Annotated in this window: 55 protein-coding genes and 1 tRNA gene (1 of these 56 running past the window's edge); 23 read left to right on the top strand and 33 right to left on the bottom strand. The window is 63.4% G+C overall.

Translation table 11 applies throughout. The features are described from left to right. Together MF134_RS21020 and MF134_RS21015 are read right to left on the bottom strand one after the other, a co-directional pair. A protein-coding gene (locus MF134_RS21020; protein WP_255341465.1) for a C40 family peptidase crosses the window boundary here: on the bottom strand, positions 1–707 show its 5' portion. 163 nt of this gene lie to the left of the window's left edge; the window shows 707 of its 870 coding nt (coding positions 1–707); its start codon is at positions 705–707; its stop codon lies off the left edge, out of view. A gap of 24 nt (positions 708–731) precedes the next feature. Beyond that, complete coding sequence (locus tag MF134_RS21015) at positions 732–2,153, bottom strand: leucyl aminopeptidase family protein (RefSeq protein ID WP_255341375.1); 1,422 nt, start codon at positions 2,151–2,153, stop codon at positions 732–734. A 188-nt stretch (positions 2,154–2,341) separates the two neighbouring features. On the opposite strand from MF134_RS21015, the gene MF134_RS21010 reads away from it, so the two are divergent. After that, on the top strand, positions 2,342–3,160 hold the full coding sequence (locus MF134_RS21010; protein WP_457590042.1) for a tetratricopeptide repeat protein: 819 nt from the start codon (positions 2,342–2,344) through the stop codon (positions 3,158–3,160). A gap of 40 nt (positions 3,161–3,200) precedes the next feature. On the opposite strand, the gene MF134_RS21005 is transcribed toward MF134_RS21010, so the two are convergent. From MF134_RS21005 to MF134_RS20965, 9 genes are all read right to left on the bottom strand, one after another. Then, on the bottom strand, positions 3,201–3,563 hold the full coding sequence (locus MF134_RS21005) for a DUF2934 domain-containing protein (protein WP_255341374.1): 363 nt from the start codon (positions 3,561–3,563) through the stop codon (positions 3,201–3,203). 503 nt (positions 3,564–4,066) lie between these two features. Next, a complete protein-coding gene (gene gph / locus MF134_RS21000) occupies positions 4,067–4,762 on the bottom strand; it encodes a phosphoglycolate phosphatase (protein ID WP_255341373.1) in 696 nt (231 codons plus the stop codon). Beyond that, positions 4,762–5,319, bottom strand: coding sequence for a thioredoxin family protein (locus MF134_RS20995; RefSeq protein ID WP_255341372.1), 558 nt, complete (start codon positions 5,317–5,319; stop codon positions 4,762–4,764). Before MF134_RS20995 ends, gph begins: the two co-directional genes overlap by 1 nt. Before the next feature lie 186 nt (positions 5,320–5,505). Then, positions 5,506–5,712, bottom strand: coding sequence for a hypothetical protein (locus tag MF134_RS20990; protein WP_255341371.1), 207 nt, complete (start codon positions 5,710–5,712; stop codon positions 5,506–5,508). Positions 5,713–5,897: 185 nt separating this feature from the next. Further along, entirely contained in the window at positions 5,898–6,707 is an 810-nt protein-coding gene (locus tag MF134_RS20985) for a formylmethanofuran dehydrogenase subunit C (RefSeq protein ID WP_255341370.1), read from the bottom strand. Then, entirely contained in the window at positions 6,704–7,624 is a 921-nt protein-coding gene (fhcD, locus tag MF134_RS20980; RefSeq protein ID WP_255341369.1) for a formylmethanofuran--tetrahydromethanopterin N-formyltransferase, read from the bottom strand. Before fhcD ends, MF134_RS20985 begins: the two co-directional genes overlap by 4 nt. After that, entirely contained in the window at positions 7,612–9,252 is a 1,641-nt protein-coding gene (locus tag MF134_RS20975; RefSeq protein WP_255341368.1) for a formylmethanofuran dehydrogenase subunit A, read from the bottom strand. Before MF134_RS20975 ends, fhcD begins: the two co-directional genes overlap by 13 nt. A 28-nt stretch (positions 9,253–9,280) precedes the next feature. Next, positions 9,281–10,402: a molybdopterin-binding domain-containing protein gene (locus MF134_RS20970; RefSeq protein ID WP_255341367.1), complete on the bottom strand. Its 1,122-nt coding sequence runs from the start codon at positions 10,400–10,402 to the stop codon at positions 9,281–9,283. Between the two features lie 73 nt (positions 10,403–10,475). Continuing rightward, positions 10,476–10,847 carry a 4a-hydroxytetrahydrobiopterin dehydratase gene (locus MF134_RS20965; protein ID WP_255341366.1) on the bottom strand — a complete coding sequence of 124 codons (372 nt, stop codon included), beginning with the start codon at positions 10,845–10,847 and terminating at the stop codon, positions 10,476–10,478. 75 nt (positions 10,848–10,922) lie between these two features. Between MF134_RS20965 and MF134_RS20960 the strand changes: the two genes are divergently transcribed. From MF134_RS20960 to MF134_RS20925, 8 genes are all read left to right on the top strand, one after another. Beyond that, positions 10,923–11,906 carry a beta-ribofuranosylaminobenzene 5'-phosphate synthase family protein gene (locus MF134_RS20960; protein WP_304363844.1) on the top strand — a complete coding sequence of 328 codons (984 nt, stop codon included), beginning with the start codon at positions 10,923–10,925 and terminating at the stop codon, positions 11,904–11,906. 79 nt (positions 11,907–11,985) lie between these two features. Further along, complete coding sequence (locus MF134_RS20955) at positions 11,986–12,882, top strand: NAD(P)-dependent methylenetetrahydromethanopterin dehydrogenase (protein WP_255341365.1); 897 nt, start codon at positions 11,986–11,988, stop codon at positions 12,880–12,882. Further along, positions 12,879–14,003 carry an ATP-grasp domain-containing protein gene (locus tag MF134_RS20950; RefSeq protein ID WP_255341364.1) on the top strand — a complete coding sequence of 375 codons (1,125 nt, stop codon included), beginning with the start codon at positions 12,879–12,881 and terminating at the stop codon, positions 14,001–14,003. Before MF134_RS20955 ends, MF134_RS20950 begins: the two co-directional genes overlap by 4 nt. Then, a complete protein-coding gene (gene mch / locus MF134_RS20945) occupies positions 14,000–14,971 on the top strand; it encodes a methenyltetrahydromethanopterin cyclohydrolase (RefSeq protein ID WP_255341363.1) in 972 nt (323 codons plus the stop codon). The genes MF134_RS20950 and mch overlap by 4 nt, the downstream gene beginning before the upstream one ends. Beyond that, positions 14,955–15,926, top strand: a complete 972-nt coding sequence (locus tag MF134_RS20940) for an ATP-grasp domain-containing protein (protein ID WP_255341362.1) — start codon at positions 14,955–14,957, stop codon at positions 15,924–15,926. Before mch ends, MF134_RS20940 begins: the two co-directional genes overlap by 17 nt. Beyond that, positions 15,923–16,813 carry a triphosphoribosyl-dephospho-CoA synthase gene (locus MF134_RS20935; RefSeq protein ID WP_255341361.1) on the top strand — a complete coding sequence of 297 codons (891 nt, stop codon included), beginning with the start codon at positions 15,923–15,925 and terminating at the stop codon, positions 16,811–16,813. The genes MF134_RS20940 and MF134_RS20935 overlap by 4 nt, the downstream gene beginning before the upstream one ends. Positions 16,814–17,035: 222 nt before the next feature. After that, complete coding sequence (fae, locus tag MF134_RS20930) at positions 17,036–17,545, top strand: formaldehyde-activating enzyme (protein ID WP_255341360.1); 510 nt, start codon at positions 17,036–17,038, stop codon at positions 17,543–17,545. Positions 17,546–17,806: 261 nt separating this feature from the next. Further along, on the top strand, positions 17,807–18,580 hold the full coding sequence (locus tag MF134_RS20925; protein ID WP_255341359.1) for an NAD kinase: 774 nt from the start codon (positions 17,807–17,809) through the stop codon (positions 18,578–18,580). A 118-nt stretch (positions 18,581–18,698) separates the two neighbouring features. Here the strand turns inward: MF134_RS20925 and MF134_RS20920 are convergent, their stop codons facing one another. Then, the gene (locus tag MF134_RS20920; RefSeq protein WP_255341358.1) at positions 18,699–19,829 is read right to left on the bottom strand and encodes a DUF2336 domain-containing protein; all 1,131 of its coding nucleotides are present in this window, start codon (positions 19,827–19,829) and stop codon (positions 18,699–18,701) included. Between the two features lie 307 nt (positions 19,830–20,136). Between MF134_RS20920 and MF134_RS20915 the strand changes: the two genes are divergently transcribed. Continuing rightward, positions 20,137–22,518 carry a bifunctional diguanylate cyclase/phosphodiesterase gene (locus MF134_RS20915; protein ID WP_255341357.1) on the top strand — a complete coding sequence of 794 codons (2,382 nt, stop codon included), beginning with the start codon at positions 20,137–20,139 and terminating at the stop codon, positions 22,516–22,518. A 44-nt stretch (positions 22,519–22,562) separates the two neighbouring features. Here the strand turns inward: MF134_RS20915 and MF134_RS20910 are convergent, their stop codons facing one another. Both MF134_RS20910 and MF134_RS20905 read right to left on the bottom strand, forming a co-directional pair. Next, complete coding sequence (locus tag MF134_RS20910) at positions 22,563–23,186, bottom strand: flavin reductase family protein (protein WP_255341356.1); 624 nt, start codon at positions 23,184–23,186, stop codon at positions 22,563–22,565. Next, positions 23,186–23,770, bottom strand: coding sequence for a nitroreductase family protein (locus MF134_RS20905; RefSeq protein WP_255341355.1), 585 nt, complete (start codon positions 23,768–23,770; stop codon positions 23,186–23,188). Before MF134_RS20905 ends, MF134_RS20910 begins: the two co-directional genes overlap by 1 nt. Positions 23,771–23,960: 190 nt before the next feature. Here MF134_RS20905 and MF134_RS20900 point away from each other — a divergent pair, with 190 nt between their 5' ends. Beyond that, entirely contained in the window at positions 23,961–25,154 is a 1,194-nt protein-coding gene (locus MF134_RS20900; protein WP_255341354.1) for a hypothetical protein, read from the top strand. 185 nt (positions 25,155–25,339) lie between these two features. Here the strand turns inward: MF134_RS20900 and thrS are convergent, their stop codons facing one another. The 5 genes from thrS to MF134_RS20875 all read right to left on the bottom strand — a co-directional run bounded on the left by thrS (position 25,340) and on the right by MF134_RS20875 (position 28,879). Beyond that, the gene (gene thrS / locus MF134_RS20895; RefSeq protein WP_255341353.1) at positions 25,340–27,325 is read right to left on the bottom strand and encodes a threonine--tRNA ligase; all 1,986 of its coding nucleotides are present in this window, start codon (positions 27,323–27,325) and stop codon (positions 25,340–25,342) included. Positions 27,326–27,495: 170 nt separating this feature from the next. Continuing rightward, the gene (gene yidD, locus MF134_RS20890; protein WP_255341352.1) at positions 27,496–27,762 is read right to left on the bottom strand and encodes a membrane protein insertion efficiency factor YidD; all 267 of its coding nucleotides are present in this window, start codon (positions 27,760–27,762) and stop codon (positions 27,496–27,498) included. Next, a complete protein-coding gene (locus MF134_RS20885; protein ID WP_255341351.1) occupies positions 27,740–28,117 on the bottom strand; it encodes a HepT-like ribonuclease domain-containing protein in 378 nt (125 codons plus the stop codon). Before MF134_RS20885 ends, yidD begins: the two co-directional genes overlap by 23 nt. Then, positions 28,114–28,404, bottom strand: coding sequence for a nucleotidyltransferase family protein (locus MF134_RS20880; protein ID WP_255341350.1), 291 nt, complete (start codon positions 28,402–28,404; stop codon positions 28,114–28,116). Before MF134_RS20880 ends, MF134_RS20885 begins: the two co-directional genes overlap by 4 nt. Before the next feature lie 28 nt (positions 28,405–28,432). Then, entirely contained in the window at positions 28,433–28,879 is a 447-nt protein-coding gene (locus tag MF134_RS20875; RefSeq protein ID WP_255341462.1) for an iron-sulfur cluster assembly scaffold protein, read from the bottom strand. Positions 28,880–29,155: 276 nt separating this feature from the next. Between MF134_RS20875 and folE the strand changes: the two genes are divergently transcribed. From folE to MF134_RS20840, 7 genes are all read left to right on the top strand, one after another. Beyond that, on the top strand, positions 29,156–29,779 hold the full coding sequence (gene folE / locus MF134_RS20870) for a GTP cyclohydrolase I FolE (protein WP_255341349.1): 624 nt from the start codon (positions 29,156–29,158) through the stop codon (positions 29,777–29,779). 13 nt (positions 29,780–29,792) lie between these two features. Next, positions 29,793–30,221: a phosphoribosyl-AMP cyclohydrolase gene (hisI, locus tag MF134_RS20865; protein ID WP_255341348.1), complete on the top strand. Its 429-nt coding sequence runs from the start codon at positions 29,793–29,795 to the stop codon at positions 30,219–30,221. A 67-nt stretch (positions 30,222–30,288) separates the two neighbouring features. Beyond that, entirely contained in the window at positions 30,289–31,275 is a 987-nt protein-coding gene (locus tag MF134_RS20860) for a patatin-like phospholipase family protein (RefSeq protein WP_255341347.1), read from the top strand. 84 nt (positions 31,276–31,359) lie between these two features. Beyond that, complete coding sequence (locus tag MF134_RS20855; protein ID WP_255341346.1) at positions 31,360–32,160, top strand: exonuclease domain-containing protein; 801 nt, start codon at positions 31,360–31,362, stop codon at positions 32,158–32,160. Between the two features lie 57 nt (positions 32,161–32,217). Continuing rightward, positions 32,218–32,571, top strand: a complete 354-nt coding sequence (locus MF134_RS20850; RefSeq protein WP_255341345.1) for a DUF2147 domain-containing protein — start codon at positions 32,218–32,220, stop codon at positions 32,569–32,571. A gap of 67 nt (positions 32,572–32,638) precedes the next feature. Beyond that, entirely contained in the window at positions 32,639–34,513 is a 1,875-nt protein-coding gene (locus tag MF134_RS20845; RefSeq protein ID WP_255341461.1) for a cisplatin damage response ATP-dependent DNA ligase, read from the top strand. 88 nt (positions 34,514–34,601) lie between these two features. Continuing rightward, positions 34,602–34,871: a DUF6460 domain-containing protein gene (locus MF134_RS20840; RefSeq protein WP_255341344.1), complete on the top strand. Its 270-nt coding sequence runs from the start codon at positions 34,602–34,604 to the stop codon at positions 34,869–34,871. A gap of 46 nt (positions 34,872–34,917) precedes the next feature. Here MF134_RS20840 and rpiB read toward each other — a convergent pair whose 3' ends face one another. The 7 genes from rpiB to MF134_RS20805 all read right to left on the bottom strand — a co-directional run bounded on the left by rpiB (position 34,918) and on the right by MF134_RS20805 (position 42,567). Further along, positions 34,918–35,364: a ribose 5-phosphate isomerase B gene (gene rpiB, locus MF134_RS20835; RefSeq protein ID WP_255341343.1), complete on the bottom strand. Its 447-nt coding sequence runs from the start codon at positions 35,362–35,364 to the stop codon at positions 34,918–34,920. A gap of 24 nt (positions 35,365–35,388) precedes the next feature. After that, a complete protein-coding gene (locus MF134_RS20830) occupies positions 35,389–36,663 on the bottom strand; it encodes a TRAP transporter large permease (RefSeq protein ID WP_255341342.1) in 1,275 nt (424 codons plus the stop codon). A 364-nt stretch (positions 36,664–37,027) separates the two neighbouring features. Further along, entirely contained in the window at positions 37,028–37,495 is a 468-nt protein-coding gene (locus tag MF134_RS20825; protein ID WP_255341341.1) for a TRAP transporter small permease, read from the bottom strand. Between the two features lie 59 nt (positions 37,496–37,554). Continuing rightward, on the bottom strand, positions 37,555–38,556 hold the full coding sequence (locus tag MF134_RS20820) for a TRAP transporter substrate-binding protein (RefSeq protein ID WP_255341340.1): 1,002 nt from the start codon (positions 38,554–38,556) through the stop codon (positions 37,555–37,557). A gap of 23 nt (positions 38,557–38,579) precedes the next feature. Then, positions 38,580–39,335, bottom strand: coding sequence for a FadR/GntR family transcriptional regulator (locus tag MF134_RS20815; protein WP_255341339.1), 756 nt, complete (start codon positions 39,333–39,335; stop codon positions 38,580–38,582). A 290-nt stretch (positions 39,336–39,625) separates the two neighbouring features. Then, the gene (locus MF134_RS20810; protein ID WP_255341338.1) at positions 39,626–41,941 is read right to left on the bottom strand and encodes an FdhF/YdeP family oxidoreductase; all 2,316 of its coding nucleotides are present in this window, start codon (positions 41,939–41,941) and stop codon (positions 39,626–39,628) included. Positions 41,942–42,117: 176 nt separating this feature from the next. Beyond that, positions 42,118–42,567 carry a L,D-transpeptidase family protein gene (locus MF134_RS20805; RefSeq protein ID WP_255341337.1) on the bottom strand — a complete coding sequence of 150 codons (450 nt, stop codon included), beginning with the start codon at positions 42,565–42,567 and terminating at the stop codon, positions 42,118–42,120. A 211-nt stretch (positions 42,568–42,778) separates the two neighbouring features. On the opposite strand from MF134_RS20805, the gene MF134_RS20800 reads away from it, so the two are divergent. Next, entirely contained in the window at positions 42,779–43,462 is a 684-nt protein-coding gene (locus MF134_RS20800; protein WP_255341336.1) for a response regulator transcription factor, read from the top strand. A 229-nt stretch (positions 43,463–43,691) separates the two neighbouring features. Beyond that, entirely contained in the window at positions 43,692–44,144 is a 453-nt protein-coding gene (locus MF134_RS20795; protein ID WP_255341335.1) for a cyclic nucleotide-binding domain-containing protein, read from the top strand. 87 nt (positions 44,145–44,231) lie between these two features. Here the strand turns inward: MF134_RS20795 and MF134_RS20790 are convergent, their stop codons facing one another. Continuing rightward, entirely contained in the window at positions 44,232–45,389 is a 1,158-nt protein-coding gene (locus MF134_RS20790; RefSeq protein WP_255341334.1) for a DUF2235 domain-containing protein, read from the bottom strand. A gap of 96 nt (positions 45,390–45,485) precedes the next feature. Continuing rightward, the gene (locus MF134_RS20785; RefSeq protein WP_255341460.1) at positions 45,486–46,292 is read right to left on the bottom strand and encodes an exodeoxyribonuclease III; all 807 of its coding nucleotides are present in this window, start codon (positions 46,290–46,292) and stop codon (positions 45,486–45,488) included. A 163-nt stretch (positions 46,293–46,455) separates the two neighbouring features. Between MF134_RS20785 and MF134_RS20780 the strand changes: the two genes are divergently transcribed. Continuing rightward, the gene (locus MF134_RS20780) at positions 46,456–47,340 is read left to right on the top strand and encodes an alpha/beta fold hydrolase (protein ID WP_255341333.1); all 885 of its coding nucleotides are present in this window, start codon (positions 46,456–46,458) and stop codon (positions 47,338–47,340) included. Positions 47,341–47,403: 63 nt separating this feature from the next. On the opposite strand, the gene MF134_RS20775 is transcribed toward MF134_RS20780, so the two are convergent. Further along, positions 47,404–48,060, bottom strand: coding sequence for an outer-membrane lipoprotein carrier protein LolA (locus MF134_RS20775; RefSeq protein WP_369695445.1), 657 nt, complete (start codon positions 48,058–48,060; stop codon positions 47,404–47,406). Between the two features lie 524 nt (positions 48,061–48,584). Here MF134_RS20775 and MF134_RS20770 point away from each other — a divergent pair. After that, positions 48,585–48,660: transfer RNA gene (locus MF134_RS20770), tRNA-Ile, on the top strand. 66 nt (positions 48,661–48,726) lie between these two features. After that, a complete protein-coding gene (locus MF134_RS20765) occupies positions 48,727–50,382 on the top strand; it encodes a site-specific integrase (RefSeq protein ID WP_255341332.1) in 1,656 nt (551 codons plus the stop codon). Positions 50,383–50,639: 257 nt separating this feature from the next. Here MF134_RS20765 and MF134_RS20760 read toward each other — a convergent pair whose 3' ends face one another. The 4 genes from MF134_RS20760 to MF134_RS20745 form a co-directional block, all read right to left on the bottom strand. Continuing rightward, positions 50,640–52,967, bottom strand: coding sequence for a hypothetical protein (locus tag MF134_RS20760; RefSeq protein ID WP_255341331.1), 2,328 nt, complete (start codon positions 52,965–52,967; stop codon positions 50,640–50,642). Then, positions 52,957–54,027 carry a hypothetical protein gene (locus MF134_RS20755; RefSeq protein ID WP_255341330.1) on the bottom strand — a complete coding sequence of 357 codons (1,071 nt, stop codon included), beginning with the start codon at positions 54,025–54,027 and terminating at the stop codon, positions 52,957–52,959. Before MF134_RS20755 ends, MF134_RS20760 begins: the two co-directional genes overlap by 11 nt. A 654-nt stretch (positions 54,028–54,681) precedes the next feature. Further along, on the bottom strand, positions 54,682–55,386 hold the full coding sequence (locus tag MF134_RS20750) for a recombinase family protein (RefSeq protein ID WP_255341329.1): 705 nt from the start codon (positions 55,384–55,386) through the stop codon (positions 54,682–54,684). 636 nt (positions 55,387–56,022) lie between these two features. Then, positions 56,023–56,315 (bottom strand): hypothetical protein (locus MF134_RS20745; protein ID WP_255341328.1); only part of this gene is annotated, 293 nt, incomplete at its 5' end.

The following is a 56,315-nucleotide window of genomic DNA, read 5'->3' as shown; positions in this document are numbered from 1 at the left end:
ACCAGATCGCCGCGGCGCAGGGCCTCGATGCCGGCGAGCCGCGTGCCGAGCGCGCGCTCCTGCATGTCGGTATCGCGCGGCGCCTGCTGTCCTGCCATCCAGAGACCGAGTTGGACGAGGCCCGAACAGTCGATGCCGAGCGCGCTCTTGCCGCCCCAGAGATAGGGAACGCCGAGAAACGGTTCGGCCGCCGCGACGAAGTCCGGCATCGTTGCTTCGAGGGGCGCGAGGTGCTGGCGCACGACGAAGCCACCCGAGTCGAGTTCGGCGTATTCGGCGTTGTGATCACTCGCCTCGCCGACGATCGCCACCAGCGCTCCCATCGTGAGCGAGCCCACCGGCGGACGCTTGATGTCCGGCTGCGGAAACACCAGCGTGCGCGGCGCGATCACGCGTGCGGTCGGCGGCGGCGCGGTGTCCGGGCCGAGACACGCCACCGGCAGATAGCCCACATAGCCATCCGCTTCGGACTGCACCCAAGCCCAGCCATCGCCACTGTCATCGAACACGCGCACCCGCTCGCCCTTGAGCAGTTCAGTGTCGAGGGATTCCTCCGGCAACGGCCGCCGCCGCACGGGTGCCAGAGGCGACGTGACCCGCGCGAACTCGCCTTCGACGAAGCGCTCGGCCTCCACCCGGCCTTTCAGCCGGATATCAGCGAGGTCGTCCCGATAGGCATTGAGACGCGGATCGAGGGCGTCATCCATGGTCGGCATGTCTCCCTTCTTCCTTCATGCCCCAGCCGCCGGATAGCGGCGCTTCAGCACGGCATAAATCGCTCGGATCGCTTGCGCTTCCCCGCCGACGGGGCCGATCGTGGAGGCCTTCGGACGCCAGCCATAAATGTCGAAGTGCGCCCAGATCCGGGCCTGTTCCACGAAACCCTGGAGGAACAGCGCGGCGGTGATCGAGCCGGCGAAACCGTCGCTGGTGACGTTGTTGGTATCGGCGATCTTGGATGAAAGCCCGTCGGCATAGGGCTGCCACAGCGGCAGCTGCCAGACCGGGTCCGCCACGTCGATCGAGGCTTCGGCAAGCGCCTCGGCGAAGGCGTCGTCGGCCGTGTAGAAGGGCGGAACGTCGGGTCCGAGCGCCACCCGCGCTGCCCCGGTCAGGGTCGCCATGTCGATCAGGAGTTCCGGCTCCTCCTCGTCGGCGAGCGTCAGGGCGTCGGCGAGCACCAGACGCCCCTCGGCGTCGGTATTGCCGATCTCGACCGTCTTGCCCTTGCGGCTGGGCAGCACGTCCCCCGGCCGAAAGGCCGAGCCGGATACGGCGTTCTCGACCGCCGGCACGAGAACGCGCAGCCGGACATCCAGCTTGCTCGCCATGATAATGCGGGCCAGGCCGAGGACATTGGCCGAACCGCCCATATCCTTCTTCATCAGGAGCATCGCCGAGGAAGGCTTGAGGTCCAGGCCACCAGTGTCGAAGATGACCCCCTTGCCGACCAGCGTGACCTTGGGTGCGTCGGCGCGTCCCCAGGAAAAGTCGATCAGCCGCGGCGCGCTGGCGCTGGCACGCCCGACGGCATGGATCATGGGGAAGTTCGACGCGATCAAATCGTCACCGCGGGTGACCTTGAACTCGGCACCGAATTCGCCGGCGAGTTTGCGGGCCTCTGCTTCCAGTTCGGCAGGGCCGAGATCGTTGGCAGGTGTGTTGATCAGATCGCGGGCGAGGAAACAGCCAGCGGCGATCCGCTCGGCTTCGGCGATATCCGCGCCTTCGCCGGCGCAATAGCTGGTCTCGCCCCCGGTTTCGGCTGACTTCGCGCCCTTGTAGCGCGTGAAGCGATAGCCGCCGAGGAGAGTCGCCAGGGCCCCGAGCGTCGGGTCGCCCGCCTCGTCCACTCCATCCTGCGATGCGAGAGCCCAATCGCCTGCCGGCAGATTGTTGGCAAGGGCGCCGAACAGAAGCGGCAGACGCTTGGCTGCGACCTTGCCTTCCGGCTTCTTGCCGAGCCCGAGCAAGGCCGAAGCCGGTGCACCGACCTCGCCCGGGACAATCAGCACCGAGCTCGCATCGCCCGAAAACCGCATCGTCTTCGCCCAGTGCTGCTCGGCCTCGGACAAGTGATCGAGTGCACCGGAAAAGACGGGTCGGACCGGACGGGCCGATGCGCTGGACTCGGACGAAAGCGTGATGGGCATTGCTGCGTGTTCCTTCAACCGGATCGGGCGACGATAGGAGAATGGCGCCATGCCTGGCGCGCCACGACCGCGTAGAGCCCGATCAAAGAGGGCGTATTAACCGGTCGTTAGGGTTAACAAAATACTTTCCTCCGAGAAATCGGCCCGACGCGGCCGCGCCTTGAGACTTGAATTGGAGGAATGGACCCATGGCCGCTTGCGACGCACGTTCCATGCCGCGCCTGAAGCGGACTCTTCTTGCCGCCGCGGCGATCGGATTCATGGGGCTGCAGGGCTGTGCATCGGTCTCCAACGAGACGACCGGCTCGATCAATCGGGCGGACTCGGGTCGGTCCGTCGCCTCGATGTCGACCAATGAATTGCAAGGCGTCGTGCGGTCCTATGGCGCGGCCTATGAGCGGACCCCGAAGGACAAGGGCGTCGGCCTCTCCTACGCAGCGGTCCTGCAGATGGCGGGGCGCAACGATCAGTCGCTCGCGGTGATGCAGCAGGTGGCGATCGCCCATCCGAAGGACCGTGACGTCCTCTCGGCCTATGGCAAGGCGCTGGCGGCAGCCGGCAATCTGCCCAAGGCGCTCGAGACGATCCGCCGCGCCCAGACGCCGGATCAGCCCGACTGGCGGCTCTTCTCGGCCGAAGGTGCGATCCTCGATCAGATGGGCCATTCGGACAAGGCTCGCGTGCTTTACAGAAAAGCGCTGGACATCAAGCCGAACGAGCCGACGGTGCTGTCGAATCTCGGCATGTCATACATTTTGACCAATGATCTCGCCTCGGCGGAATCGTCTTTGCGTGCTGCTGTCACGCAGCCTGGAAGCGACAGCCGCGTCCGACAGAATCTCGCCTTGGTCGTCGGCCTGCAGGGACGCTTCGACGAAGCCAAGCAGATCGCCTCAGCGGAGCTCTCACCCGACGCCGCCGAAGCCAATGTCGCCTATCTCAAGCAAATGCTTTCACAGCAAGATACGTGGTCGGCGCTGAAGAAGAAGGACAGCCAGCGCGGCTGACGCGCATCGCACACGGCACCGCGCCGAAGCCAGCGAGCGCTCAGGCGCGGTTCCGCCAGGCGCTGGAAAGCGGGGCCGAGCCACCGCTCGGTGCGGGAACGGGCCGTGCCCGCCGCCAAGGCTCACTCCGAGAAGACGATTCCCGGCTTTCGAATTCGGCTGCAAAGGGTTCAGGGGTCCACAGGGCCGCCCGGAGCCTCTCGACTTCCGATCGCTCCGCGGAACCGGGATCCCGCATCAGAACAGGGGCCTCAGCGCGATCTTCGGCCTGCGGATGCAATTCCGCATAGATGCGGTTTGCTTCCGCCCAATGCTCGTGCTCGCGACCACTCGGTCGCCCTTCCCGCTCCCAGATCTGATAAGCCAGTGCACGGATCTCCGCCGCCTCGTCGATCCTCGGCATGCCCAAAACCTCCCTTCGAAACCACAGCCTTCTGCTTCGGGCGAAGCCGGCTGCAAAGCGGAAATGGCTTTGTGTTTAAAAGGTTGCATCGAAATGCAACAAAAATCGGAGCAGCCAGTCAGGCCGAAATATTTCTCAAGTTCAGTTATTTTCTTCGGACCGCCGGCGTGCCTCGTTTGCCGCAGCAAGACTTTCCGAAGCGTCACGCGCTATCTGGAGACTAGGCGGAAAACAACAACGCTCCCGCGATGACTAGCAGCCAGAACGCAATCGCGCCTGCCAGAACGGTATCTTCGGCTCTTCCATAATCCATCAACATAGGACCTCCCTGCCTCGCCGTTTCCGGCGAAGCGGTTTGGCCGCATCCAGCGATGGACATATGTCTTTGAAATCAAACGGCAATACTGATGGCGAAAATGTGTCGCGGCCTTGGACTGCCAATAGCGACCGGCTATTTTCGCTCAGGTGGAGCGCAGCCGGCCTTCAAAACAGCCTGGCGCTGGTCAGACGCCCGCACCTGCCGGGACCAGACGATCGAAGGTCGAGCGGACCTCGTCCAGGCGTTCGATGACGGCGTCCGCCCCAAGTTCTTCCGGCGAGAGCGCCGTATAGCCGCCTGTCACGACGACCACGGAGATCTCGGCAGCCTTCGCTGCGGCGACGTCGTTTTCGCTGTCGCCGATGAAGACGACGTCCCCGATCGAAAGGCCGAGCGTCTCGCAGGCGTGGAGCAGCAGACCGGGCTCGGGCTTCTTCGGTGGACCGGCATCGCCGCCGACCACGACATCCATGTGGTCGACCAGACCGAAGTGCCTGAGGATCGCGGCGGTCGCCTGGCCGGGCTTGTTGGTGACGACCCCCACTCGACGACCTTCAGCCTTCAGCGAACCGACGATCTCCGCGGCACCCGGAAACAGCCGGGTCAGTTCGGTGCTGCGCGGCTCGTAGAGGGCGAGAAAGCGATCGACGAGACGATCGAGTTCCGCCGGCTCGAGCGACTTGTCCAAGGCCGCATAGGCCCGCTCGATCAGTTTCGGCACGCCGGCACCAATCATCCGGGTAACGGCTTCGAGGCTGAAGGTCGGTTCGCCCTCGCCTTCAAGGGTCTGGTTGAGCGCGGCATGGATGTCGGGCGCCGAATGAACCAGCGTTCCGTCGAGATCGAACAGGACCGCCTTCGGCCAAGCGGGTGAAACCATCAGGCGGCATCCTTCCACTTGATCGAACAGCCGATGGACGGGGTCTGCTCGCTTGGCCCCTCCCCCGTTTCCGCCACCTGACGCATGGCGTTGAACAGTTCACGCTCGGTGCCCTCTGGGGCCTGCTCCTTGCGCGAGGCATCGATGCGACCACGATATTGCAGCTTCAGATCCCCGTTGAAGCCGAAGAAGTCCGGAGTGCATACAGCTTCGTATGCCCGCGCGACGCTTTGGTCTTCGTCGTAGAGATAGGGAAAGCCGAAGCCATGCACTTCCGCAAAGCGCTTCATGTTGTCGAAGGAGTCCTGCGGATAGGTCTCGACGTCGTTGGACGAGATCGCCACCGTGTTGATGCCGAGCGCTTCCAGCTCGCGGGCATCGCGCACGAGCCGGTCGATCACCGCTTTTACATAGGGGCAGTGATTGCAGATGAAGGCGACAAGCAGGCCGTTCTCGCCCTTGTGGTCGAACAGACGGTGCTTCTTGCCGTCGACGCCGATCAGTTCGGCGTCCTTCGCCGGCCAGCCGAAGTCGCAGATCGGTGGTTGTGCCGCCATCCTGGTCTCCTCCATTCATGTCCGGTGCCAGGCGACAAGATGGGGCTCTGACCGGCAATGAAAAGCGTGCACCGCGTAAGACCAGCCTGTCCAGGTATCAGGAACGCAAGGCCGGACCCGCCTTATCGACCTTGCGGCTCAGCGAGGGAGAGGAATGGATGGGCTCGCATGTGTCGCTGCAGGCGATCAGATGGGCTGCTTGCGCTCACTCGGCCATTCGCAGCGCCACCGTTTCACGGACCATTGCGGGTGATCGCCCGCCCACGCGGCCACATAGGGAGACGACAGCATCATGCACTGGGCGCTCGTCGCCCGGGCCTGATAGCTCAGGCGCTCCTCTTTGCAATTCGCCGGATTGGCAACCATGCAGACGGTCAGAACGAGATCAATCATCGAACCTGTGATCCTCCATGCATCGACGGCACCCAGCCGTCACTCCTGTCTCAGAGGTTCGCAGATGATAGAGCGAGGGATGCATGATCGCATCGCTCGAGGCGCGCGACATAAGCGCCCATCGTAGATTGTAAGGATGACTTGCGAAAAGCCGGCCTCGCTGCGAGCGAAACCGGCTTTTCCCATTACAGCGGCAGGAAAATCTCGCCGAGACCCAGCACCGCCGTATCACCGCCGAGGCGACGCATCGCCATGTCCTCGAAGGGCACCGAGCCCACCTCACCGGCGCTGAAGCTTCGCGCCATCACCTTGAGGATGAGGAGATCGGCCGGGCCATTGTCGAGGAAAGTCGGCGCGAACCGCTCCGCTCCGCCGGCCAGGATGAGTGTTCCCCGCTTCATCAGGCGTCCGGGCGTTCCCGCAGCCCTGCCGCCGACGATCAACGTTCCGGCGATCATCCGGCTACCGGCATCCGGCCCCGCATCGCCTGCGACAGAGATCGTGCCCCGGCGCATGCGGTCAGCCGCTCGGGCACCGGCCTTGCCGCCAACCTTGATGGTGCCGCCTTCCATGCCGGATCTCTCGCCAGCCAAGGGCGCTCCGAGGCGTTCGCCGGCATCGCCGCGAATGTCGATCACGCCGCCGCCCATCACCGAACCGGCATATCCGCCGACCGAGCCGGTGACCGTGATTCGTCCGCCCGTCATGGCGCGACCGAGCCGCACACCCGCGTCGCCATCGACGATGATCTCGCCCGTTTCCATCGCCTCGCCAACGCGGTCGAAGCGCTCCGACCCGCCTTCAAAGCGGATCGAGGCCGGATCGTCGCCGGACAGATCGAACATGTCGCCGACGCGGACCGTTTCGCGCGTCGTCCCGATCGCCAATGCGGCGATCTCGCTCGCCGAGAGGCCGGCCAGACGACCGGCGGTCAGGCCGGAAAGATCCAGGCGCTGCTCCGGCTCGGCTTTCTTGCGAAAGGTCAGCCCGGTCATGGCGCGAGTTCCTTCAGATGAAAATGATGCGGTCCGAGATTGCCGCCGTAATTGCCGGCGCCGATTCTCAGCGCGCCCTCTTCCGGCCCGAGATCGACCACCGCCTTCATGCCGGCCCGCATGGCGTTCGACACCGCGTCCGCGGTCAGCCCGTCGATCACGATCTCAAGCACCGAACCAATTTCGGGACCAAGCGCGGAATCCGTGACGCCCTTCAGCGTCGGACAATAGGCGTCGTTGGTGGAGGCCATCATGCCCTTGTATTTGCCGCCAACCTTGGAGCCGGAGCGCACGATGCCTCCGGGAAACGGCATGATCACGTCGCGGACATTGCGCATGGCGGCGACCGCCGCCTCCGAAGCCCTCAACGCCTGATCCACCGTGCGGGCCATCAGCAACAGATTACCGCCGCCGACCCCGTCGCCCGTCACGCCGGTCTTCGCCTCGCAGAGGAATTCGCCTTCCATCACCGGCATGCGCCAGAAATGCTTGTCCTCGAACTTTTTCGAAATCTGCCAGCCATCGGCGAAATAGCGAATGGCCGATCCGAGATCGATCGACTGTTCCGTATCGAGATCGGCATAGCAGGCCGCCGTCGGGCAGGTCAGGATGCACTGGCCGAGGCGCGTCGTCACCTGCTTCTCGAGTCCGCCGGGATCGAAGCCGAAGAACAGGACCCGGACGCCCGGCCGGCCGTCGCGGGTCTCGTCGGGCGACAGCAACCGCTCGATCCCGCCCTCGCAGCCGCAGGCGATGACCGAGGTCGCGAAACCGGTCATCGTCGTCGCCGCCTGAAGCGCCCATTTCTCGTTGACGGCGGTGATCTGGATCGCCGTGCCGCTCATCGGAAAGGCTTCGGCGAAACTGTCGTCGATCGAAATCCCGTTCACGACCATCGGTTCGCTCAACTCCGGCATGGCACCACCTTGAAGGGATCGGTCCGGCCGATGGCGTGCTCTGGCACCTCTAACCAGCGCGCGGGGATCCCGTATTTTTCGTCGAAATAGCGATCAAGCCGGCTCTTCATCGCCTTGTCGGCTTCCGGCCGCAGGGTCAGGGCCCGCCCGTAGCGCCGCTTGACCACGCTGCCGTCCTTCACGACCAGTTCGCCGTCCTTCAGCACATAGGCCGCCTTGCCGAACATCGCGGTCTTGTCCTCGCCCGGCCGGTAGATGGCGATATCGGCGACCGCGCCCTCGCCGAGATGGCCGCGATCCGTCGTGCCCAAAAGCCGGGCGGGCGCCGCCCGGGTCATGGTCGCGATCTCGTTCAACGTATATTCGCGCTCGATCTCGCCGAGCGTCGTCATCTTGGCGACCGCCTTCGGTAGCGCGTCGAGCCAACGCTGACGCACGCCGCGATCCATCAGAAGCGCAAAGATGTCGGGATAGGTCGTGAATGGCGCGCCGTTGGGATGGTCGGTGGTGAAGAACACCTGGGCCGGATTCTCGATCAGCAGGAAGAGCTCCAGCCCGATCGCCCATTGCAGCGCGTTGAAGAAGCTCTTTTCCTTGTAGTTCATCGGCACCACGCCGCCGCCATTGGCCTCGTGATCGAAGATGACGCTCTTCTTCGGGCTCGCCTGCCCGCGCCCGGCGAACTGGCGCAGCTCGTCGGAGGAGATCGTCACCGTCTGGCCGAACATCACCTGGCCGATATCGACGGTGACTTCCGGCGCGGCATTCACGAGTTCGGCCAGCTGCTGCCCGCGGGAGGAAAAGCGGCGCTTGCCTTCGGTGCCATAACCATAGAACTGGATGTGGGCGAGGTGCAGCGGATCGCCCTCGGCCGCGCGGATCGTCGCCTCGATCGAATCGGAGGAATCGCCGGGCACGCCCAGATTGTTGCAATGAACGTGCAGCGGATGCGGGATGCCGAGATCGCCCACCGCTTTCTGCAGCGTCTTGACGATCTGGCGCGAAGAGACGCCGTAGTCCGGCACGACATCGTCGAAATCGAACTTGCGGACATTTTCCTTGAAGGCCGCCGAACCACCCGCGTTGATGCATTTCACGCCAAGCGCGCGGGACGACGAAACCGTCCAGGCGACATAGTCGGCGATGGCACTCTCGCTTTCGCCCTCGCGGATCATCGTCATCAGGAGATCGTCATTGCCGAGGACGACGAGCGTCGCCTTGTCGATGATCGGCGTATCGGCGAGTTCCAGATGGGCATGAAGGGCCGCGGTCGGCGCCATGGCTGGCTCGACCACCGTCGTGAAGCCCATCTCGGCGTAACGCAGGCCGGTTTCCTCGGTCGTCCATCCGACCTTGGAGAGCGACGTCAAGCCGGGTCGCGCCTGAAACGCCTGATGATATTCCGGCAGAAGCAGGCGGGCCGTGTTCACATGGCCGCCGGCGATATGGGAGTGGATGTCGATCGCACCCGCCATCACCACGAGGCCGCTGCAGTCGATCTCTTCGTCTGCCGCGGTGCCCGATGGGGGCGGCGCGACGACCACGCCGTCCTTGACGAACAGATCGCCGACCGCGTCGCGATCATTGGCCGGATCGACGACATGGCCGTTCTTGAGCCGTGTCAGCATTATGAGTGTTTCCTCCAGGCCGCCATCGTCATGCCGCCTTCGCGACCGCGCCGAGCTCGGCCGTCAGGTCTTCGAGCAGGGTTGCGACGGTCGGCAAATCACTTGCCGCCCCTTCGCCGCCGGATGATGCGGAGACGGGGACGAAGCTTCCGAACCGCGGTTCGTAGAGAACGCCGTCATGGTCGCGGCCGGGTTTTGCAACCGCGAAGGCCACGGCAGGCGCGTCTCCGCTCGAGGGAGGCTCACACGACAAGACGATGCTTGTGGCCGAACTTGCGGGCGCATTGCCCTCACCTTCGAGCGCGTCGATCCAGATCGTCAGGTCCGTCTCGCCCCCGACAAGCTGTCTGCTGGCCGCGTAAAGGGCCGGATCATGCTGAACGACCTCGGTCCCCAAATTCACGCGCAACGGATAGCCGCTCGACCACGTGGCGTAGAGCGCGGCACCGAAGGCATCCGGCACGGCCAGAATCGGCACTGTGCTGAACCGGGTCTCGGCGTTGAGATCGGACACAAGACCGAGAAGTTGCTCGGTGCCGAGTTCACCCAGTTCCTCCGGCGCGAAAATCACGCAGCCGAAACCGGCGTGCTTCAGGAATTCGGCAATTCTCCCGAGCTCTTCCTCAGCGACCGGACCTTTGCCAAGCCGGTGACCAGCCAGTTGAGCCCGCAGCAGGCCGAGGAGATCGATGAGATCGTCGGCCTCGCAGGCGATTCGGGTTACGTCCGCCCCTTCCAAGGATGCGGCTCCGTTTGAGCCGATCGCCATGATGCCCCGTTTCGACGCGCGGGTTCTCACCCCTAGATCGGGCTCGCCCTCGACCACCCAACGCACCAGATCGCCGCCAGTCTCAAGCGCACGATCCCCGACGATCAGGATCTTGTCGGCGCGCCTGCGCATCTCGGCCGGCGCGCCAAGAAATGCACCGCTGTCGCGCAGCGCCGTAACCAGCGGGTAGACCGCGTCCGAGTCGCAGTGATCGACCACACCGCCACAGCGACGCGCCAGATCGAATGCGGTGCGAAGACCCGCCACATCCGTCCGCAGCCCGGCAATCAAGGGTTGCCTGGACTTGCCGATCAATCCCGCCGCTGCCTGGAGAGCGTCTTCCCGGGTCGCCGGTTTACCGTCGATCCACGCTATGTCCACGAGATCTCGCTTTCTGTGCCCGGCGGCAACGTACCGCCCCGGCCCACAAGGTCAAATGCCAATTTCGGCCGCATCACGATTTGTCGTATTTGATGTAGGCGAAGCGCGGATCGTCCGGTGTTCCCTGAAGCGGGCCGTCCTCCTTGCCGGGCTGCCACATGACGACCTGCTCGATCATCTTCGCCAGCGCGAAATCCGATTCGGTGATCCCCTTGGCCGCGTGGTTCATCAGCCGAACCTCGACCCAGGCGTAAGATGCCGTGATGTCGGGGTGGTGGAAGGCGGCCTCCGCCAGATGGCCGACGGCGTTGATCACCATCAGCGTACCCTTCCAGCTCGCGGTCTTGTAGGTCCGCCGGATCCAGCCGTCTTCCAATCGCCAGGTCGGCAACTCTGCCTTGAGGCGCTCTTCGACTTCCGCGTCGGAAAATGTCTTGGCAGCCATGGTGATTTCTCCCTTGCCCCACTGTGTCGAGCCACAATAATAGGGCACGGGGCATCGCAAGAGCAGGGTATTTTTTTGATCGACGACGTCGTCACCGTCTGCGCGCCCGCCCGCCTTCATCTGGGATTCCTCGATCCCGGCGGCTCTCTCGGTCGCCGTTTCGGGGGCATCGGGCTCGCGCTCGAGGAGCCGACGACGCGGGTCGCGATTCGCAGGGCTTTCGCCGATACCGTCGACGGTCCCCATGCCGAACGCGCAGCCGATTATCTCGATCGCATGCGCAAGGGCCTCGATTTGACGGGTCAGTACGATCTGCAAATCGTGTCCGCCATGCCGGCCCATTCCGGTCTCGGCTCGGGCACGCAGCTCGCGCTCGCCGTGGCCTGCGGTCTGCGCAGGCTGGAAGGTCGCAACCTCGATCCGGCACGTGATGCGGCTCTGCTCGGCCGGGGCAACCGCTCGGGCCTCGGCGCCTCCTTCGTCACCGGCGGCGGCGTCGCCGTCGATGGCGGCAAAGGCCAGTCGGACCTGCCGCCGCCGCTCGTCGCTCGCATGCCGTTTCCTGAGTCCTGGCGGGCCATCCTCGTCATGGATCCGCGCGACGAAGGATTTCACGGCCAGGCCGAGCTCGACGCCTTTGCCGACCTGCCGCTCTTCGCCGAAGCGGATGCCGCCCGGATCTGCCAACTCGTTCTGCTGCTGGCGCTTCCGGGACTGGCCGAAAGCGATCTGCCAGCCTTCGGCGCCGCGATTTCGGAGATCCAGGAGATCGTCGGTCAGCATTTCGCGCCGGCGCAGGGCGGGGTCTTCACCAGTGCGAAGGTCGGCCGCGTCTGCGGCTGGCTGGCAGACCATGGCGCCCACGGGATCGGCCAGAGTTCCTGGGGCCCGACCGGCTTCGCCTTCGCCGAGTCCCCCGAGTTCGCCGAACGGCTGGTGGCGGAACTCCGCGACCTCGACATTGCTGCAGGTCTGGAGATCCGCATCGTCGCCGGCCGAAACCACGGGATCGAGATCGCCCGGAGCCCGGCCCTGGCGAGACGATCCGGCTCCGGCTGACCTGTACTTTTCGCCGTTGCGCCCGAGACTTCAGCGCAGCGCAACCCATACGAACGACCGCTTTACGGAGGATCCGACAATGGCCGCCAAGAACATTCTCCACATGCTGACACCCCACAAGCATGTCAGCCCTTTCGACGTGAACCAGGCTCTCGATGCCGGTTACGACTCCGTCACGCCTTACGAGGAGGTCACGCTGGAGGAGGTGGCCGATCTCGTTCAGGACGTGATCTTCTCGCGACCACCGGACCATGGCACGGCGTCCGCCCTCTTCTTCGGCGGTGACGACGCCGTCCTGGCGCTCGACATGATCGAGGCGGCCAAGAACGCTCTGGTCCCGCCATTCGGCTGCAACATCATGGCCGACCCGGCCGGCTCATTCACCACTGCCGCCGCGATGGTCGCCTGCGTCGAGCGGACGCTGAAGCAGGAAAAGGGCAAGTCGCTCTCCGACGTCACCATCGCCGTCTTCGGTGCGACCGGCGTCGTCGGCTATTGCTCGGCCGTGATCGCGGCGCTCGAAGGCGCAAAGGTGAAGATCGTCGGCTATAGCGGCGTCGAACGCGTTCAGAAGCGGGCTGACGAGATGACGGAGCGTTTCGGCGTCGAGGTCGAGGCGGTCGACGGCTCCAGCGACGAGAAGAACACCGCCATCGTCAAGGACGTCGAGGTGATCTTCTCGGCGGCGAAGGCCGGCGTGCAGGTGCTTTCGGCCGATCAGCTCAAGGCCGCCTCCAAGCTTCTCGTTGCGGCCGACGTCAACGCGGTTCCGCCGGTCGGCCTCGAAGGCATCGACGTGATGGCCGATGGCGAGCCGATCGAAGGTACCGACGCGCTCGGCATCGGCGCCCTTGCCGTCGGACCGATGAAGTCGCAGACCGAACAGGGCCTGTTGAAGCGCATGATCGAGGCGAGCGAGCCGCAAACCCTCGATTTCCGCGACGCGTTCCAGCTGGCCCGCAGCCTCGTTTCATGAGCGACGGGCAACGCCCCACGATTCTGACTGCCGCCTTCTCGGCGCGCCAGATCGCGACAAGCGCCAGGCTTGCCGGGATCGACGCGCTGGCGGTGGATTTCTTCTCCGATCTCGATCTCGCCGAGCATGCGAAACGCTGCGAAGTCCTGCATGGCGAATATCCCGACGGCTTTTCCGGGGACGAGCTTCTCACTGCATTGGAACGCCTGTCGGAAGGCGAGACGCCGATAGGCTTCGTCTATGGCGCCGGCTTTGAGGATCGGCCCGAACTTCTGGAAGAGATCGGGCGACGATGGCCGATCCTCGGCACCAGCGCGCAGGCGTCGCGGCAGTTGAAGGATCCGAAGGCCTTCGCCGCGATCTGCGCGGTGGCGGGCGTCGCCCATCCGGAGATCCGCTCCGCAACGCCGGAAGACCCGGCCAATTGGCTGTCGAAAAAGATCGGCGGGTCGGGCGGCAGCCATGTTCGTTTCGGCGACGCTCCGGCAGCGCCCGACCGCTATTATCAGCGTTTCGTGGCGGGCGAGCGCATCTCGTTGGCCTTCGTCGCGAATGGCGCGGATCATGCGCCACTCGGCTATACCCGGCAGTGGACCGATCCGTGCGATGACGAACCCTTCCGCTATGCCGGCGCCGTCGGCCCGCTGCCCACACCGCCGGCATGGGACGAGGAGATGCGCAGGGCCGTTGCTGCGATCCTCTCGCACCTGCCGCTCGTCGGCCTGTGCAGCGCGGACTTCGTCTCGACCGAGGCCGGGCCCGTGCTTCTGGAAATCAATGCCCGGGCTGGGGCAACGCTCGACATCTTCGAGGACGAGCGCGCCCCGCTCGTCCGCATGCATCTCGACGCTTGCGAGGGCCGTCTGCCAAGCGGGTCGCCCCCGAAGCGAGAAACGATCCGCGCGGCCGGGCTGGCCTGGACCGCGCGCGACATCACGGTCCCCGCCGGGTTCGACTGGCCGGACTGGACGCGCGATCGCTCCAGGCCTCCGGCCAGCTTCAGAACCGGCGATCCGCTCTGCACGATCGTCGCCGAGGCGGGCGACGTCGAGGCGGCGGTCGGGCTGTTCACGGAACGGGCACATCAAATCAACGAGGTCTTTGGGAGAATCGCCGCATGAGCCAGACGGCAAGACTATCGGTGAATCAGGAAGTGGAGCGGCTGGTCGGCGAGTTGTGCGACCGCGCCGGTGAATTGAAGGTGGCTGTTTCCAAAGGCGCAGCCGGCGAAAGGCTGATCGACGCAGGCGCCGAGGCGCCCGGCAGTCTGGAGGCCGGTCGGCTGATCACCGAGATCTGCCTCGGCGGCCTCGGGACCGTCTCGATCGGCCCGTCCGAGCGCCTGCCCCGCTGGCCGTTCTCGCTGGCGGTACGTTCCTCGAACCCGGTGATCGCCTGCATGGGCAGCCAGTATGCCGGCTGGCAGCTGACCGCCGCGGAGGGCGAGCCGGACTATTTCTCGATGGGCTCCGGCCCCGCCCGCGCCCTCGCCGGCAAGGAAGCGCTGTTCCAGGACATCGCCTATGCCGACCAGAGCGAGACGGCGACCCTGGTCCTGGAAGCGGCCAGTCCCCCGCCGGAAGCCCTCGTCCGTCGAATCGCCGCCGATTGCGACGTGGCGCCGGAACGGCTGACGATCATCTTCACGCCGACCCAGTCGCTGGCCGGCAGCGTCCAGATCGTCGGACGCGTGGTCGAGGTGGCGCTGCACAAGGCCCATGAACTCCACTTCGATATGGCAAACATCGTCGAAGGCATGGGGACCGCGCCGCTCTGCCCGCCGCACCCGGATTTCCTGACCGCCATGGGCCGCACCAACGACGCGGTTATCTATGGCGGCCGGGTGCTGCTGCACGTCAAAGGGCCTGCGGACAAGGCCCGCGAACTTGCGGAGAAGCTACCGAGCAGCCAGTCGAAGGATTACGGCACGCCGTTCAAGGAGATCTTCAGCCGCTACGACGGCGATTTCTACAAGATCGACCCGATGCTGTTCTCTCCCGCCGAGGTGCATGTCGTCTCCCTCGACAGCGGCGAGACCTTCTCCGCCGGCGGAGTCGACCCGGAACTCGTCGATGCCTCATTCAACTAGGAGGCCGGCAACTGAAGCCCTGGCGCCCGGGGCCCCGCGCATCCTCCTCGTCACGGCGAGCCTCGATCGGCATGCCCGTGAGCTTCGCGCGGCCTTTGAGGCCCGCGGAGCATGGGTGGAGACGACAGGGCTCGCCGATGTCGGCTTCGACACCGAAGCGCGGCACGGGGTCCGGTTTCCGGGCCTTGGGGAGACGCTGCCCGACGCGGTCTGCGTGCGCACGATGGATGGGGGCAGTTTCGAGGCGGTGACGCGACGGCTTTCGCTTCTCCATGCGCTGGGGCGGCTTGGCGTGCATGTGACGAACGACGCCCGCGCGATCGAGAACTGCGTCGACAAGGCAATGACGAGCTTCCTGCTCGCCCGGGCCGGCCTCCCCTCACCCCGGAGCTGGACGGTGGAATCGCGCAAGCAGGCCGAGGCGATCGTGCAGGCGGAGAACCATGCTCTCGTCCTGAAGCCGCTCTTCGGAGCCCAGGGCAAGGGCCTGAAGCTGATCGGCAGCGTCGATGATCTGCCTCCCCACGACGAGATAGCCGGCGGTGTCTATTATCTCCAGCGCTTCGTCGGGCATTCGCTCGCCGGCCGCTGGTCGGACTATCGGCTGCTCGTTTCCGGCGGGCGGGTCGTGGCAGCCATGCGCCGCGAAGCGGCCTGCTGGATCACCAATATCAAGCAGGGCGCCGCCGCTCATGCGGTCAAGCCCGACGCGGAACTCGAAAATCTCGCCGTGGCAGCCTGCGACGCTGTCGGCGGCGATTTCTGTGGTGTCGACCTTCTCAGGGATGCCGACGGGCGGGCTCATGTGATCGAGGTGAATTCCATGCCGGCCTGGACCGGCCTGAAGAAGGCAAGCGGCCTCGACATTGCGGCAATTCGGGCGGGACACGTGCTCGATGCCGTCGCGAAGCGCCGTGCCGCCAACCAAGTGCCGAGCGAAACTGCCCTGACATGACCGTCGGAAGCGAGCGAGCCGGCATGATCGAGCGCGCCTTCCTCGCCGCGTGCCGAGCCGAGATCGAGACGCTGAAGCCCGGAAACGTCCACCGCTTCGCGGCCGGTCACCGGATGACGATCGACACGTTCTTGCAGGCTGCAGAGGCCGCAGCGCCGGCCATGGCGGAGCGGGGCGCACCGGTCGGACGCCGCATTTTGCGGGCGACAGAGGCAAGTTTTGCGGCCGTCGGGGTCAACGCCAATCTCGGGATCCTGCTCCTGTGCGCGCCGCTGGCGAAGGCAGCGGAAGCAATCGCGCCGTCGAGAGCGGGCGGCGAGGTCTCAGCGGACCTGCAAGTCAGCCTGAAACGCGTCCTCGCCGAACTTCAAGCGGACGATGCCCGGCAGGCCTTTGCCGCCATCGCGCTGGCGAGCCCCGGCGGGCTGGGGGAAAGAGCCGATCACGACGTCAAGCAACCGCCCCGGATCGGCCTCGTCGAGGCGATGGCCCTCGCAGCCGACGCCGACCTCGTCGCGCGCCAGTATCGCGACGGATTTCGGGAGATCTTCGAAATCGGTCTGCCGGCTTATGATTCGAGCCCGTTTCCTCCAGATGGCGACCTCGGTGATGGACCGACGCTCGCCGTCTTTCTCGCTTTCGCACGGCAATTTCCCGACAGCCATATCCTGCGCAAATTCGGTACGAGCCGGGCGGAAGAAACCCGCAGGCGCTTTGCCGAATTTTCCAACACACTGAAAACAAACACTGAATCGCCAGACCGCCTCAGACACGCCATGACATTCGACGCCGCCTTGAAGCAGGAGGGGCTCAACCCAGGAACCTCAGCCGATCTCACCGTTGCAACCGTCTTCGCCAAGAACCTTGCGGAAGGGCTCGCGGGGTGATTGACTGTTCGCCGCAGGGTGCCATGTGGCCCCACAGCTATCTGGCAAACCGGTCCCCGAGCGGACGCCGCGAACAAGGATAGTCTGATGACCTGGAGGGAGGACGTCCAATGCAGCACTCAGTCTGCGTGCGGCTGAATTCCCTTCATCGGATCGGAACTTTTCGAAATGGCCGGCCTTCCGCCGGTCGCGTTAGCAAACGTTAGTTTGGAGGAATTGCTCATGGCGACAATCAACAAAGTGATGGTCGGCGAATCGCTCGTCGGCGAGGGGAACGAAGTCGCGCACATCGACCTGATCATCGGACCGCGCGGTTCGGCGGCCGAGGCAGCGTTCTGTAACTCGCTGACCAACAACAAGGACGGCTTCACGACGCTTCTCGCGGTCGTCGCGCCGAACCTTCCGGCCAAGCCGAACACGGTGATGTTCAACAAGGTCACCATCAAGGGCGCCAAGCAGGCCGTCCAGATGTTCGGCCCGGCCCAGACCGCCGTTGCGCGCGCCGTCGCCGACTCGGTGGAAAAGGGTATCATCCCGGCCGCCGAAGCCGACGACCTCTTCATCTGCGTGGGTGTCTTCATCCACTGGGAAGCCGAGGACGACGCGAAGATCCGCGACTACAACTACCAGGCCACGATGGAGTCCATCGAGCGCGCCATCAAGGGCACGCCGACGGCCGCCGAAGTCGTCTCGAAGAAGGGCTCGGCTGCGCACCCCTTCGCCGGCGCTTAGACAAGAGACCATCCCGGGGAAGAGGACAAGCCGGCGATGCCTGCCGGCCTTCTCCGGCGATTGGCCGCCAAATTCGGTTTCCAATAGGAAGCCGCCGCTCCCTCGGGACGCGAACATCATGGAAAGGGGCCCTCGGCCCCTTTCGTCTCTTTCGACCGCCCCTGCCCTTTTCTAGCCGAGGCTGCGAGGCCGCCCCAAGTCGGGTGACGCCGCTCTTGCCTGCGAAGGCTGCCCTCCGCCAGCGATGGGGCCCGCCGAAAGATGCCCAGAACTCTCCATTCCATAGCTTTCGTTGCGAGCGAGACGCCGGCCGCCCAGGAGGCGGCGCTCCATCTTTCGGCACTCTACGGAAACGAGGCTCCGGACCAGGCCGACGTGATCGTGGCGCTTGGTGGCGACGGCTTCATGCTGCAGACGCTGCATCGCTTCATAGACACGGCCCAGCCGATCTACGGCATGAACAAGGGCACGATCGGCTTTCTGATGAACCACTATCGCGAGGAAGGGCTGCGCGAGCGCATCCAGGCCGCTGTGGAGAACGTCATCCATCCGCTCGAGATGATCGCGGTGGACGCCAGCGGGACGGAGCATCGGGCGCTCGCCATCAACGAGGTGGCAATCTTCCGCCAGTCCTATCAGGCCGCCCGGCTGCAGATCTCGATCGACGGAACGGTGCGCCTCGACGAACTGGTCTGCGATGGTGTCATGGTGGCCACTCCCACGGGATCGACCGCCTACAATCTCTCGGCCCAGGGGCCCATCCTGCCGATCGACGCGCCGCTTCTGGCGCTGACGCCGGTCAGTCCGTTCCGTCCGCGCCGCTGGCGCGGGGCGCTGCTGCGCAATCATCAGGAAGTCGAGATCGTCGCCCTCGAAGCCGAAAAGCGGCCTGTCAACGCGGTCGCCGACGCGACCGAGGTGAAATCGGTGACCCGGCTCAAGATCCGCGAGTCGGGAACGGACACCTGCTACATCCTCTTCGATCAGGAGCACTCCTGGGACGAGCGGATCCTGGCCGAGCAATTCCGCTATTGAAGCGCCACCTCCTCGGCAATATGGCCTCACCCGGTCATTGCCGCGTGACCGGCAACGAAGTCAGGCCGGGGCATGCGCTCGTCATCGCCGCGTGAAGAAGCTTCACTCTCTCGACGTCTCAGGCGGCGATGCGGCGGGCATCCTCACGAACCGCATCACGCTCGGTTTCGGCCGCAAGGCGCCGCAACTGTGCCAGCACCTCGGACGAAACTGTCCCCACCGGATAGGCCGAGCCCAGACGCTCGAGCATCACCGCGGGAACGGCGGCCGGGCGCACGTGGCTCTTGCCCCGGGCGATCGCCCTCCAGACTTCGAGCGCCTCGCTGAAGAGCGGGAGGATGTTCGCAGGAATCCCGCAGCTCGAAGCCAGAGCCCTCAGAGATGAGGTTCTGCCGTCTGCCACGATCGAAACCACCCGCTTTCCCGAAAGATCGGATAGCTCCGACAACAGGGCGGTGAAGAGATCGATATTGCCGGAAACGAGCGTGCGGATGATCAGCGAGAGCGTGATCGTCCCGCTGGCCCGCAAATGTCCTGCAAAGCGCGCCGTCTGCTGCTCGCTCGATTCCTCGCAGAAGAGGCTCGTAGCGCGCTCGCAGGCGAGTGTCGCCAGCGACCGAGCCTGGTCGGCGCCGAGCAGATTGGTCAGGAAATCCGACTGCGCCAGGACATCCGCCGCTTCGATCATCAGGCCGTGCCGGGTCTCGGCCGGCAGATCGCTGCGGCCAAGCAGGGCTTCGCGGATGTCGCCTCGCGCCGAAAAGCGCTGCGCCAGCCGACTGAAGGAGAGGCTGGCGATCGCCGCACCATCGTTGCGGCAAAGGGCAAGAGCTGCCTCCGCCTCGCCGATCTCGGCGATGACGGCGGAGACCGGAAGCGGCACAAGCGGCCGCTCCGCGATCGCGATCCGGGCCGCAGGGGAACCCGCCGCAGCGAGATCGACCAGATCACGATCGGACAGAAGCTGGGATCGGCCGGCGATGATGCGGGCGACGGAATCGACGTCGGACGCCAGCGATAGAAGAAGCGAACGCGGGACGTCGAAACCATCGGAAAGAACCGTGGCCATGGCGAGACGCACCGAGGGAGCGGGATCGTCGAGGAGCCACGTCAGTGTCGCGACGATCGCCTCGCGGTCCTGGCCGCTCGCCTGACCTTCCACGAGGGTTTCCGCCAGCATCGTCGCCGCTTCCGCCCGCTCCCTGGTGGTCGCGGTGGCGGCCCAGTTGGCAAATCGCTGTACGATCATCAACCGCAGCACCTTCCCCTTCAAACGATCCTTGGGGCGATGATCACGGCAAAAGGTTTAGCTTTCGTTCACCATATCCGTTGACGAACGAAAAAGTTTCATAGCGGGATCATTAACGAGGCAGGCGCGGCTTCGTCCCGAGCCCCGGTGCCCTGCGACCTAACCATACGAAAACTCTCCGCTTTCCGTGCCGTCTGCAACCGCGGCTCTTCTGGGTTCTCCTCAAGACGGAAGACGGCATGTCCGATCGTCGCAGAAACAGTGACTTAATCTCTCTAGGATAATCAGACGCCAGGAGAGCTGGACCATGCAAGAAATCCTCACCTGCCTGCGCGAGGGACACGACGCGGAGCTTCTGGCTCTCGCCGGTTTTGTCTGTATCGTCGGCGTCTATGGTTCGTTCTCGGTGTCGCACCACGCCTGGCGGGCGGAAGGCAGGCTCAGAACGCGGCTCGTCCTGATGAGCCTGGTGGCAGCCGGCTCGACCGCCTGGGCGACCCACATGATCGCCATGTTGGCCTACAAGCCGGGGATGCCCGCGGGGTTCGAACCCGTCCTCACCGCTATATCGCTTCTGATCGGGACGCTGGGCATCGGACTCGGCATGGCGATTTCGGCCGGTCGCCGTTCCCGTCTGCGCCGCCTGGGTGGCGGTCTCGTTCTCGGGATCGGAACCATACTCCTGCATTATCTGGGGCAGTATGCATTCTTGGTCCGAGGACGGATCGAATGGGATCCGACCCTGGTGACGGTTTCCATCGTCGCATCCCTCCCGATCTTCGCCCTGTCGATGATGATGGCCGGGGAGCGCAATCGCTCGTTTCGCCCATTCGGGGCACCTTTGCTGGTTCTCGCGATCGCCATCCTGCATGTCTCCGGCATGGCGGCGTTGCGGCTCACCTATGATCCGTACGTCCTCTTCCCTCCGCTCACCATCGAGCCCCAGCTCCTGGCGCCGATCGTCGCAGCCGTCTGCCTGGGGCTCTTTGCGGTCTCGCTGTTCGGGTTGCGCCTCACGCTGAAAGCGCGGGCCAAGCTTGTCGAGGACCAGCAGCGGCTCGGTGAACTGGCCAATCTGGCGTTCGAGGGTTTGGCCGTCTGCGGAAAGGGTGTGGTGCTGTCCGCAAACGAGGAATTGTCGCGACTGACAGGCAAGCCGAGAGACATGCTGGTCGGGCAGACCATCTCGTCACTCCTGTCGGGCCTCTCGCTGGCGGATATCACCGAAGGCGAGGAAATGGACGCGGAGCTGAGCGGAGACGCGCCCGATCTCGTTCCGGTCCGGGTGCTGCGTCGTGAATTCAAGCTCGGCGGGACCAGCCAGACCGTCATCGCATTCCGCGATCAGCGCGAACGCCTGCGAACCGAAGAGAAGATCAGGACGCTTGCCTACAGCGACACGCTGACGGGGCTGGCAAACCGGGAACGCTTCAATCTCGCTCTCGACAAGGCCGTGGTCCTTTTCGAGAGCTCGCAGACACCCTTCACAGCCCTCCTGATCGACCTCGACGGCTTCAAGCTCGTGAACGACACCCAGGGCCATTCGGGCGGGGACGAGGTGCTCAAGATCGTGGCGGATCGTCTCCGCGCCGCTCTGGCGGAGGAGCCGGACCACGATCTGGCGCGCCTTAGCGGCGACGAATTCGCGGTGCTGATCGGCGGGACGAACGACCCCGTTCATGCCTCGGCGATCGGCGAGCGCATCATCCGCAGCATCAAGGAACCGCTCGCACTGCGCGGACAGACCGTTCATATCTCCGCGAGCGTGGGCATCGCGGCCGTCGACGAAAGATATGCCTCTGCCGAACAGGTGTTTCGCAATGCCGATCTCGCACTCTACGACGCGAAGATGAAGGGCCGTAGCCGCGTAAGCGTATTCAGCCAGGTGCTCCGCAATGCGGCGAACGACAAGGCCAATACCGCGATCGAGCTGCAGGAAGCCTTTGAGGACGGCGATCTGGAACTCTACTACCAGCCCCAGATCAGGCTTTCCGACGGTGCGCTCGTCGGCGCGGAAGCCCTGATCCGCTGGAACTACCCGTATCGTGGCGTCCTCAGTCCTGGCCTCTTCCTTCCCGTCCTGGAGGCCGGGCCCCTGGCAGAGCCCGTGGGCACCTGGATTCTGGCCACGGCTTGCCAGCAAGCGGCGCGCTGGCGGGCGGCGGGGGCCGAGGACTTCCAGATCGGCGTCAATCTGTTCGCGGCCCAACTGCGTTCGCGGGAATTCGCCAGCCTGGTCCAAGCGACTCTGGACAGCTGCTCTCTGCCGCCAGAGGCTCTGGAACTGGAAGTCACCGAGAACATCATCCTGCGCAATGAAGCCGCGACCATCGCCAGGCTCGCAGAACTCCGCGACCTCGGCATCGGCATCGCCTTCGACGATTTCGGCACCGGCTACGCGTCGTTGACGATGCTGAAGGAGATCCCGATCACGCGCTTGAAGATCGATCGCTCCTTCGTCCGAAACATCGAGAACGATCGAAAGGACCAGGCGATCGTTGATGCCATTTCACGAATGGCGGCCGGCTGCGGCCTGGACGTGATCGCCGAAGGCATCGAAACGCCCGAACAGGCCGACTTCATGAAAAGCCATGCCAGCGAAGCCCAGGGCTTCCTCTATGGCCGGCCGATGACCGCGAGCGCCTTCGAGGCAAAGTACGGTCTGGCCGCCAGCGCCGCCGTCGCCTGACCTCCGGCCGAACCACCAGACTCGGACCGCGTCGGCCGGAAACCTCAGATGTCGGAAGCGTCGGGTTCGCGCGGCCGGCGCATCTGAAACACCTGGTCCGTCACCGCATAGTCCAGATAGCCGAGGCGGGACAGCGGCGCGGCGAGCCCCATGTCGATCTGGCCGTCGATGAGAATTCGCTCGTCGATATGGATGGCGACGACCTGACCGATCACGACCGTGTTCTTCGAGAAGGCGCCGTCAAGCGCCTTGGGCTGGAAATGATCCGTCACCTGGCATTCCAGTACCGCCGGGCTCTCGGCAACCCGCGGGACGTCGACGACTCGGCAGGGAGCTTCGGTGAGACCGGAAAAGGTGAATTCGCTGACGCCGCGCGGCGCCGGGGCGGAACTACGGTTGACGTGCTTCGCGAGATCCCGCGTCGCCAGATTGGCGGCGAACTCACCCTTCTCGATGGCAAAGCTCGCCGTGTCCTTCATGCCAGCCGAGGAGAACATGACGAGCTTCGGATTGTCGCTGATCGCGTTGAAGAAGCTGTAGGGCGCGAGGTTGACCTCGCCGGCCTTGCTGCGGGTGGAGATCCAGCCGATCGGACGCGGCGCCACGATCGCCTTGAAGGGATCGTGCGGCAGACCGTGCTGGTTCGTATCGGTCGTGTAGAAGAGCATCAGGCAGTCTCCGGCGCCCGGGCTTCGGAGACGATCGTCGAAAGCTCCGGCCGCGGTCGCTCGGACGGGCCGGTCTGCGGCGTTCCGATGTGGATGAAGCCGACGACCTTTTCGTCCGCCGCGATGCCGAGAATGGCCTTGGCCTCCTCGTCATAGGCGACCCATTCGGTCACCCAGTTCGCGGCAAAACCCTCGGCATGAGCGGCATGGACGAGATTCATCGCCGCCGCGGCGCCCGAGAGCTGCTGCTCCCAGATCGGGATCTTCACATGCTCCTTCGCCGTCGAGATCACCCCGACGACGAGCGGCGCCCGGGTGAACCGCTCGCATTCCACCTGGTGGCGATTGTCTGTCATCCGGTCGCCTTCGCGCTTCGCCACGAGGCTCGCCAGGGCCTCGCCGATCTTCGCTGCGGGCTCGCCGCGGTACAGAATGAACCGCCAGGGAGCGAGCTTGCCGTGGTCGGGGACACGCGCGGCGATTGTCAGCATGCGTTCGAGTTGATCCCCCTCCGGTGCCGGGCCGCCGAGCATGGGAATGGGGATGGAACGCCGGGTGGAAAGATGAGTCGATGCGTCTGTCAATTCGAAGTCTCCAGATTCCGACAGAGTGCTAGTTCGTTCGCGAGCCCGTGGCAATCGCCGTGGCGATTTCGACACGCTCTTTCAGGACTCCTGCGATTGTGCGGAGAATGCCTTGAATTCGACCCGCATTTGGGCTCATGACTCCGGGCATGGGAGCAGCCGCCACATGAGGGAAAGCAGGTTCCGGGGCTTGTACAGAGCGTCGCTCGCGATCGCGCGGCGCGCCGACGCGCGTCTTGTGGTTCGTCTGTGCATCGCCAGTACTATCGCCCTCGCCGGGCTGAACCCGCATTCTGCAACGGCCCAAGACCGCAATGGCGGGGGGTTCTTTCAGGGCGGTGGTCTTGGCGGTCTTCTCGACGGTGACGGACCGGGAAAGCCGGGCCCTTATTCATCGCCGTCCGCATCCGACATCATTCCCCAGGCGGCCGATGTTGGTGCGCCGCCAATCCGCTCCTTGCGGTCTTTCGAGCCGATCGCTCTGCCGAACCGCCCGGATGGCGCGCCGGTCGCTCCGAAGATCGATCTGCCGGGCCTGCCGGCCTACGCGCCGCAATCCGTTCCCAATCAGAACCTGTTTCGCAGCAACGCGACACTCTCGCTTTCGGCCCGTCTTTCCGAAGAGGGAGAGCCCATTCCCAACGGGCTGATCTGGCGGCTCTTCGCCGCCGTTCCGTCGCTGGATGGCCGCCCCTCCCTGGTGGCGTCCTCGGAAAGAGCAGCGCCTGATTTCGAGGTTCCCGCCGGCTCCTATATCCTTCACGTGGGTTTCGGACGCGCCGGAACCGTGAAGCGGATCGACTTTCCCGGCGTGAAGACCCGCGAGACCATCACGCTCGACGCCGGCGGACTCAAGCTCAACGCCGTCGTCGGTGACGACGAGAAACCGGCTGCCTCGCGTCTCACCTTCGACATCTACACCGACGCCAAGGCGGAGGCGGATCGTCAACTCGTCGCCAGCGACGTGCCGCCCGAGAAGGTGGTTCGGCTCAATTCCGGCACCTATCACGTCGTCTCGAATTACGGCTCGGTCAATGCGCTGGTTCGCGCCGAGATTCGTGTCGAGGCGGGCAAGCTGACCGAAGCGACCCTCACCCACAGGGCGGCCCTTCTGACCATGAAGCTGGTGCGCGAACATGGCGGTGAGGCGATCGCAGACACGGCCTGGACGATCACCACGGCCTCCGGCGATCTGGTGCGCGAGAGCGTCGGCGCGTTCCCCTCGATGGTGCTTGCCGAGGGTGACTATGTCATCGTCGCCAAGAACAACGACCGGGTTTATCAGCGCGGCTTCAAGGTCGAGGCCGGCGAGGACACCGACGTCGAGGTCCTGACCTCGGACCTGATCTCGACACCGGATCAGTTCGGGGGTTCGGGCGACTGAGGCAGGCTGGATTCCACGGCTGCGCGGCGGAGGAACGGCTCCTCAAAGCACCCGATCCCCATGCATTCTTGCTCGCAAGCGGTTCAACAAGACGATTCGATGAGGGTGCAACTCCCTCCAAATCGAAGGAAGCGGAGAAGGCGCGATCGGGGCGCCCTCTCCGCTTTCTTGTTTGATGAATGGTCTCAGGCTGCCCTGAGACCCGCTCCGTCACGCTTCAGGTCCGGCGGCACGGACTCCGCTGCGAGGATCTCGATCGCCTCGTCGAGACCGCGGGCAGTCTGGTCGCGCGAGCCGAGCCGGCGGATGTTGACCGTCCGCTCTTCGGCTTCCCGCTTGCCGCAGACGAGCATGACCGGGACCTTGGCCAGCGAATGCTCGCGGACCTTGTAGTTGATCTTTTCGTTCCGCAGATCGACGCTCGCCCTCAGCCCCGCCGCCTTCAACGCCGCAGCGACTTCCATCGCGTAATCGTCCGCCTCGGAGGTGATGGTCGCGACGACCACCTGCTCCGGCGCGAACCAGAGCGGCATGTGACCGGCATAGTTCTCGATGAGAATCCCGAGGAAGCGCTCCATCGACCCGCAGATCGCCCGGTGGATCATCACCGGCTGCCGCTTTTCGGAGTTCTGATCGATATAGAACGCGCCGAAGCGTTCCGGCAGGTTGAAGTCGACCTGGGTGGTGCCGCATTGCCACTCGCGGCCGATCGCATCCCGCAGCGTGTATTCGAATTTCGGGCCGTAGAACGCGCCCTCGCCCGGCAGGATGCCGGTCTTGATCCGCCCGCCGGACTGGCTGGCGATCTGTTCCAACACCTCGCCCATGATCCTTTCCGCGCGGTCCCAGCTCTCGTCGGAGCCGACGCGCTTTTCCGGCCGGGTGGAAAGCTTCACGACGATCTCTTCAAAGCCGAAATCCTCGTAGACCGACAGGATCAGATCGTTGATGCGCAGGCATTCCGCCGCCATCTGCTCCTCGGTGCAGAAGACATGCGCATCGTCCTGGGTGAAGCCGCGCACGCGCATCAACCCATGCATGGCGCCCGACGGCTCATAGCGATGGACCGTGCCGAATTCCGCAAGCCGGATCGGCAGTTCGCGATAGGATTTCAGGCCGTGCTTGAAGATCTGGACATGGCCCGGGCAGTTCATCGGCTTCAGCGCGAAGACGCGCTCGTCCTCGGCCTCTTCGTCGGCGCAGGTGACCGCGAACATGTTCTCGCGATACCAGCCCCAGTGGCCGGAGGTCTTCCAGAGCGAATTGTCGAGCACCTGCGGGGCGTTGACCTCGTCATAGACGCCTTCGAGCCGCCGGCGCATATAGGAGACGAGGGTCTGGAACATGCGCCAGCCCTTGCCGTGCCAGAAGACGACGCCCGGCCCTTCCTCCTGGAAGTGGAAGAGATCCATCTCGCGGCCGAGGCGGCGATGGTCGCGCTTCTCGGCTTCCTCCAGCATGTGGAGATAGTTGGCGAGTTGCTCCTTGGTCGCCCAGGCCGTCCCGTAGATGCGGGTCAGCATCGGGTTGTTGGCATCGCCCCGCCAATAGGCGCCGGCCACCTTCATCAGCTTGAACGCGTCGCCGATCTGTCCGGTCGAGACCATGTGCGGCCCGCGACACAGATCGAACCACGCGCCCTGCGAATAGATCTTGACGTCCTGATCCTCGGGGATCGCGTCGACCAGCTCGACCTTGTAGTTCTCGCCCTTCTGGGCGAAGACCTGCTTGGCCTTGTCGCGCGGCCAGACTTCCTTGGTGAAGCGCGCATTGCGACGGATGATCTCGGCCATCTTCTTTTCAATGACCGGCAGATCGTCCGGGGTGAAGGGCTCGTTGCGAGCAAAATCGTAATAGAAACCGTTCTCGATCACCGGGCCGATGGTGACCTGGGTGCCAGGCCAGAGTTCCTGCACGGCTTCGGCCATCACATGGGCAGCGTCATGCCGGATGAGTTCGAGCGCACGCGGGTCGTCGCGGGTCAGGATTTCCAGTTGGCCGGAGCGACCGACCGGATCGGCGAGGTCACGTACTTCGCCGTCGAGCGCGTAGGCGATGGCCTTCTTGGCGAGCGACTTGGAAATGCCGGTCGCGATCTCCGCGCCGCTGATCGCGGCATCGTAAGAGCGCTCGGAACCATCGGGAAAAGAAAGGGAAACGGCCTCGGCCATTGTCATGTCTCCTGTTGTCCAGTCCCGCCTACGAGCGCGGGTGGTGTGATTGGCGTGAGCTTCAAGCCCGGCCGCGATATAGTCGGGTCGCCGACGCGTCACAAGACGAATCCGTGAAACAAGACTCCGTCTCCGCCGCGGCGGCAGTTTCGGCCAAGCTTCTGCCCGCTCTATCGATCCGGAACGTTGTCGATGCCATGGCCGCCGAAGGGACCGCATTTGGCGACACGCTTCGCCGAGAGCCAGCCGCCGCGCCACAGCCCATGCCGCGCAATCGCTTCATAGGCATATTCGGAACAGGTCGGGATATGCCTGCAATGCCCCCCGATCAGCGGCGAAAAGCTGAGCTGATAGGCGCGCACGAAGGCCACGCCGAGCAAGCGACCCGGTGTTCTGCGCCACGGACCGGTGTAGTTACGGGAGATCTTCGCCGGCATCTTTGAGAATGGGTTCGAGCGACTTGCGAAATTCCGGGACCGACGTCACCGCGATCTGCCACAATGTCGGCCAGTCCAGCGTGTCGTAACCATGAGCGATGCGGTTGCGCATCAAGAAGGCGTAGCGGAATTCGATTTCCGGATGTTCCGCTACGAATTCCGGGAACTTTCGAAGCACGCGATGCGCACCCTCGCCCACTTGTTCGATGGCTTTAGAGACAGCCAATTGCGCAAACTCATCCGTGGCCACGCCTTCAAGTGACGTCCGCCCTGCGACCCGTTGGCACCGCAGGCAGGCCTCATGCAAACTGACGAGCAGATCGAGCAGAACCGGATCGATTGGATCGTCGGTCAAAGCGCGATGAAATCCCGCTGAATGCGCCGGAGAACGCGTGGCGAGAATTCGCCGTCCAGCCTGAGGTCCACGGCCAGACCGGTTTTGCTCTTCAATTCGTCCTGGGCACGGAACAGATCGAAATAAGACAGCGGGTCATGCCCTTCAACGATGATGTCGAGATCGCTTCGCTCCGTATCCTCGCCACGCGCCACCGAGCCGAAGATTCGCGGATTGCTGACCGGATAGCGCGAGAGCACTTCACGGATCGTCTCGCGATGCTTCTCGAGCGCCTCCGACGGTTTCATCGCACGACCTCGTTCCCCCTCCGACGGCTCAGGCCGCCTCGCCCCGTTTCTCTGCCTCGATCTGGTCGAGCGCGTCGACCACCGCGTCGAAGGTCAGAAGCGTCGAGGCGTGCCGCGCCTTATGGTCGCGGACGGGCTCCAGATATTTGAGATCCGCAAAGCGGCCCTCGGGTGGAGCGGCATTCTCCTTGAGCATGGCGCGCATCGCCTCGCGTACGCTTCGAAGCTCTTCGGGCGTCGCTCCGATGATGTTGCGTGCCATGACCGAGGACGAGGCCTGTCCCAGCGCGCAAGCCTTCACTTCATGCGCAAAATCCGAGACTTGCCCGTCTTCCACCTTGAGATCGATGGTGACGGTCGAACCGCACAGGCGCGAGTGAGCCGTGGCGCTGGCGTCCGGCGCATCAAGGCGTCCGATGCGCGGAATATTTCCGGCGAATTCCAGGATCTTGGCATTATAGACGTCATCTATCACGGTATAGCCTCGCTCCGAGGTTTTTGCTGTGCGGTCTGTCAAACTACCTACCGTCTGATTATATAGGTGTCCGGGCGCCGGTTCGATAGTTGTCGCTTTCAGCCGGATCATTTGCCCGAAATCGCCTTCGTGCGAGAGATGGCCGTCATCACGAGGAACGACCCGCACGTGAAGAACCGCAAGACCGCAGCCAACACCGAGGGATCGTCCAGTGCGCCGGACCATCACTCCTTGTGGGTTGCAGCACGAATTCCGACGAGATCGGGGCCTGAAAGCATGGAAGCTGTCGTCAAGAAATTTCCCGACATGCCGGACGATCGGCGCGGAGACCGGCCCAGTCGGGCCGAAGCGGAAGCCGCTGTCGAGACCTTGCTGCGCTGGATCGGCGAAGACCCCGAGCGCGAAGGCCTGAAGGAAACGCCGAAGCGCGTGGTCAAGGCCTATGAAGAATTGTTCGGCGGCTACAATTATGAACCGGCGGACGTTCTCGGTCGCACCTTCGAGGAAGTCGCGGGCTATGATGACCTCGTCCTCGTCAAGGACATCAGCTTCCACACCCATTGCGAACACCACATGGTGCCCGTCGTCGGCAAGGCGCATGTCGCCTATCTGCCGGAGGGGCGTGTGCTGGGTCTCTCCAAGATTGCACGCCTCGTCGACATGTTCGGCCGCAGGCTGCAGACCCAGGAAGCCATGACCGCCCAGGTCGCCGATGCGTTGCATGACACCCTCAAGCCGAAGGGGGTCGCGGTCATCGTCGAGGCGGAGCATATGTGCATGTCGATGCGCGGGATCCGCAGCAAGGGATCGACGACGCTGACCAACGCCTATCGCGGCGTTTTTGCCGAGGACAGCGCGTTGAAGGACCGGGTCCTGCGTCTGGTCGGCCAGGCGAACTGACGCGCATCATCCCATGTCGACGCCTGTTGCGTTTTCTGAGCCTTCCACTGACAAGATCGAGCAGGAAGAGGGCAAGCTCCTGCGCCCGCGGTTCGACCAGTTCGGTCTGGTGACCGCGGTGGTGACCGACTGTGAGAGTAGCGAACTTCTCATGGTTGCGCACATGAACGCCGAGGCCCTCGAACTGACCCTGTCGACCGGCACCGCCCATTACTGGTCCCGGTCGCGAAACGCGCTTTGGAAAAAGGGAGAGACGTCGGGAGCCCTGCAGAGCGTGAAGGAAATCCGTGTCGACTGCGACCAGGACGCCGTCTGGCTGAAAGTTGCGGTGGCGCGCCGGGAGGAGACCTGCCACACCGGTCGGAGCACGTGCTTCTACCGCGTGGTGATGCCGGATGGACATCGTCTCTCCTTCGATCCGGGAGAGGCGGAGCCGTCTTAATCTCGTGGTCAAGAGTTCGTCTTATCCTGAGAAGTCGGATGTCGAACTCCAACCGGAGCGCCGAAAGATGCTTGACCGCGTATTCGGCTGGCGCGAAGAACCGCTTGCCACGCAAGCTTCCACGCCTGTCACCGCAGCCAAAGGCAAGAAGCCGCGCGGGGGCATCGCCCTGGCGCTGGGTGGCGGTGCGGCGCGTGGCTGGGCCCATATCGGCGTCCTGAAAGCGCTGGACGAATACCAGATCCCCATCTCGATGATTGCCGGCACCTCGATCGGCGCCCTTGTCGGCGGCTGCTACCTGGCTGGCAAGCTGCCGGAACTCGAGGCCTTCGCGCGTTCGCTGACGCGCCGGGGGCTGGTGCGCTATCTCGACTTCCGGATCGGCGGGGCCGGCCTGATCGGCGGGATGCGCCTCAGCCGACGGCTCACCGAAGCGCTGGCCGATACCAGAATCGAGGATCTCGACCGACCGCTGATCTGCGTCGCGACCGACGGAGAGACAGGGCATGAAGTCTGGCTTGACACCGGGTCGCTGGTTTTGGCGATGCGGGCCTCCTATGCCCTCCCCGGCGTCTTCGAACCGGTGATCTGCGGCGGGCGGCGGCTCATGGACGGCGCCCTCGTCAATCCGGTGCCGGCGAATGTCTGCCGCGTCTTCGAGCAGCAGAATGTGATGGCCGTCAATCTGCACTACGATCTCTTCGGCCGGGCCGCGGTCCTCAGAATGCGTGCCGAACACGAGGAGGCCGGAGCCGAGAACGCGTTTCGTCCCGTCGCTCCGGCCGACGACAGCGTCGCCGCGCAGCGCCGCAAGAAACTCGGGCTGACGCGCAACATGATCGACGCCTTCAACATCATCCAGGACCGCATCTCGCGGGCCCGCCTTGCCGGCGATCCGCCCGACCTGTCGCTGCAGCCGCGCGTGCGCGACATCGGCCTTGGCGAGTTCTTCCGGGCCGAGGAAGCGATCGAGATCGGCTACGAGGCGACCATGAGCCGCATGTCGGAGGTCGAGCGCCTCGCGGAGAGCCATCCGGTGGGCATGCGGCTGTAGCCGACCCCGCCGATCTCTGCTTCCAATCGAAGTCAGGGTCGCAGAGGCTTGCCGTTCGGTGCCGACGCGACGATGTTCTGTGCGATGATCGATCTCTTCCCGCCCGTGCCGACCACGCCCTCGCTGTTCGCCGAACAACCACCAACGAAAGTTCGCGTCATCGACACGGAGACGGCTGGACAGAGGCTCGAGGAGGACGCGGTGATCGAGATCGGTTCGGTCGATCTCGACCTTGCGACCGGCGAGATCGGAAACGCGATGCAGAGCCTTTGCGATCCGGCGGGCGTGCCGATCAACCCACACGCCCGTCGCGTGCATAGGATCACCGACGCGATGCTCGAGGGCGCACCGAGCTTTACCGAAGCTGCCGCTCCTTTCAGAGACGCCGAGGTCTTTGCCGCCCAGCGCGCCGCCTTCGATCGCTCGCGATTGCGCTTCACCGGCCGATGGCTCTGCACCCACAAGCTGGCCCTGCGCGCCTTTCCGTCCGCCAAGGCGCACGGGCTGCAAAGTCTGGTGAAATACGTGCCGCTCGATCTGTCGCCGGTCGAGCATCTTCTTGCCGGCCTCAGCCCCCACCGCGCGCTCTACGACGCGGTGTGTACCGCGGTGCTTCTCAGGGACATCACGCGGGTGCTCCTGCCCCGTTGTCACGACCTCGCCGATTTTCTCGACCGGGCGGAACGGGTGTCGAACGAGCCGGCGCTCCTCGCCAAGCTGCGCTTCGGGCGCTACAAGGGCGTCGAGATCGCCAAGGTCCCGGACGATTATCTCGACTGGCTGACCCGCGAACCGGGCATGGACGCCGACGCAGTCTTTACCGCCCGCCATCATCTGAAGCTGCGCGGCATCAGGGGCGCGCGGGCGCTGCCGACGCGGGTGTGACGTTTCGCCCCGCCGCTCTTCCTCGTCACGCCATGATCGTCGCCCAGATGCATCGCCATGAGACGAGTTTCCACGACATCCGCCCTTATCGCCCTATGCCTTGCGGCCGGCCTCGGACATGCGCAGGCGTCTCCGCAGATCGTCGGCGACTGGATCAGCGAAGATGGAACGCAGATCGAAATCGCCCCCTGCGGGGCCGGCTTCTGCGCCCGGATCGCCAGCGGCCGCTATAGCGGCGAGAGCGTCGCCACGGTCTCGGGCTCTCTGCCGGAACTCAAGGGACAGGTCCGCGATCCCCGGAGCAACGACACCTATGATGGCGGCCTGCGCCTCGTCGACGGGCATCTGGAACTGCGCGGCTGCCTCGCGCGGGTCTTCTGCCGCACCGTCCAGACCTGGACCCGACCGTAAGGCCGGTGACGCCGGCACGGGCGGTTCTCGCTTGCCGCAGCGCCCGGACGCTGCATCTTTCGCCGCGATGAAACCCTTCGCCGATCTCCTCGACGCCCTCGTCCTGCAGCCCTCGCGCAATGGCAAGCTGCGCCTCCTCGTCGATCACTTCGCCTCGGTGCCCGATCCCGAGCGCGGTCTGGCGCTCGCCGCCATCACCGGCGACCTGGACATCAAGAGCGTCAAGCCCGCGATGTTGCGCGAACTGGTCACGAGCCGGATGGACGAGGTGCTGTTCGGCTATTCCTACGACTATGTGGGCGATCTCGCCGAGACGATCTCACTGGTTTGGCCGGAAGGGGAGCGGGTTGTTGAGGGGGAAAGTTCAGACGTTGCTCACCCCCCTCTGTCGGCTTCGCCGACATCTCCCCCGCAAGGGGGGAGAGGGGTTGGAGCGCCCTCGCCTGACACCCAATCTCTGGCACTGAGAGATGAAGTCGAAGCGGATCGGCAGACGGAAGCCACTCTCCCCCCTTGCGGGGGAGATGCCCGGCAGGGCAGAGGGGGGTCCCCAGCCGCCCACGCCTCAAATCAATCGCCCCCTCCCACCCTCCATGAGATCGTCACCCGCCTCAACGCCGCAACACGGCAGCAGGGTCCGCGCCTCGTGGAAGCCTGGCTCGACCGGCTCGACACATCCGGCCGCTATGCGCTGATCAAGCTCGTCACCGGCGGCTTGCGCATCGGCGTCTCGGCCCGCCTTGCCAAGCAGGCGCTCGCGGATTTCGGAGAGAAGGACATCGCCGAGATCGAGGAGCTGTGGCACGGGCTGGAGCCGCCCTATGAAACGCTCTTCGCCTGGCTGGAGGGACGGAGCGAGAAGCCGGTCTCGGCGGCTGCCGCGCCTTTCCGGCCGGTGATGCTGTCCCAGCCGCTCGAAGAGCCGGATCACGGCCTGATCGATCCCGAAGCCTATGCGGCCGAGTGGAAATGGGACGGAATCCGCGTCCAGGCGAGCGCCGAACGCGGAACGAAGCGGCTTTATTCGCGCACGGGCGACGACATCTCGCCGGCCTTTCCCGATCTCGTCGACCACATGACCTTCGAGGGCACGCTCGACGGCGAGCTTCTGGTCGCCCAGCCGCGCACCGACCGGAAGGGCGAACCGCAACTCGACACCGAAAGCGGCCGGCAGGACGACATCGTGGTCGGCACCTTTTCCGATCTGCAGCAGCGCCTGAACCGCAAGACCGTCTCTGCGGCGATCCTGAAGAAATACCCGGTCTTCCTTCGCTGCTATGATCTTCTGATCGACGAGGGCGAAGACATCCGCCCCGTGCCCTTCGCCGAACGCCGAGAGCGTCTGTCGGCCTTCGTCTCCAAGCTCGAGCCGACCCGCTTCGATCTCTCGCCGGTGGTGTCCTTCGAGGATTTCGCAACGCTGGCCCGGCACCGGGAGACGCCGCCGCATCCGGTGATCGAGGGGCTGATGCTGAAGCGCTGGGATTCGGCCTATGTGCCGGGCCGGCCCAAGGGACCGTGGTTCAAGTGGAAAAAGGACCCGCATCTGATCGACGCGGTGCTGATGTACGCCCAGCGCGGTCACGGCAAACGCTCGAGCTACTATTCCGACTACACCTTCGGCGTCTGGACCGGCCCGGCCGACGATCTGGAACTCGTCCCCGTCGGCAAGGCCTATTTCGGCTTCACGGACGAGGAGTTGAAGCAGCTCGACAAATATATCCGCGACAACACGATCGAGCGCTTCGGGCCGGTGCGGTCGGTGCGGGCCGAGCCGGACCATGGCCTGGTCATCGAGGTCGCCTTCGAGGGGCTCGCGCGCTCCAACCGTCACAAATCCGGCGTCGCCATGCGCTTTCCCCGGGTCTCGCGGCTGAGATGGGACAAGCCGGCCCATGAGGCGGACCGGATCGAAACGCTCGAAGCCATGCTGCCGGAATGAGCTCGGCCGAATGCGTTGGCGACTTGCAGCGTCAATCGGCAGCGCCTAACTGCGAACCCACCGCAACGAAGGAAGACGCCTGCCAGCCATGTCCGAACGCATCTCACACTTTCTCGGCGGCTCGCCGATCTCCGTTGCGATCCGGCTGATCCTGTTGTCGGTCCTGGTCGGCTTCATCCTGTCCTGGCTGCGCTGGGACCCTTACGACATGCTCGACTGGGCCATGCGGACTCTCGACTGGGTCTGGCGCAGCCTTTTCGGCTCGATGGAGCGAGCCGTCTATTATTTCCTCCTGGGCGCGGCCGTGGTCGTACCGATCTTCATCGTCTCGCGGCTTCTGAAGATGGGGCGCCGCTGACGCGGCAGCGCCCCCTCGCCAATAGCCAGACCCGCCATCGTCGGTGTCAGCGCTCCGAGTCCATATCGGCGAGCTTGTCCACGCGACGGCGGAACTCCTCGCTGGTCGAGAACTCGGCCTCTAGGAAGGCTTTCACCAGATCGCGGGCCAGCCAAGGGCCGACGATCTGCGCACCGATGCACATGATGTTCACATCGTCATGCTCGACGCATTGGTGAGCCGAATGCACGTCGTGGCAAACGGCGGCGCGGATGCCCCGGACCTTGTTCGCCGCGATCGAAGCGCCGACGCCGGTGCCGCAGACCATCATGCCGCGATCGGCCTCCTTGGAGGTCACGGCCCGAGTCACGAGGCGCGCGATGTCGGGAAAGTCGACCGGCTGATCGTCATGGGAGCCGACATCCGTCACCTTGTGTCCCAGCTCTTCGATGCAACGAACAATTTCCGCCTTCATGGGAAAACCGGCATGATCCGAACCGACGACGATGTGCATGAGACTATCCTTTCGTGATTGCGGCTAACGCAGGAAACTGGGCAGCCAGAGAACGAGATCGGGGGCGAAGGTGATGATTCCAAGCGTCAGTAGCAGGGGGATGTAAAACGGGGCGAGCGCGCGCAAGAGCTGGCGGAGCGTGATGCCGGCGATCGACGAGACGAGGAACAGCGACAAACCCATAGGCGGTGTCAGAAGCCCGACCATCAGGTTGAAGATCGCGACGATACCGAGATGAACCGGGTCGACACCGGCGAGTACCATGGGCGGTGCGATCACCGGCACCACGAGAAGCGTCGCCGTGGTGGAATCGAGGAACATGCCAGCGATGAAGAAGATGAGGTTCGCGATCAGGAGCAGAATCACCGGATCGGTGGAGATCTGCAGGATCAGCTTGGCGAAATCCTGGGGCACCTGCTCCACGGCGAGGATCCAGCCGAAGAGCGCGGCCGCCGCGACGATGATCAGGATCGCGCTGGTGGCGCGCACGGTGGCGAGCATGGACTCCTTCAGGTGCGCCCATGTCAGCTCACGATAGACGAGGCCCGAGATAAGGATCACGTAGAAGGCGGTGACGGCGGCGGCTTCCGTCGGCGTGAACAGGCCGAGCATCATGCCAGCCACCATCAGGACCGGCGCCAGGATGGCAGGCAGCGCCGGCAGGAGATCTCGGATCACCTCGCGCGGCGTCGGCCAGCGCTCGGCCCGCGGCATGGCGTGGCGGAGCGACAGGATCGCCGCCGTCGCCATCAGAAGCGCCACGCAGATCAGCGCCGGGATAATGCCCGCAATGAGAAGCTGGATGATCGACACGCTCGTGACCGAGCCATAGACGATGAGCGGGATCGAGGGCGGAAAGATCGGCCCGACGACCGCCGAGGAGGCCGTGATCGCCGCCGAGAACGGCGCGTCGAAGCCGCGCTTGCGCATCGCCTCGATCTCGATCTTGCCGAGGCCGCCGACATCCGCCAGGGCGGCACCGGACATGCCGGAGAAGATCAGCGAGGAAAAGATGTTCACCTGGGCCAGCCCGCCCGGCGCGCGCCCGACCAGCGTGTCGGCGAAGCGGAAGATGCGATCGGTCACACCGGCGAGGTTCATGAGATTGCCGACGAAGATGAAGATCGGCACCGCCACCAGAGGAAAGGAATCCAGCGCATAGGTGATCCGCTGGGCGAGAAGCCCGAGCGGAAAGCCCTCCAGGAGCACATAGCCGATCGCCGGCAGGAGAATGGCGTAGACGACCGGAAACCCTGCCATGAAGAGAACGAGGAAGGCGACGATCAGGGCGAGACCCATGGGAACCCTTGGCGGTTGGGCGGCGGTGGCGATCGCATGGACGTTTCATGTCCCGGCGATCGATCGGCCGCGCCCGAATGAGGAATGAGAGTTGCGGTCTCAGGAGGTCTTGGGAGCGGTCAGGACCTCCTGCGAACGGGTGGGGTGGAGCGCGTCAACGCTCGTTGATAGGGTGCCGGACATCCATCCAGGACGTCATTCTCGGGCCTGTCCCGAGAATCTATTGCCGTTGAAACATTTTCTACGAGACCAATGACACACGGTTTTGTGGCGATGCCGACAGTAGGTCCTCGGGACAGGCCCGAGGATGACGAATCTCCTCAGTCTGAGCAAAAGCTCCATCGCAGTCGCACGCCTTGGGCCCTCACAAACTCACGCTGCTGTTCTTCTGCGGCGGTTTGCGCAGGTGGATGATGTGAACCACCGTGGCGGCCAGGAAGCCGAAGAAGGTCGAGCCGAGGAACAGCCAGAAGGGAATCTTCAGGGTCGGTGTCGCATTCCGCAGATTGTCGCCGATGGTCGTGATCACGACATAGGCGAGCAACCCCGAGACCCCGATCGCGACGATCGAGATGAGGAGATTGAGCGCCCTGCGAATGGCGTGCGGCAGTGAATTGCGCAGATCCCCCATGACGATGTTGTCACCTTCTTCCACCACGAGCGGATAGGCGACGAAGACGACGCAGATCAGAAGGAAGCGGGTGAACTCCTCCGCGCCGACGATCGGTGCGACGAATACGTCGCGCATCACCACCTGGGCGAAGGGTACGAAGACCAGAGCCCCCAGAAGGACGATGCTGACATATTCGATGATGCGCTTGGCGATGATCATGACGATCCCCGAAGGCAGGAAGCGGGCGCGAGCGCGCCCGCCTCGTCATTTCAGAGCGATTATTCGGCGGCTTCGACCTCTGCGATCTGCTCGATATAGGGGCCGAATTCGGGGAAGTCCTCGTTGATCTGGGCCAGCACCGCTTCGCGGAAGGCGGGGATGTCCAGCCCGTCCTCCTCGGTGACGACGGTCATGCCGGCGTCCTTCAGCTCCGCGATCAGATCCTGTTCGGAATCCTTCGCCCACTGCAGCGACTCCTTGGCCTTCTCGTCGAGCACCTGGGTGATCGCCGCCTGGTGTTCCTCGCTGAGTCCCTGCCAGACGTTCTCGTTGATGAAGACCGCCAGCACCGAATGCATGTGACCGGTCAGCGCGACATGCGACTGCACCTCGTAGAGCTTGTTGGCCGAGATCATGGTCAGCGGGTTTTCCTGACCGACGACGAGGCCGGTCATCAGGGCGGTGGGCAACTCCGACACCTCGACCGGCGTCGGCGTCGCGCCGAAGCCCGTCACCATGGAGACCCAGAGATCGAGCGGAACAGCGCGGAACGGCTTGTCCGCGAGATCGGCCGGTGTCTTGACAGGGAAGTTCGAGGAAATGTGGCGGGCGCCGCGATAGATGCGGCCGATGATCCGGACGCCGCCTTCCTCGACGAGGCGCTCATTGATCTCCTGGACGGCGGGTGAGGAGTTCGGGTCGGTCGCGGCCAGCGCCTGATCGGCGCTCGTGTAGATGAAGGGCGCGTTGAAGACGGCAACCTCCGGCACGATGCGCGCGAGCGAGGCGAAGTCGTGATGGCCCATGGAGATCGAGCCGAGACGCACGCCATCGACCATTTCGGCGACGCCGCCGAGCTGGCTCGCCGGGAACACTTGGACGGTGACATCGCCGTTCGTCGCCTGCTCGATCCCTTCGGCGGCTTCCGACGCATAGCGCGTCTGGATGTCGCCCTCGGCGCCCACATGGGCGTAGCGCAGTTCCTGGGCTGCCAGTGGCGCCGTCATCATGCCGAAGGCAAGCATGGCCGATGCGACCCGGCCGGTTACGGATGTGAACATGAAGGTCTCCTCCCTTTTCTGGTTCAGGCTTGGTTTGTCGTGCCACCTCTCGAATAGGCAGCGATGATGCCCTTGCGGCGCATCTCGTCGCCGACCGCGAAGTGCTCGCGCAGTCGCGCATCCGCCTCGTCGCCATTGCCGGCGACGATCGAGACGAAGACACGACGGTGCGATTCCACGATATCGTCGACGATCTCGGAAATGCCGGACGTGACCCGCCGGCGCTCCACGTGACTTCTGACCAGGAGTTCTGAGATCGCGCGATAGAGCGTGATCAGCGCCTGGCTATGGCTGGCCTGGACGATGGCGGCGTGGAAGCGGAAATCCGCTTCGCCACCCTTCTTGGGGTCGCCGACCGTGTCGATGATCGCCGTCAGACAGGCGCCGATCCGATCGAGATCGGCGTCGGTGGCGCGCTCGCAGGCGAGCCGGATCGCCTGGCATTCGATCGCCATGCGCGCCTGCATGATGTCTTCCGACACGTTCTGCTCACCGGCGAGCGTAAAGGTGAAGAAGTCCGTCAGGACGGCAATATCGGCCTTGCCGACGAAGGCCCCGCTGCCGTGGCGGATATCGACGAGACCCAGCATGGCAAGCGAGCGCATGGCCTCCCGCAGGAGCGGCCGCCCGACATTGAGGGTCGCCGCCAGCTCGCGCTCGGAGGGCAGCCGCTCGCCGGTCTTCAGTTCGCCGCTCAGGATCCTGTCACGGAAAAACGCCATCACCCGCTCGGTGCCGCGGGTGGGCTCGGTTTCCGTGAAATTCTCTGGCTTCTTCATGCGTGGTTTCCAATGGTCAGACCAATTTCGAGCACAAGACTAGCCTCCTGTCAAACCGAACAGCAGCTTTCGTTGGAAAAGGCCACACCTTTGCTGCTGTGCGGCATGATATGTTCAAGTGGTATGACCAATTTACAAGGATCAGCACTCGCCTCGACCGTATCGGCAAAGCGCCGAGGCAGTGGGACGTTGGCTGAAGCCTGAAGCGGCCGTGAGACGCAGCCGCGTCTCACCCGGCAATGAAGAAGCCGAGACGGGAGGCCATCAATACGAAGGGTCCGTGGCGACGATCATGTCACCGGCCGCTTGATGATCCTCACCGGGACGGACTTCGCCGCCGGCACGTGGGCACGGCGGGAATGGTGCCAGAGCGGCACGAGGGCGTTGAGCTCGGGATAGTAGCCGGCGCAATTGCCCTTCGGCAGCTGCCATGCGTGAACCCGGTAGTTCTCGACGCGGCGGTGGACGCCGTCATCGGCGTGGGTTTCCAGATCGACGCGATCGTCATTAGTGAGCCCCAGCCGGCGCATGTCCTCTTCATTCATCAGTATCACCATGCGCGTGCCATGCACGCCGCGCAGCCGGTCGTCGTAACCGTAGACGGTCGTATTGAACTGGTCGTTCGAGCGCACGGTAATCAGCTTCAACACGTCCTGCGCCGACGTATCGATGTCGGGATCGACGTCGAAACTCTCGGGTACGAGGAAATTCGCCTTGCCCGTGTCGGTGCGCCACTCGCGCCGGGAGGCGCCGATATCACGATGGAAGCCGCCGGGCGTCCCCATCCGCTTGTTGAAATCCTTGAAGTCGGCCGGATAGGCGCGCTCGATCGCGTCGCGCACCTTGGAGTAGTCGGCAACCCATTCATCCCAGGGCACGGTGGATTTGCCGGCGACGGTCGCCTTGGCGAGTTCGGCGGTGATCTTCGGCTCCGACAGCAGTTCCCGAGAGGCCGGCTCCCGGTTGCCGTAGGAGGCATGGACACAGGCCGTCGAATCCTCCACCGAAACGGTCTGAGCGACGCCGTTCTCGATATGCTTCTCGATCCGGCCGAGACACGGCAGGATGTAGGTCTTTTCGCAGGCCAGCAAATGGTTGCGATTGAGCTTCGTCGAGATCTGGACGTTGAGGCGCATCTTCCGCCACGCCTCTTCCATCATCTCCGTCTCCGGCGCAGCGCGGGAGAAATTGCCGCCGAGGCAGACGAAGCCCTTTACCGAGCCGTCGATCACACCCTGGCAGGCCTCGACCGTGTCGAGCCCTTTCTCCTTGGGCACCGTGAAGCCGTAGAACTCCTCGAACTTCTCGTGCGGGATCAGGTCGAGCTTCTCGGTGATTCCCACCGTGCGCTGGCCCTGCACGTTGGAGTGGCCACGGATGGGCGAGATGCCAGCACCCTTCTTGCCCATCATGCCGCGCATGAGCAGCAGATTGCAGAGCATCTGAACGTTCTCGATGCCGTGGCGGTGCTGGGTCAGCCCCATGCCGTAATTGCCGATCACGCGCTCGGCCTTGGAATAGACCCGGCCGACATGTTCGAGTTCGTCGCGCGACAGGCCCGAACAGCGCTCGATCTCATGCCATTCCGCGGCTCGCACGAAGGCCTCGAAGGCTTCGAAGCCGTGTCCGTGCTCGGCGATGAAATCCGTGTCGAGAACGCGTTTTCCGCCGTTTTCCCGAGCCGCGTCGTCGAGTGCGAAGACCGCCTTGGCGATGCCGGTCATGGCAGCGATGTCGCCGCCGCCCCGCACCTGGTAGTAGTCGCTCGACATCTTCGTGCCCTGGTCGGGCGTCAGCATTTCCAACGGGTTCTGAGGGCTCTTGAACCGCATCAGGCCACGTTCGAGGATCGGGTTGAAGGTGATGACCGGCGCGCCGCGCTTGCGCGCCTCCTGCACCCAATGCAAAAGGCGGGGTGCGTTGGTGCCGGTGTTGTGGCCGAAGAAGAACATCATGTCACAGGCGTCGAAGTCTTCGAGCGTGACGGTTCCGACCGGCGAGCCGATCGATTCCGGCAGGCCGACCGACGTCGACTCGTGGCACATGTTCGAGGAATCGGGCAGGTTGTTCGAGCCGTAGATCCGGGCGAAGAGCTGCCACATGTGCGAGGCTTCGAGCGAGGCGCGACCCGAGACGTAGAAGACAACCGATTTCGGATCGAGGGCGTTCAGCTCCTCGCCGATCTCGCGGAACGCCTCCTCCCATTTGACCGGAACATACTGGTCAAGGCTGCGATCGTATTTCATCGGCGTCGTCAGCCGGCCCTGCTTCTCCAGGTCATGGTCGGTCCATTCGAGAAGCTCGGTGACCGTATGGCGGGCGAAGAAGTCCCGATCGCAGCGCTTAGGAGTGATCTCCCACATGGTCGCCTTGGCGCCGTTCTCGCAATATTCGAATGGCTTGGGGTCGGCAGGCTTTGCCCAGGAACAGGAAACGCACTGATATCCGTCGGCCTTGTTCTGATCCCCCAATGTCGACCACACGCTGGAGGCCAGAAGTCCCTCCTGAGTGGACTTCGCGACCAGCGACTTGACGGAACCCCAGCCGCCCGTCGGCTCGTCATAGGGCTCGATCTTCGGATTGTCGGTGATTTCGCTGCGATCCATCTCTCGTTCCCCAAAACTGCAACCGCCTTCCTTGCGGATGGCGGAAAATTGGAAGGGTTCGAGAAGTGAACTCGCTGGGGGCCAAGGGGTTGCACCACCTTGAATCGACTGAGGTCCGGCAAGCGTCGGCGCGGAACATCACGGCGTGCCCCGAAGGTCGATTTCGCGCAGGCAGCCTATCTGATCACGGCGATCCGACTGCGCCTGGACAGATACGGGGCCAGCCGACGCATGTCGGCGGGCGAGACGGCGACGCAGCCTTCGGTCGGCGGATATCCAGGCTTGGCCACATGCAGGAAGATCGCGCTGCCCCGGCCCCGCACACGCGTCCGGTAGTTCCAGTCCAGAACGACGATGACATCGTAGAGCCGATCCTCGCGCGCCAGGCTCTCGGCGCTGGCCGGAAAGGGCAGAGCGACATGACGGTTATAGGCGGGATGGCGTGGCGCGTCGCACCAGCCGTCTCGCCCGGCCTGGACAGGGCGCGGCACAAGAGGACTTTTGGGCCGTGGCAAACGGCCGCGGCGATACCACATCTCAAGGATGGCCATATGCCCGACGGGCGTTGCACCGTCGCCCTCGCGCTTCACGCAGGAGGTTCCGCTCCGTCCGAGGGCACAGCGCATTCGCAAGGGGCCGACCGCCAATATACCGCGCTGCGGACAACCCGGAGCCCGGCGAACGGTGATCGTGTCAATCGACTTACGCAACGGCGAGAAAAATCATTGCAAATCCGAACTGGTGTTGTCCTATCGCCGAAATCCCTATGTTACAATCCATTGGTGCCGACATGGGGCGATCGGCGGCCAAGAACGGGAAGCCGAGCCGCGAGTCAGGATGAGCGCACGAAGCATACTCATTGTCGACGATGACGACGATCTGCGGGAGACCCTTGCCGAGCAATTGTCTCTGCACGAAGAGTTCAACGTCCTTCAGGAGCCGACAGCCGCCAAAGGCATCGCCACGGCGCGCGGCGGGTTGATCGATCTGGTGGTCATGGATGTCGGCCTGCCCGACATGGATGGCCGCGAAGCCGTGAAGGTTCTTCGCAAGGGCGGGTTCAAGGCGCCGATCATCATATTGACGGCGCAGGACACCGATTCCGATACGATCCTCGGCCTTGAAGCCGGCGCGAACGACTATGTCACCAAGCCGTTCCGCTTCGCCGTCCTGCTCGCCCGCATCCGGGCGCAATTGCGCCAGCACGAGCAGAGCGAGGACGCCACCTTCCAGGTCGGTCCTTACGTCTTCAAGCCGAGCCAGAAGGTGCTGATCGACGAAAAGGGCGGCAAGATCCGGCTGACGGAGAAGGAGACGGCGATCATCCGTTATCTCTACCGTGCCGATCGCAAGGTGATCACCCGCGATATCCTCCTCGAAGAGGTTTGGGGCTACAATTCCGGCGTGACGACGCACACGCTGGAAACCCACGTCTATCGTCTTCGCCAGAAGATCGAGCCCGATCCATCCAATGCGCGGCTCCTCGTCACCGAATCCGGCGGCTACAAGCTGATGCCCTGACCCGGCGCTTCGCCATGGCGCGCCGGGTTGCGGGCGCGCCATGGCGATTTTCCTCCGCGCCGTTTACACTTCATTGACCATTTTTTAGACACTGTAGAAGCGCTATCGTCGCACGATATTCGCGCGTGTCACGTCATCTGCCCTCCATGGTGGCTGACGATCGGCGCCTGACGGCCAAACTCCCGGGCGATTCTCGCCTTGAGGCAACGAACAACGGTACGCCGAAGAGATGAGCCTTGAGAGCGATATCGCGATCCTGCGGCAGGTCCAACTCTTCGACGATCTCGAAAACGACCAGCTCCGCCTCCTCGCCTTCGGCGCCGAACACCGGAGGCTGCGCGCCGGCGAGTTCGTGTTCCGTGAAAGCGCACGGGCGGATGCGGGTTTCGTCATCGTTTCCGGGCAGGTGGCGCTGCTCCGCGGCCGCGGCGAAGCGGCCAAGATCGTCGCCCATCACGGCCCGGGCACCCTGCTCGGCGAACTCTGCCTGATCACCGAGACGATCCGCCCGGCGAGCGCCCGGACCGAGACCGACTGCGATCTGATCCGCATTTCGCGAAGCCTGTTTCGCCGCATGCTGGAAGAATATCCGGAATTCGCGGCAAACCTTCAGGGGCGCCTGCGCGACGAGCTCGACGCGATGCTGGCCGATATTTCGGCGATGGAACAGCGTTTCAGTTGAACTGCAGCGAAGAGTTCTGAGCACCTCAGGTAGGCGCGCTACACATCGGGGCCGCTGCCATCAGCACGCAGGATGGATGAGAGCGCGTCAAACCGAAGCCCGAGCGGCGCCGAGATTCTTGGGCTCATAGACGATATCACCCTGCTTCAACGGATCCTCGTCGAGGATCAACTCGACCGTCCTGCCCCAGCGCTCAAGGGCGTTCGGGTGAATGCACTCGTTGATCGGCTTGAGGCGGTTGCCGGACTTGTCCTTCGGCCAATACGCTTCCTCCAGGAAGCTCGTTTCGAATGAAGTCTGCTTGATCTGGCGGATCGTTGGCGTAACCCGGTCCTTCCAGCCGAAGGACACACGGGATTCGTGCTGCGGCCCCGTGGCATCCGGCACATCTTGGTTCAACAGATGCCAGTCGAGCTCAAGCCCGCAGCACTTTGCTTTTTCGGCCATCCAGTGGAGCGGGACATTTGCCAACCCTCGATGGCGATATCCGCCGCCGATATCCGAATGCGCCCCGGCAAACCAGACCTGCTCGATAACGGCGCCATCCGGGACTTCTCCGGTCCAGAGTGTCGGGACGAATTCGTCGCGGTGCTCATCGATTGCCACGGCGTGATAGGCATGTTTCACGATCCGCGAGGGGGTGGTGTCGTGGAATTGATGCTCCGCGTTGAGGAGCGGCAGGTTGACCACGGAAGTGGGAATGCCGAGGGCGCCGACCGTATCCCACACCCCGACAAACTGGATCGTGATGTCCTTGTGGCAGTCGGCATCGTAGATGTCGCAAAAACTCTGCGGGGTCCGCTCCCCTTCGCGCCGGTAGTAGTCCCAGGCGTCTCCAAGCCGGTGAAGCTGCTGACGCTTCAACAGGCCCGAACTGGAGATGAAGCCGGCAAGCGAACGCGCCGAAAAGGCCCCCCGCGAAAAGCCGAACAGAAAGATCTCGTCGGCCTCAATACGGTTCCCTTCAATGTCGAATCGGGCCGGCAGATAGTTTTGGGCCAGAAACTGGTAGGCTGAGCGGATATTGTCGTCGACGCCGTTTCCCGTCGCGCCGTCAACGATCTGCTGCAGCCGGTGTCCCGTGGACCCGACACCGCGCAGATACAGCGTGACCTGCGGCGTCGTCCCGCTGTCGCCTTTGACGGCGCGGGCGATGCGCTCGACATTGGTCGCCTCCTCGCCGCTGGTATCCGCATTGTTCCAGGTGCCGTCGAAACAGACGACAAGCCGATGGGGACCACGCATCGAGAGCCTCCTCCCTCGCCCACCATTATGGCGATCGGATAGGCAACGTTACGGAAGGCCGCCTCGCTCTTCAACCAAAAGATGCGTGATCGCTGGTCAGTTCAGGTCGAACCGTGCAATCACCGGCACATGATCGGAGGGTCGCTCCCAGCCGCGCGCCTCGGTCAGAATCTCCACGTTCGCAAGCTGCGGTGCGAGGTCGGACGATCCCCAGATGTGATCGAGGCGCCGCCCGCGGTTGGAGGCTGCCCAGTCCTTGGCGCGATAGCTCCACCAGGTGAACAGCACCTCCTCCGGCGGATAATGGAGCCGCATCATGTCGGTCCAGCGCCCATCCTGCATCGCGAGCGTCAGGCCTTCGCATTCGACGGGCGTGTGAGAGACGACCTTCAGGAGCTGCTTGTGGGACCAGACGTCGGTCTCGAGCGGCGCGATGTTGAGATCCCCCAGGAGCAGCGCCGAGACGCCGGACTCGCCCTCGGCGTCGGTGCGCCGAAGCTCCTCGACGAAATCGAGCTTGTGGCGGAATTTCGGATTGATCTCGGGGTTCGGCTCGTCGCCGCCGGCCGGAACGTAGAGGTTGTGAATCCGGATCTTCCGATCACCAACCGCGATCCGCGTCGAAAGATGCCGCGCATCGCCGACAGCGCAGAAATCCTGCCGGACGATATCCTCGAACGGCAGTTTCGAGAGCGTCGCCACGCCGTGATAGCCCTTCTGGCCATGCAGCGCGATGTGCTCGTAACCGGCGGCGCGAAAGGCCTTTTCCGGGAACTGGTCATTGGGGCACTTGGTCTCCTGCAGGCACAGGACGTCCGGACGCCATTCCTGAAGCAGGCGTTCGACGAGACCGCAGCGCAGGCGCACGGAGTTGATGTTCCAGGTGGCGACGGAAAAGGGCATGGATGACGGATCGGGAAAGGTTCGCGTTCGGGCGGGAAACACCAGCGCATAAGGCCACCGATCCAGCACGGCAAGGCTGACGCCCCGTTTTTCCACTTCGACTTGCCGCCGGGTCGCCCGGCCGTATCTTCGTCCGACAGGGGACACCAAGAGAGGGATGCCGATGTTCGAGGGTTTTCGCGAAAGCGTCCTCAACGGCGAGGGAGCAGAGATCTTGTGCCGTATCGGCGGCAACGGGCCGCCGCTCCTGCTTCTTCACGGATATCCCCAGACCGGGGCCATGTGGGCCGGGATCGCCCCGGCCCTCGCCGAACGCTTCACCCTGGTGATCCCGGATCTGCGGGGCTATGGCCGATCTTCGAAGCCCGAGAACGACCCGCACAATCACATCTATTCCAAGCGCCAGATGGGACGGGACATGGTTGCCGTCATGGCAGCGCTCGGGCACGAGAGCTTCGCCGTCGCGGGCCATGACAGGGGCGGCCGGGTCGCCTACCGGATGGCGCTCGACCACCCGGAAACGATCAGCCGCCTGGCCGTCCTCGACATCGTGCCGGTGGCCGACGTCTGGGAACGGATGGACGCGGGCGCGGCGATGAAGACCTACCACTGGCCGTTTCTGGCCCAGCCCTTCCCGCTGCCGGAGAGGCTGATCGCCGCCGACCCCATCTACTATCTGGAACATACGATCAAGAGTTGGACGAAAGCCGGGTCCCTCTCCGCTTTCGCGCCAGCCGCGCTGGACGAATACCGCCAGAGCTTTGGACAGCCTGAAAATGTCCACGGCGCCTGCAATGACTATCGCGCCGGCGCCACCATCGACTGGCAGTTGGACCGGGAGGACAGGGCGGCCGGACACAAGATCGCGCCTCCCGTCCTGGCGCTCTGGGGCAATGCCGGCATTCCAAGTTCGGGAACGGCCCCGCTGGACCTGTGGCGTCCATGGTGCGTGACGGTCGAAGGCGCCGCCCTGCCCTCCGGTCACTTCGTCGTCGAGGAAGCGCCGAAGGAGACGCAGGCTGCGCTCCTGGAGTTCTTCAGCCGATAAACGAAGACCGGCCCGCTCACGCAGCCCGGTCTCCTTGCTTCTTCAAAATGGCCGCGACGGCCCTCAGCGGTTGCCGGTCTGGCCTTGGCTGATCGCCGTATAGGGGATCTTGAAGGCGGAATCCTGGATGTTCCCGCCCGTCTTGACGTTGTAGATCATCACCGTCGTCTCCTTGCCCTGCTGATCGCGGATGGTCCACTGCTTCAGGTCATAGGACTGAGGATCGAACATCATGGTGATGTAGGACGAGCCGAACACCGATCGGTCGCCCATGACGATCGTCGTCAGATCCGGCTCTTCCTTCACGCTGCGGATATTCGCCGAGGACAGATCGATCCGCCGGTCGAGGAGAAGCTTCATCGGCGTCTTCGACAGCGGATAGGTATCCCACGTGTTGAGCTTCTTGTTGTTGATCGCGACCGTCGATCCGTCGGCGATCACCCGCAGGGGCGCGTTCGCATAATCGAAGCGCACCTTGCCGGGGCGCTCGATGTAGAACTTGCCTTCCGACTGGCGACCATTCGGATCGAACTGGATGAAATCGCCATGCATCGACGGGATCCCGGCGAAATGGTCGGCAATGCGCTGCGCCGCGCCACTGCCCTGGGCGCTCGCGCCCGACACCGCCAGGGGAACGAGCATCACGGCCGCAACGGCTCCGATGCTCCACCGCACCACGCCCTTGCGAGCGCGGCCAAAAAATCTCTGGAATTCTGCCATCGTCTGGAGGCTTCCTCTCTTCGAAGTTCGCCCTTCGTCTTCGCGCTGGCGAGCTCGCTTCTTCTTGCGCCTTCTGGACGGCGACGTCATGCCGTCGCGTGCTCGAAAGCGATCTGCAATTCGCACCCATCACTCTGATGGATGAGGGTGCCCTACCAGCATATGTTGGAAAGGTTTTCTGAGGCTGCAATGGGGCCGATCCATGACGGCCGCCCGTCTCCCAATTGTTTGACCGGCCGCCATGGGCGGAAACGCTCCCTTGCGCCCGCGACACGCAACGGACCGGCTCCAAGCGCCGGAACCGACACGAAGGACGCGTCGAATTGCCAGATCGCCCGAACCGCGAGTTCAGCGCACATCCTCCGCCCATCCGAATCGAGCTCGTCCGTCGTTTTGGTCTGGCACTTTCAGCCGGAACTCGCTATCGGTTCGCTTGCAGGGCGTATGCCGTCGAAACCTCTGCGACCAACCCTCGGGCGGTCGCTCGGCGTCAAAGACGGAAGCAGAACGAATCCTGCACGGGCGGGCCTGTAGCTCAATGGTTAGAGCCGGCGGCTCATAACCGCTTGGTTGGGGGTTCGAGTCCCTCCGGGCCCACCAAACGCCTGTAAGATCAAGAACTTGCGTACGGTTTTCATCGGTGAGACATTCCGGTGAGACATCGTAATGCATAATCCGAGCTATCTCACGCTCTCGCGACACGGCATCTACTATCTACGATTCCCGATCCCATGGCGGCTGCATCCAGAGCAGAAAGCAAGTACGGTCAAACTGTCGTTGCAGACGAGCAATGCGACGCTGGCCGTGAAACTGGCGCGTGCGCTTAGCTGTAGTGGAGAGACGGTGTTGAGTCGGCCAGCAGTGCAGAGCATGAACTACAGCGAAATCAGAGGCGTCCTCACCCGCCATTTCCAAGAACTGCTACGGAAACGGCAGAGGCATATGAACGAGCACGGCCGGCTTACGGCCTCGGAGAAATCAGCCGGTGAAGCCGGAGTGAGTTTTGCAACACACGCAGTGCTCAACGACTATCCCCTTATTCCCGGACAAGATGACGACGTGCACCTCAGCAGCTTTATCGAGAAGTACGAGCTGCCAGTTACGAAAGATTCTCCGGCGTACGGAACGCTGCGAGCGGAGTTCAGCCGAGCCTATAGAGACTACTGCAAAAACATCCTGGCTTACGATCAACGGCTCGAAACATACGCGTATGACGAGCCAGCGAATACGAATGCCTTGTCAGGCGCGACGGAAGCCGATGCCGTCTCGATTCCTCTTTCTGAACTGGTAAAAAGCCATACGGAGGAACGCTTACGAGCGAAGGCATGGTCGGAGAAGACGACGATCGAGAGGGCCGACCACTTCCGCCTGCTTTTCGAGATACTCGGGTCCAATACAGATACCCGGCAGCTCACCACACAGGACGCGGCACGAGTTAAGAACGTGCTGCTTTCCTACCCGAAGAACCGCAACAAGAATCCTCAGACACGCAACAAGTCGCTCTCTGAGGCGCTGGCCGTTTCAGATACGGACAAGATCAGCGTAACGACGATCAACAAGTATCTGCAGACGTACTCGGACCTCTTCAAGTGGGCGAAGGGCAACGGCCATCACGATGTGGAACTGTTCGCCGGCTCTGCAGTGCGGATGAACAGGAAACAGAGTACAGGCGACAGGGAGGCGTTCACTGCCGATCAGGTACGGACCATCCTGACGGCCGTCGAAACTGGCCATTACAGCTCCCCTCGGAAGCCCTACCAGAAGTGGGGACCGCTCATCGGCCTTTATACTGGCGCTCGTCTGAATGAGATCGCGCAGATTTACCTCGATGACATCAAGCAGGATGCGGATGGCCGATGGTACTTCGACATCAACGATCTTGGGGATGGAACGCACCTCAAGACGCAGGCTGCGAAGCGGCTCGTTCCTGTCCATTCGGCATTGATACGGCTCGGCTTCATCGAGCATGTACAGAAGCTTAGACAGGACGGCCACACAAAGCTATTCGACGAGTTCACCTACTGCCCGAAGAACGGATGGGGCCGAACGTTAGGACGCTGGTTCAACGACCGCTTTTTAGTCGAGCTGCAGATCAAGCGTCCGGGCCTCGTATTCCACAGCTTCAGGCATACGGTCATTACAGCGCTCGCACAGGCCGACGTAGCCGACCCAATCATCAAAGCCATTGTCGGCCATGCCCAGCAGGGTGTGACACATCAGCACTACATGAAGGCGGGATATACCCTCCCGCAGCTATCGCGGGCGCTGGAGGAGCTGCGCTTTGGCTTCGATGCCTCTCAGCAAGCCATAGAGCGCCAGTGAGAGGCGTTAGGGCGCTAAGCATCCCTTCTTACGGCACACTGCCGATCTGCCTTCTGGCGAGCTTCTGAGCGCTAAAGGGTTCGCCAAACCCGCTCAGTTCAGCTTGGCGGCTGGAATGCGCCCATCTCGGTCGTTCGGGACGCCTCGTTCATCTCTCAAGAGCGGTCGCTACGAAGCCACAACGGGACTAACCTGAGATATGATGCTGCTCTACGTAGCTCTGGATACCGTAACGCCCGGTATGGTGGGGGCAGAGTCTATACTGGATCTTCTATTCCGCCTTCGGCCGTCGGATCAGGTGCATTGAGTTCGAACGTCGGGGTGTCCGCCCATTTCAGCGCCTGACGCACCCGGACACGAAGCGTGCCTTTCATATCTTCGCCCAGCTCAAACGTCAGCTCGGCGTAGCGATCAGGAGGTGTTGTCTTGGCGTATCGCACCTCGCGAAGCGACGTTGCGGAGAACAGCCATGCCTCACCTGGTGGGAGGTCTGCGCCGAACACGTCGACGCCCTCAATCGTGGCGATATAGGACTCCCCTCTGACCGCGCGAGGACGCTGCTCGATCGCAAGTTCCGGGCGATCTGCAGCCGGCGCATAGAGAAACCGTCGCAACGCCCGGCCCTCGGGGTGGTGCGAGACGACGAGCGCGGGCTCGGGACCGACTTTCTGGACGAGGGGACGCAAATCGCGCCAGAATGCCTCCTCTTCCGCCCGACCCGCGACTGTCACCTTGGTGCGCGGGCGCTGGCGGAACGCAGCCCAGGCGTGCCTACCCGCCATCTCGCGGGAGCCGGAAACCAGCATCTCCTCGAAGTGGGAGCTCAGCGACTCCATCGGCGGCTCGGTAAGCTGTGCCTTACCGATTCCCGAGAAAGTCAGGTCACGCCACTCGGCGCCGTCGCCTTCGGCGCCCCGACCGACCACCACACCGCGGAAAAAGGGCGCTTCCACTTCCGAGGTCAGCAGCGCTTCTTCTATCGCCGAGCGAAAACGCTCCAGCTTCGCAGGATCGGCAGGACGTATCTGAAGTCGGTGCCGCCGCTTCTCCTCGATCACGTTCGAGACCTCGTTGACGATCACCAGCAGTCGAGCCTTCGCCTGCTCAGCATCGCAGTCTGGCGAAAGAAGCTGAACGCCGCGATCAAGCGCGGAAAACGGCTGCTCCAACGTCGACTGAAACCGCCCGAGCTGGTGGAGGATGTCTCGCAGCGACCCATCGCCTTCAGGCAACACCTCCTCTTCGTGCGCGAGTGCGGTGATCCGCTCCTTTAGACCGTCGTCACCCTCGTACGGAACGTGCGCCAGCAGGATCACAAGATCAGACGACAGGAGGCCGTCGCGGCCGTGCAGCGTGGAGGGCGTGAACACTCGCCCTGGCACCACGCGACGCTCTGTCATGTTATCGAGCAATGCGACGGAGTTGTCGAGGTCGGCTGTATAGGAGCCTTGGCTGTACCGCTCCCCCGCCATCTCGAGGCGCAGCATGTCAAGGAAAAGCGAACGGAAGCTCAGCAGTCGTCGGCCCGCATGGCGATGATGGTCGTCGCTCGCCTCCCGACTGAGGAGCGCCCGTGCAGTGCGTGCACCGATGTCAGAAACCTGCTTTTCGTTGATGGTCCAGAACAGCAGCAGCGCTGCCGTCAGCAACACCGTGTCGTCGTGTGCACCCCGGGCTACGCTTGAGAATAGCTGGTCCGGGTTCGGCGGCGGCATGTAATCGTAGCCGAGCGGCGCGGCCTTTGCGCTAGCCTCCGGCCAGTTCAAGTCGAGGATGCTTGGAAAGAGCAGACGCCGGTGCCGCAGCTCGGCTCGATCGTCCAAGCGAGGGTCAATTGCATGTGCCCACCGCACCAGCGCCTCGCGGAACAGGGCGGCACCCGCCTCGTCCTCATTCCAAACAGCCAAGGCAAGGCAGTAGGCCGTGTTTGTCAGGTGCTGCCACAGGAAGGGCCAGCTGGATCCGAATGCCGCCCAGCGCTCGACGTCTGTCTGCTCGCCACGCTCGCGCCAACCGTACATTGACGACGGGTAGCGGAGTAGGCTTTCCCACGCCCCTACGATGTCGGGAAGAAGGTTCTCGTACGCCTTCGCGTCAGACCCCGCGAGCGCCAGCCGGGGCTCTGCGGCCTGCCCCTGATGGGTCTCGACCGTGGTGCGCTTCGTCACCCAGGCCTCGAGCCGGCCGACGAGCAACGGACCGAGGCCCAAGATCGCGCGCACCACGTTTGGCGACAGCTCGGGGTCTCCGGATCCTGGCATCAGTCGGCCGGGAACGTAGGCGAGGGATCGAACGAAATGACTGTCGTCAACGAGCCTGTCGGCGGCACGCTCGAACAAACGACGGTATTGCCTAATCCACTCCTTGTGTGGCGCGTGCCACGCGTACCCCGCGATTTCGGCGAAGTTGAAAGCAGCACCGCTCGGGTCGCGCGAGGCTCCTAGCGCCAGCAAGAAGCGATGATATCGGGTCATCTCGCGGAATGCGCCGTCGAAGGCGACCGGGGCGAGGCGCTCGATCTGCGCAGCTGCCTTATCGGCCAATTCTTCAAGGATTTCCTCGGGCCTGGGGAGCTCATTCTTCATCACGGCTGCTCCTGAAGATGAAAGCGCGACGCAAAACGAACTTCTCCAGGGCAGTCAGGGGAACCCCTTCGTGCCTTCGGCACCAGCTAACGTTTCCCCGTAGTACCCCACCTATTTGTGGCGTGAACCAAATCGAGGGTCCATGGCGGCCAAGGCCGTGCGACGCCGAGGTGGGTTGCTGAGCGGCCGCTGTGACGCACCGGGCGGACCAGCGCTGCAGCACCCAGCGCACCCACGTCATCCTGACGTCGTGGAGCACCGCCGGCCGATCGAAGAACGTCTCGACCTCGACGGTCCAAGGCGCCCCGAAGTCGAAGCCGAAGGTTGCGGTAGGGCGCCCCCGATCCTCCTCGTCGTCGCCGATGAGCTCCTTCGTCGCGAGCCCATAGAGTTGCTCGCGCAGCCGCTGTGTCAGATCGCGCGGCAGTACAACGTTGGCGGTGTAGCGTTCGCGAAGAGTCTCGCGAGCAGACTGCTGAACGAACCGAAACGTGGTGGCGATGAAATAGGCCACCGCCGCGAGGTTTACCAGCAACCAGGCAAGGTGGAGACCCAACAAGCAAAGCTTGAAGAACTGGAGCTCGGTGCCGAGCCCGAGGCGGTGAAGGAAGAACTGCAAAGGCCAGAGGAGCTGGGCGCACAACACCGCCGCCAAGGCAACGCAGCTCGCGACGAGTTCGAACGAGAAGGACTCGTGATAGTAGACCTGAACGTCAGTCGAGGATCCCTCGCGTTGGGCGATCAATGTCACGAGCGCCAGCGATAGCGAGATGACTCCCAGCAGCCCGATCTGCGCGCCGAGCAGATAGCTCGATACGTTCAGCACCAGAGCTTTGATGTCGGTCGCCGGCGCCGAGCCGGAGGCACTCCAGGCAGGCAACCAGGTCGGGACAAGCCAAGCGCTGAGCGCCTCGGCCGTGACCATCGCGACGTTTACAGCCATGTACGCGATTACGAGCCGCCCAAAGGTGCTTGAGCCGAGAAGGCGACGCAGCGCACGATGAGCGAGCCCGTAGCGGGCGCGGCGGGCAACCGGGTTCCCACGTAGCTGCTCGGTCACCTCCCGCCGCACCCAGCGGTTTACGCTCCCTGTCCATCCTCCGCGAGACCAGTCGATCATTAGGATCCCACACGTTCTTGCATTGCGGACTGAGCATGAGCTTCAAGATGACGGGCTGAATTCAAAATCGCAATTGATCCTGAGGGCAATATCATGCATGCCCTGCAAGACTAGCAGCAGCCTTCAAACCTATAGCGCGAAACCATCGGCATCAGGCGTCTGCCAGGGTTTCTACAATAGTAGGCAGGCCTCGAACGTAGCGGTCCCACTTGGCTATTGCGACAAGCTTCTCGGGTCGCAATGCCGGAGGTCGTAGCTCATCAAGCTAATATCTTGTAGCCCATGGCTCTGGACGCAGTCGCAGACAGCTGAAACGAACCACAAGAACTTAGGGGAGTGCTGCCAATTCAGCCATGAGAGGAACGTCAGCTATCGAATGCGTACGTTCCGAAGCCGCCCGTCCAGAGTCCAGTATCGGCCGACTGCAGCCGCTGGCGACACTCGGAGGTCAGCATTCAGCCCGTCCGCAAGCTGACTACGCAATTGATGCTGCCAATAGAGCGATTGTGGCAAGCGTCTGGCGTTTTCAGCCAACCATACCGAATGAGGTCACACCGCCCCTCAGAGAGCCGCTATGGGCGCTGGCGACCCATCTCAGGCCATTCCGAGGCGACCCCGCAAGCGCTGAACCGTCGTGGCCGACCAGAGACCGCCCCTTGGCGAGAGAATGCCCTGAGCATTTAGCGCAGCAGCGATACCTTGAGCAGTGGTCGTGCCTGACGCCTGCAGACGCTCCACTGTGCTACGCATGCGCTCAGCTTTGAGGTCTGCGCCCTTCACAATCGCCTGCACAGCTTCTGCATTCCCTCGTCCCTTGAGGTGTTCAGCTCCTTTCGGATTGCCAAGCACCTTTCCCCTCGCCTTCGCAGCCTGCAACGCGGCCTTCGTACGTTCCGAGATCATCTCTCTCTCGTGTTCCGCCACTGCAGCCAAGATATGCACCGTCAACTTGTTTGCGTCGGGCATGTCTGCCGCAACGAAGTCGACGCCCGCATCTTTCAAGCCGGACAGGAAGTGGACGTTTCGCGAAAGCCGGTCGAGCTTAGCGATCACTAGCCGCGCACCTGCAAGCTGTGCATGTTCGATTGCCTGCCTCAGCTTCGGACGATCAGCTTTTTTACCGCTCTCGATTTCGACGTACTCGGCTAGTGGACGAACATCCGTACCGCAGGTCCGAAGATACCGTTCAACAGCTTCTCTCTGAGCTTCGATACCGAGCCCGCTCCCGCCCTGCTTCGTCGTAGAGACTCTGAGATAGGTAACATACCGACTTGCCGGGATAGCTGCTTCGCTTGCCATGGGACCACATGCTCCTGCGAGTTCACAAATGGCATAACGTTCGTTTGGCAATTTGTAAACTCCGATAGATGGCACTTCTGATCCACCTGCCTTGAGTATTGCCTCCAGCTCCGCGCTTTCGATCGCTATCAGAAAGAACGGCCAGAGCCACACAAAGCTATCTCGCTACAGATCATGCCTATTGCTCATGGTCCTGCACTAGCCATGATATACGACCCTATGCAATATCTCCGTGTAGCTAATGTTATGAAATCGCACTGGTGATTATGTTACACCGTTGCTATCTATTTCTTATCATATATCCGCATACAATCAGTATCAGTATCCGTATATATACAAGTATTATATATTCTGTATCATATCTTCTATATCACTCAGAGATTCATGAGTTTATCTGTATCCACCGCCTTATCCAAGACACAGATGCATCGCACCCGAGATCTGGGATAAGCCGCTCGTAATTAAGATCGTATGTGAAAACATCACTCGTCGACACATTGAGAAATCTTGTAGAGCCACCGCCTTATTCCTAATAGGTGGCAGACGAGCCTGAGCGCGATTATCCCTTTAATTTGAACTGATTAGATCTATCCGCTCTTCGTCGCTATCGGCGTACGGCTGAGCGATTACCAGCGCTTAGACATGGCGGTAGACAGATGCGACCGCATGATTGCGCAAAATCTCAAGGGTTACCCGGCCCTCTAATGCTGCGTATTGGAATGTTATTGGGGGTGAAACAGGATAAACTGTACTAGGTTTTTTCGCGATATGCGATTTCCAGACCCCATGGGGGACATTGGCGCCAATTGCATGTAAGATACCCCCGCACAAATTTTTGCAATTTTCTTTATTACGGGTGGACTGTATGGAATTATCAAAACTTACACTGCCTGCAGAACTTGCTAAACACTTAGGTTGCTCAGAAAGAC

This window comes from Jiella marina, from assembly GCF_024359545.1.
GTDB lineage: Bacteria > Pseudomonadota > Alphaproteobacteria > Rhizobiales > Rhizobiaceae > Jiella.
The sequence above is the reverse complement of the archived record's forward strand: the minus strand, read 5'-3'. Positions and strand labels throughout refer to the sequence as shown.

Excerpts from the sequence above, each read along its gene's own strand:
- MF134_RS21015 (WP_255341375.1), bottom strand. The coding sequence starts at position 2,153 with ATGCCCATCACGCTTTCGTCCGAGTCCAGCGCATCGGCCCGTCCGGTC.
- MF134_RS21010 (WP_457590042.1), top strand. The coding sequence starts at position 2,342 with ATGGCCGCTTGCGACGCACGTTCCATGCCGCGCCTGAAGCGGACTCTT.
- MF134_RS21005 (WP_255341374.1), bottom strand. The coding sequence starts at position 3,563 with ATGCCGAGGATCGACGAGGCGGCGGAGATCCGTGCACTGGCTTATCAG.
- gph (WP_255341373.1), bottom strand. The coding sequence starts at position 4,762 with ATGGTTTCACCCGCTTGGCCGAAGGCGGTCCTGTTCGATCTCGACGGA.
- MF134_RS20995 (WP_255341372.1), bottom strand. The coding sequence starts at position 5,319 with ATGGCGGCACAACCACCGATCTGCGACTTCGGCTGGCCGGCGAAGGAC.
- MF134_RS20990 (WP_255341371.1), bottom strand. The coding sequence starts at position 5,712 with ATGATTGATCTCGTTCTGACCGTCTGCATGGTTGCCAATCCGGCGAAT.
- MF134_RS20985 (WP_255341370.1), bottom strand. The coding sequence starts at position 6,707 with ATGACCGGGCTGACCTTTCGCAAGAAAGCCGAGCCGGAGCAGCGCCTG.
- fhcD (WP_255341369.1), bottom strand. The coding sequence starts at position 7,624 with ATGCCGGAGTTGAGCGAACCGATGGTCGTGAACGGGATTTCGATCGAC.
- MF134_RS20975 (WP_255341368.1), bottom strand. The coding sequence starts at position 9,252 with ATGCTGACACGGCTCAAGAACGGCCATGTCGTCGATCCGGCCAATGAT.
- MF134_RS20965 (WP_255341366.1), bottom strand. The coding sequence starts at position 10,847 with ATGGCTGCCAAGACATTTTCCGACGCGGAAGTCGAAGAGCGCCTCAAG.
- MF134_RS20955 (WP_255341365.1), top strand. The coding sequence starts at position 11,986 with ATGGCCGCCAAGAACATTCTCCACATGCTGACACCCCACAAGCATGTC.
- MF134_RS20950 (WP_255341364.1), top strand. The coding sequence starts at position 12,879 with ATGAGCGACGGGCAACGCCCCACGATTCTGACTGCCGCCTTCTCGGCG.
- mch (WP_255341363.1), top strand. The coding sequence starts at position 14,000 with ATGAGCCAGACGGCAAGACTATCGGTGAATCAGGAAGTGGAGCGGCTG.
- MF134_RS20940 (WP_255341362.1), top strand. The coding sequence starts at position 14,955 with ATGCCTCATTCAACTAGGAGGCCGGCAACTGAAGCCCTGGCGCCCGGG.
- MF134_RS20935 (WP_255341361.1), top strand. The coding sequence starts at position 15,923 with ATGACCGTCGGAAGCGAGCGAGCCGGCATGATCGAGCGCGCCTTCCTC.
- fae (WP_255341360.1), top strand. The coding sequence starts at position 17,036 with ATGGCGACAATCAACAAAGTGATGGTCGGCGAATCGCTCGTCGGCGAG.
- MF134_RS20925 (WP_255341359.1), top strand. The coding sequence starts at position 17,807 with ATGCCCAGAACTCTCCATTCCATAGCTTTCGTTGCGAGCGAGACGCCG.
- MF134_RS20920 (WP_255341358.1), bottom strand. The coding sequence starts at position 19,829 with ATGATCGTACAGCGATTTGCCAACTGGGCCGCCACCGCGACCACCAGG.
- MF134_RS20915 (WP_255341357.1), top strand. The coding sequence starts at position 20,137 with ATGCAAGAAATCCTCACCTGCCTGCGCGAGGGACACGACGCGGAGCTT.
- MF134_RS20910 (WP_255341356.1), bottom strand. The coding sequence starts at position 23,186 with ATGCTCTTCTACACGACCGATACGAACCAGCACGGTCTGCCGCACGAT.
- thrS (WP_255341353.1), bottom strand. The coding sequence starts at position 27,325 with ATGGCCGAGGCCGTTTCCCTTTCTTTTCCCGATGGTTCCGAGCGCTCT.
- yidD (WP_255341352.1), bottom strand. The coding sequence starts at position 27,762 with ATGCCGGCGAAGATCTCCCGTAACTACACCGGTCCGTGGCGCAGAACA.
- MF134_RS20880 (WP_255341350.1), bottom strand. The coding sequence starts at position 28,404 with ATGAAACCGTCGGAGGCGCTCGAGAAGCATCGCGAGACGATCCGTGAA.
- folE (WP_255341349.1), top strand. The coding sequence starts at position 29,156 with ATGGAAGCTGTCGTCAAGAAATTTCCCGACATGCCGGACGATCGGCGC.
- hisI (WP_255341348.1), top strand. The coding sequence starts at position 29,793 with ATGTCGACGCCTGTTGCGTTTTCTGAGCCTTCCACTGACAAGATCGAG.
- MF134_RS20860 (WP_255341347.1), top strand. The coding sequence starts at position 30,289 with ATGCTTGACCGCGTATTCGGCTGGCGCGAAGAACCGCTTGCCACGCAA.
- MF134_RS20855 (WP_255341346.1), top strand. The coding sequence starts at position 31,360 with ATGATCGATCTCTTCCCGCCCGTGCCGACCACGCCCTCGCTGTTCGCC.
- MF134_RS20850 (WP_255341345.1), top strand. The coding sequence starts at position 32,218 with ATGAGACGAGTTTCCACGACATCCGCCCTTATCGCCCTATGCCTTGCG.
- MF134_RS20845 (WP_255341461.1), top strand. The coding sequence starts at position 32,639 with ATGAAACCCTTCGCCGATCTCCTCGACGCCCTCGTCCTGCAGCCCTCG.
- MF134_RS20840 (WP_255341344.1), top strand. The coding sequence starts at position 34,602 with ATGTCCGAACGCATCTCACACTTTCTCGGCGGCTCGCCGATCTCCGTT.
- rpiB (WP_255341343.1), bottom strand. The coding sequence starts at position 35,364 with ATGCACATCGTCGTCGGTTCGGATCATGCCGGTTTTCCCATGAAGGCG.
- MF134_RS20830 (WP_255341342.1), bottom strand. The coding sequence starts at position 36,663 with ATGGGTCTCGCCCTGATCGTCGCCTTCCTCGTTCTCTTCATGGCAGGG.
- MF134_RS20825 (WP_255341341.1), bottom strand. The coding sequence starts at position 37,495 with ATGATCATCGCCAAGCGCATCATCGAATATGTCAGCATCGTCCTTCTG.
- MF134_RS20820 (WP_255341340.1), bottom strand. The coding sequence starts at position 38,556 with ATGTTCACATCCGTAACCGGCCGGGTCGCATCGGCCATGCTTGCCTTC.
- MF134_RS20815 (WP_255341339.1), bottom strand. The coding sequence starts at position 39,335 with ATGAAGAAGCCAGAGAATTTCACGGAAACCGAGCCCACCCGCGGCACC.
- MF134_RS20810 (WP_255341338.1), bottom strand. The coding sequence starts at position 41,941 with ATGGATCGCAGCGAAATCACCGACAATCCGAAGATCGAGCCCTATGAC.
- MF134_RS20805 (WP_255341337.1), bottom strand. The coding sequence starts at position 42,567 with ATGCGCTGTGCCCTCGGACGGAGCGGAACCTCCTGCGTGAAGCGCGAG.
- MF134_RS20800 (WP_255341336.1), top strand. The coding sequence starts at position 42,779 with ATGAGCGCACGAAGCATACTCATTGTCGACGATGACGACGATCTGCGG.
- MF134_RS20795 (WP_255341335.1), top strand. The coding sequence starts at position 43,692 with ATGAGCCTTGAGAGCGATATCGCGATCCTGCGGCAGGTCCAACTCTTC.
- MF134_RS20790 (WP_255341334.1), bottom strand. The coding sequence starts at position 45,389 with ATGCGTGGTCCCCATCGGCTTGTCGTCTGTTTCGACGGCACCTGGAAC.
- MF134_RS20785 (WP_255341460.1), bottom strand. The coding sequence starts at position 46,292 with ATGCCCTTTTCCGTCGCCACCTGGAACATCAACTCCGTGCGCCTGCGC.
- MF134_RS20780 (WP_255341333.1), top strand. The coding sequence starts at position 46,456 with ATGTTCGAGGGTTTTCGCGAAAGCGTCCTCAACGGCGAGGGAGCAGAG.
- MF134_RS20775 (WP_369695445.1), bottom strand. The coding sequence starts at position 48,060 with ATGGCAGAATTCCAGAGATTTTTTGGCCGCGCTCGCAAGGGCGTGGTG.
- MF134_RS20765 (WP_255341332.1), top strand. The coding sequence starts at position 48,727 with ATGCATAATCCGAGCTATCTCACGCTCTCGCGACACGGCATCTACTAT.
- MF134_RS20760 (WP_255341331.1), bottom strand. The coding sequence starts at position 52,967 with ATGAAGAATGAGCTCCCCAGGCCCGAGGAAATCCTTGAAGAATTGGCC.
- MF134_RS20750 (WP_255341329.1), bottom strand. The coding sequence starts at position 55,386 with ATGGCAAGCGAAGCAGCTATCCCGGCAAGTCGGTATGTTACCTATCTC.